Below are 57,008 nucleotides of genomic sequence, written 5' to 3' on the forward strand. Positions count from 1 at the left end.
CCGATAAAAGTTTGAATAGCTCTTTAAAAATAAATCTAGAATTAACGTTGACGTATTGTCTTGTTTTGTTCAGTTTTCAAGGTTCAATGTGTAAGTGCTTCGTTTGAAGCGACCCTTTAAATATTACATTATTAACTCTTTCAAGTCAATAACTTTTTTAAAAAGTTTTTCGTGTTGTGTGTCGCGTTTTGCGGCAACAGATAATACTATACCACCATCAATACAGGCGTGCAAGAGTTTTATTGATTCTTTTTTATCAATTGATGAATATCCGTCAATCGACACTGTTTTTATTCACTTTACCGTAATGAACAGAACCAGAAAGAGAGTCTTTCTACCTAACAGACACACCATACTATTATCTACCACGCTTCTAATAATGATTCAAAAAAACAGCCGGGGCTATTGCCCCGGCTGTTTTACATATTCTATTAGTCACGGTGACGCATTAATGGGAATAATAATACGTCGCGGATCGATGGAGAGTTCGTTAACAGCATAACCAGTCTATCAATCCCAATCCCCAGCCCACCAGTTGGTGGCATTCCATATTCAAGAGCCTCAATGAAGTCGTTATCCATCATGTGGGCTTCGTCGTTTCCTTCTTCTCTTTCCTTCAGCTGAGCCTCAAAGCGTTCTCTTTGATCGATTGGATCATTAAGCTCTGTGAAGGCATTCGCATGTTCACGTCCAACGATGAATAGTTCAAAGCGGTCAGTAAAACGTGGATCCTCATCATTTTTCTTCGCAAGTGGAGAAATTTCCACTGGATGTCCATAGATGAAGGTTGGCTGGATCAGCTTATCTTCCACTTTTTGCTCGAAGAATTCATTTACGACATGTCCATACTGCATATTATCCTTGATTTCGATACCGTGTTCTTTCGCAAGGGCACGAGCATCTTCGTCGGACATTTCCTGCCAGAAGTCTACACCTGTGTGCTCTTTCACCGCGTCTACCATGTGAAGACGAGTCCACTCGGGTTCAAGATTGATTTCGTAGTCTCCATATTGAACAGTAGTCGATCCGAATACATCTTTCGCGATGTGAGCGACAAGGTTTTCCGTTAGAGCCATGATGTCGCGGTAATCTGCATAAGCTTCATAAAGCTCGATCATCGTGAACTCAGGGTTATGCCTAGTTGAAACACCTTCGTTTCGGAATACCCGTCCGATTTCGTATACTTTTTCAAGTCCACCGACGATTAAACGTTTTAGGTGAAGCTCGATTGCGATACGCATGAATAACGGCATATCAAGAGCGTTATGATGGGTATTGAATGGGCGGGCAGATGCTCCCCCAGCAATGGCGTGCATCATCGGCGTCTCCACTTCCAGGTATCCATTGTTATCCAGGTATCTTCTCATAGATTGGATGATGCGGCTGCGGGCGATAAACGTTTCCTTGCTTTCCTGGCTTGTAATAAGATCCAGGTAACGTTGACGGTAGCGCTGCTCGACATCTTTTAAACCATGGAACTTCTCAGGCAGCGGGCGAAGCGCTTTTGTCAGAAGTTGAAATTCTTTCGCTTTGACTGATAATTCGCCAACCTTCGTTTTAAATACCGTACCTGTGATCCCTACGATATCACCAAGGTCTGCTGTATTGAATACTTCATATGCCTCTTCACCGATGGCATCTTTACGGACATAGATCTGAACTTGTCCAGCGAGGTCCTGTAAGTGGGCGAATCCCGCTTTTCCTTTTCCACGTTTCGTCATGATACGGCCCGCGATGGTGACAGTAATATCTTTTTCTTCTAACTCTTCTTTAGAAAATTCATCATATTGAGCTTTGATCTCGGATGAACTGTGTGTGCGATCATAGCGTTTACCGAATGGATCCTGTCCTTTTTCACGGATGGCTTCCATTTTTTCACGCCTGACTCGAAGCTGGTCATTGATTTCTTCGTGACTCATCTGTTTCACTCCTATTCTATCTGCTTGCTTTACTAGACTATACGATTATATACCATACTATTTTACACAATATCTATATTTGTAACACCCCTAAAGTAAGAGTAATTTCATAAACATACTCCGGCGTGTAGAAATACTATTGAAAAAAATCTAAAAAGGCCGTTCCAACTCGGTGACAGGGTCACGCTTTGGTTCCAGCCTTTTTTAGAATAACATAAAAAGAAATACAAGTGAATCAACCGACATTACTCACTATGTTCCTTATCTTCATGCGGGATCAAGTCATGCAGCGGGATATTCAGCACCTCTGCTACGTTCGCTAAGAATTCTTCTTTCGGTATCCGACTCCCTCTTTCCACTTCTCCAAGGACAGAAACGGAGATGGAAAGTTCCTTGGCCAACCCTTCCTGAGTAAATCCTTTTAGCTTTCTGAATGCACGAATGCGTCTTCCCCATTTATCTGTTTCCATAACCGAACTCCTTCTTTGTCAGGTATTTCGTCCAGAAATTCAACGAACGGGGCATTAAAAGACGGGTGCTCAATGCGCGGAGCAACCTCTAATAACGGTATTAACACAAAAGCTCTTTCTTGCATCCTTGGATGAGGGATGAGGAGATTCTCCGATTCAATCGTTTCATGATTAAAGAGTAAGATGTCGAGGTCTATGATTCTCGGACCCCACTTGAACTCTCTTTCTCTCCCAAGGTCGATTTCCACCTGCAAGCATTGGTGTAGTAGAGTTTCTGGACTTAATTTGGTGCGAATTTCGATGACCATATTCAAAAATTCATCTTGTTCTGTATATCCTACCGGATCTGTTTCATACATGGAGGACCGTTTCGTTACCTCTATCTTACCATGACTGCCTAAGATGTTTATGGCTTTTTCTAAATAACCCGCCCTGTCTCCCATATTGGAACCAAGGGAAATGTATGCAGTATTCATCCTATCGACTCCTATTAATCTCCACCGCCACCGATTGATAATGTCCGGGGATAGGTGGATCAGGTTTGATTAGTGTGATTTTACAGCTCTTTACGATGTGAAAAGTACTTAAGATTCTGGAAGAGATCTCTTCAGCCAATGCCTCTACTAAATTCTTAGGCTCTCCCTCGACCACTGATTTGGCGATGGAATAAACCTCCGCATAGTTTACGGAGTCTTCTAACTGATCACTTCGGCCGGATTTCTGTAAATCTACATGCAACTCTACACTGACCCGAAAACGCTGCCCAAGTTTGTTTTCTTCTTGAAATACACCATGATAGCCGTAAAACTCCATCTCGTTCAATAGAATCTTATCCATACATCTTCTCCTTCCCAATGAGAGCGTCCATCATCTTCGCCATCCGGGCCATTTCCTTCACATCATGAACCCGAACGATGTGACAACCCTTTTGAATGCCGTAGCATACTGTAGCTCCTGTCCCTTCCATCCGCTCCTCTACAGGAAGGTCCAGTACTTGTCCGATCATTGACTTTCGTGATGTCCCGAGAAGCACCGGATATCCAAGGGAGACGAGGATATCCAAATGCCTCATCATATCTATGTTCAATTGTACCGTTTTGGCAAAACCAATACCAGGATCCAGGATGATTTGTTCGTCTTTTACCCCGGCTTGTTTCACCAAGAAGATGCTTTCCTGCAGATCCTGGATCGCATCCCGGATGAAGTGGCTGTATTCTTTATTGCCCCTGTTGTGCATAAGAATAATGGGGGCACCCGTTTCCGCTGCCACCTGTGCCATTTCAGGATCTTTCTTCGCACCCCATACATCATTTATGATACTCGCTCCTGCTTCCAGGGCTTTTCTTGCCGTCTTAGCTTTATATGTGTCGATGGAAATCGGTACGTTCACTTCACGGGAAATCGCCTCTATAATCGGCACAACCCGTGAAATTTCTTCTTCAGCCTCAACGACCTGGTGTCCCGGCCGGGTAGATTCTCCACCGATATCAATGATGTCTGCACCCATGGCCACCATTTCTTTCGCACGTTCCACTGCCACGTTTAATTCATTGAAAGATCCGCCATCCGAAAACGAATCAGGAGTGATATTTAGTATTCCCATGATGAGGGTCTTCTCTGTAAAATCAAGTTCGTATTTTCCGCACTTCACTGCGTCATCCCCCTAATTGTAATTCTTCGATAGAATTCAAGTGTCGTTTATATTTCGAGTATTGTTCATAGAGCAGCCTTACCATCTTTCCCTTCCGACCGGGAAAATGTATGGAACCAATGGTCCTTACCGGGATGATCTCCTGTACGGAATTCGTGAAAAAAACCTCATCCGCTTCAAGTAATTCCTCTTTACCAAACAGACCCTCCCGAACAGACATATCCAATTGATAGGTAAGGGCGAGGATGAACCGGCGGGTAATCCCGTTTAAGAGACCGGTATCCACCGATGGAGTGAATAACTCTCCGTTCTTTACCCAGAAGAGGTTAGAAGTGATCCCTTCACACAGGTGTCCTTCTTTTGTCAGAAAGATACCTTCTTGATTGAGTGATGGGCCGATCTCCCTTTTCGCCGCCATATTGTTCAGATAATGGTGAGATTTGAGGCGTTCCCCCGTTTCCGGAGTGTTTCTCCTTAGGTTTAGAAATACCCCTTCTTTTTCTCTCAACGGTTCTGTAGGGGGCAATTCCTTTTGAAACAAGATAACGGTCGGGTTCTCATACGGGGTCGTTTTCAACCCGATATCCCCCGCACCACCGGACACATTGAATCGGCAATACGCATCATTTAGTTCGTTTTTCTCCAGAAGCTCAGAAATGGACCGTCTGATCTTTTCCTCATCCAGATCAGCCGCTATATTCAATTCGTTTAACCCCTGTGATAATCTGTTCAGATGATCTTTAAACAAAAAGGGATGACCATCATATGTGCGAAAGGTTTCAAACACTCCCATTCCGTACAAGTACCCATGATCAAATGGGGAAATGGCTGCTTCTCTACTATGAACAACGTCTCCGTTCAGATATAGATACATCTATCATGCCATCCCGACTTTTTTATAGGACTGCAAGAAGTTAAGAAGCAATTGCTTCCCCTGTTCTGTCATGATGGATTCAGGATGGAATTGCACTCCCTCAACCGGCAGATGTTTATGTCGGATCGCCATGATTTCCCCTTCTGGTGTTTCGGCTGAAATTTCAAAGCATTCCGGAAGGGTCTCCCGTTTCACGATCAGGGAATGATACCTTGTCGCATTGAAAGGATTGGACAACCCGGCAAAAAGCGTTTTCCCATCATGGGTAATCGGAGAAACCTTTCCGTGCATCAACCGTTCAGCACGAACGACGTCTCCTCCAAACACTTGGGCAATCGACTGATGACCGAGACACACGCCGAAGATCGGGATCTTCCCGGCAAAGGTTCGAATCGCCTCCAGACTTACACCGGCTTCATTCGGACTGCATGGCCCGGGAGAAATCATCAGATAATCCGGTGACAAAGCTTCAATTTCACCCAGGGTGACCTCGTCGTTTCGTTTCACTATTAATTCTTCCCCGAGCTCTCCTAAAAACTGCACAAGATTATACGTGAATGAATCGTAGTTATCTATCATGAGGATCATAGATTTTCTCCTTCCGCCATTGCCTTCGCTACCCATAGGGCTTTCGCTTTCTTTAATGACTCTTTATATTCGTAAGCCGGATTGGAATCGATCACCACTCCCGCTCCCGCTTGAATATGACCTTTTCCTTCTTTCACAAGCATCGTCCTGATCACGATGTTCAGTTCCATATCGCCATTCACACCGATCCAGCCAATGGATCCCGTGTAAATACCCCGTCTGACCGGTTCGAGCTCTTCAATGACTTCCATCGTCCTCACTTTGGGCGCACCCGTAATCGTTCCACCCGGGAAAACAGACCGGATCAAGTCAGCTCCCGATTTGGTTTCTTCCAACGTCCCTCTTACATTGGACACGATGTGCATGACATGGGAATATTTCTCGATTACCATGAACTCATTCACTTCCACCGTCCCGTATCGGCACACTCTTCCAAGATCATTTCGTTCCAGGTCCACAAGCATCACATGCTCGGCTCTTTCTTTTTCATTATTGATCAGTTCAAGGGCAAGTTTCTCATCTTCTGCGGCATCCTTACCACGGGAACGTGTACCAGCAATCGGTCTTGTGCTTACTTCCGTCCCTTTTTTCTTCACCAACAGCTCAGGTGAACCTGAGACAACTTGGAAGTCAGGGCTGTGAATATAGCTCATATAAGGTGACGGGTTTAATTCCCGGAGCTTTTTATAAACCGTGTATGGCTCTCTGCGCAACTGCTGAGACTGCCTGACAGATAAGTTCACCTGAAAGACATCCCCCTGTGAAATATACGATTGAATCTTCTTCACTGCCTTTGAAAATTCTGCTTCATCCATCGATACTTCTATATCTGTCGAACCAGAATAAACAGGGTTTCTATCGACCTCGGCCACCGATGAAGATGCATTATTCCAAGAAGCTGTCCAACGGGAAAGCTTTACTTCAGCCATATCCGGTCCTTCATCAGATAAAATCATCGTCCACAGGCAATTCTCCTGATGGTCGAATACGGCCCACTCCTTCAAGTAGTAGAAATAGAGGTCGGGAATCTCAAGATCATCCCTTCCAAGTGAAGGAAGTTTCTCAATCTTTCTTGCGTAATCATAACTGATAAATCCGATCACTCCGCCCTGAAAATCAGGCAGGTCGTCTCTTCTTTCTGTTTGAAGGGGGTTCATCCATTTCTCCAACTGAATAAGCGGATCTCCACTTACCGTTTCTTCCCCTTCAGCATTCTGTATTCTCAATCCTTCCGGAACACTTTGTAAAATGACGTCAGGTTGAAGTCCAGCCACACTATATCGTCCACCACGTCCACTTTCTAACAAAACATGATGCGTCTGATGTTGACTAAGCTGTTCGTACGCTGCGAAAAAATGTTCTTTAGTTGATTGGTTTTTATGAAAATATAGGTGCTGCACTGACCCCTCACACTCCTAATCTTTATCTTCTTTCATGATACATGAACTTCGAAAAGGTTTCATCGTTTAAAAATTGTAAGTAGGATTTGCTGAGCAGGTTTTCATGCATAAAAAAAGACCCTGAAGCAACATTTCACTTCAGGATCAGGTATAGATGATTATTCTTCATCAAATTGATAAAGAGGAGTGCTTAAATAGCGTTCCCCGTTACTCGGGATGACGGCGAGAACTTTTTTCCCTTTCCCTAACTTCTTCGCTACTTCAAGGGCTGCATAGATGGCTGCACCGGAAGAAATTCCGCCAAGGATCCCTTCTTCCTTTGCCGCTCTTCTGGCATAGTCGAAAGCGGAATCTTTATCCACCTGTATGATATGGTCATATACATCTGTATCTAAAATATCAGGGATGAATCCGGCACCGATTCCCTGAATTTTATGCGGACCGGGCTTTCCTCCTGATAGTACAGGGGAATCCGATGGCTCAACGGCATACAATTCAACAGATGGATAATGCTTTTTCAGCACTTCTCCCACTCCGGTGATTGTCCCGCCTGTACCGATTCCTGCAACGAAAGCATCCAATTGATCGCCCATTTGTTCAACGATTTCAGGTCCAGTCGTTTCTCGGTGGACTTTCGGATTGGCGGCATTTTTAAATTGCTGCGGCATGAAGTAGCCTTTTTCTTTCGCCAATTCTTCCGCTTTGCGAATGGCTCCTCCCATTCCTTCTGCACCTGGCGTTAATACTAGTTCGGCACCGTATGCACGCAACAGGTTCCGCCGCTCCATACTCATCGTGTCCGGCATGACAAGCAAAGAACGGTACCCTTTAGCGGCAGCGACCATGGCAAGGCCGATACCCGTGTTGCCACTCGTCGGTTCCACAATCGTATCTCCAGGTTTAATCGTCCCAGCTGCTTCCCCTGCCTCGATCATCGCCAGGGCGATACGATCTTTTACAGAGCTGCCCGGGTTCATATATTCTAGTTTCAAATATACATCTGCACTGGATTCATCCACTAATCGATTTAATTTCACCACTGGAGTCTGACCTATTAATTCTGAAATTGAATTGGCTATTCTCACCGTCCATCACTCCTAATTCCAAGTAAATTTGTTGGTTTTAATAAAATGTAACAATATTCAATCAACTTGTCAACGATATTGCACTCTTTATCGGTATACTCTAAAGACGAAGATAATCGTTAATGATCCCTATACTTAACACTCACCTATATTTATATGCACTCTACACTTATCCTATGTTTCGTTGAAAAAGGTCTGACTATGTAAAAAAAAGAGCCGACAGAAAGTCAGCTCTCCTCCTTTACTCCTGCTTACCGTAAAACCATTCCACCTTCAACTCATCCCAGAAGGATTCCGGCTTAAGAGGTGTCTCGATCTGATCCAAAGCAATCTGCCTGCGGATTTGTGATTTGACGTCTTTGAAAGAAAAATGTCTTTCCTTCAGGATATCGTCTACATAATAAATAACATACTCTGAATCCTGTTGAACCGGTGGAGTCCATTCACCTTGTGACAAACGTTCCACCTCTGCTTTTGCATCCCCGGATAGAATATCGCCATCCAACGGGACATACCCAATGTCCCCTCCGAGGTGTGCACTTTGCTCATCGGTTGAACGTTCCATGGCCAACGCTTCAAAGTTCGAACCGGCTTCAAGTTCCTTCAGTACTTGCTCTGCTTCTGTACGATCAGCTACCTTCAGCTGCTTCAGCTTGTACATCTTAGAAATGGAATACTGGTCCTCGTTCTGAGTATAGAATTTTTTCAGCTCTTTCTCCGGCACCTGGACATCCTTTGTAATGAGCTCCTCTAGCAATAGCTCAGATTTAATCTGCTCTTTGAGAGTGTCTTCATCTTCATTGTTTTCTTCATCATATGCATTATAAACCGATTGGATAAGGTAGTATTCCTGTTCAACTTCTTTATTCGACACGGAAATATCGTATTTCTTCGCTAATTGATCGACCACTTTTTGATTGATCAAAGCCCTTAGCTCTTCCTTCCCATGTTGCTGCTCAAGTGAATACAACCAATCCTCCCTGGTCACGGATTCCCCGCCAACCGATGCCACGACTTCAGGGGTACCGACTTTACCCGAGGACCAGTTCCACACAAGTGTAATCAGATTTGTGACAAGCAGTACCCCGATGATACCCATGAGTACAGACCGTTTTATTCTCATTTCTCCCATTCTCCCCGGATGTGATTTATTGCTCAGCGCTGGATTTCAGCTCTTCTAGCTCCTCTTTCGAAAACACATACACTTCATTACAGAAGTGACAGCTTGTTTCCGCACTTCCATCTTCATCGATCATGTCTTGAATTTCCTGTACACCCAAGCTGATGATGGCATTGGAAAAACGCTCTTTATTGCATTGACACTTGAATTCTACCGGCATTGTTTCCAGTACTTTGACTTCCCCTTCACCAAGGACTTCTTCCAATACCTCTTCAGGGGTAAGTCCTTTTTCAATCAATTTCGAGATTGGTGGAATCTTGGCCAATCGTTCCTCGATTTTCGTAATCGTTTCATCATCCGTACCGGGCATAAGCTGCAGGATGAATCCGCCTGCTGCAAGGATTGTATTGTCCGGGTTCACCAATACACCCACCCCTACAGAAGATGGCACTTGTTCTGAAGTGACGAAATAATACGTAAAATCTTCTCCAAGTTCTCCAGAAACAATCGGAACCTGGCCGGAGAAATGGTCTCTCATCCCAATGTCTTTTACAATCGATAACGTTCCCGTTGTACCGACCGCACGTCGTACATCAAGCTTTCCGTGTTCGTTCAGATCAAAATGGACATGAGGGTTTGATACGTATCCTCTGACTTCCCCTTTTGCATTACTATCAACCAGAATGGCTCCGATCGGACCGCCACCCTCGACTTTGACCGTTATTTTATTATCACCTTTCAGCATAGCCCCCATCATTACTCCAGCACTGATGCTTCGGCCCAGTGCTGCTGATGCCGTCGGCCATGTATCATGTCTTCTTTGTGCTTCTCCTACTGTATCCGTGCTTTTCACTGCATACGCACGTACCTGCCCATTATAGGCTAACGCTTTTACTAAATAGTCGCTCATGTTGAAGCTCCTTTCACTTTAGTTCATATTTCTCTTATAGATTAATTTTAAGCCCTTCAACGTCAGGAAAGGATCTACCACGTCAATGCTATTGGATTCTTTCGATATCAGTGTCGCTAATCCTCCCGTTGCAATGACTGTTGGCTCCTCCTTACTTTGTGCTTTCATTCTTTGAACGATACCCTCGACTTGTCCGACATACCCATATAGGATACCTGCCTGCATAGCCGTAACGGTATTCTTTCCGATGATTTGCTCAGGACGAGCGATTTCAATCCTTGGCAGTTTGGCAGCCTTAGAGTAAAGGGCTTCTGTTGATATGCCTATCCCCGGGGCGATCGCTCCACCCATATATTGTCGTTCTTCATTGATATAGCAATACGTCGTCGCTGTTCCGAAGTCAACGATAATGAGAGGACCACCGTATTCGTGAATACCAGCGACAGCATTGACGATCCGGTCCGCTCCGACTTCCCTTGGATTTTCATACTTAATATTCAAGCCTGTCTTGATCCCAGGACCAACGACAAGGGGAGTGATATGAAAGTACTTCTCACACATGCGTTCCAAACTAAACATGATTGGAGGGACTACAGAAGAAATGATAATTCCGTCAATCTCCTCAAACGTCAGATGAACATGCTCAAACAGATTTTTGACAAGCATCCCAAATTCATCTTCCGTTTTATGTCGATTCGTCTCAGCTCTCCAATGATATTTTAAATGGTCATTTTCATACACACCAAACACAATATTGGTATTCCCTACATCCATTACAAAAATCAATATCCTCACCTACTAAACCAATTGTTTTCACACTGCCAACATCATACCATAATTTATTTAGAATAGGTACAAAAGCGCAAGGGCTTTGATAGAGGCGACAAGCATAAGGCGAACCTGCCGGAAAGGCGGTTTTTGCCTTTTTGGCAGGTTTGACTTATGACCTCGAGCCTCTAAGCCCTGGAGCTGGATGAAACAAAAGCGGAACCGGCTTGGTCAGATCCGACAAGCATAAGATGAATGGGCCGGGAAGGCGTTCTTTGCCTTCTTGGACCATTTAGCTTATGACCTCGAGGATCTAGCCGGTGGAGCTGGATGAATACAAAAGCGAAGGCGGTTTGGTCAGACCCGACAAGCATAAGGCGACTTCACCGGAAAGGCGCTTTTGGCCTTTTTGGTGAAGTTGACTTATGACCTCGAGGGGCTAACCGCCGTAGCTGGATGGTACAAAAGCGCAAGGGCTTTGAAAGAGGCGACAAGCATAAGATGAACATGACTAAAAGGCGTTTTTTTGCCTTTTGGACATGTTTAGCTTATGACCTCGAGCCTCTAAGCCCTGGAGCTGGATGAGGACACCCGTTCCACTTCCACAAAACCAACAACCAAACTCTTCCCAAAAATAAAAAGGATGCACCCACAAGTGGGTGCATCCTTCACGATCACGTACGATCAGAATCAGAATCGTCTTCCTTTGAAGCCGTGTCTTCTTCGATCACGTTTTCTTCATTTTTCTTTTGGATATTCACTTTTACATCACTGTTATCCTGATCGGATTCATATGTGCGTTCAGGCAGTTTACCGTGATCCATTAAATGCTTGATTTGTGCGGCATCCAATGTTTCAACATCCAGTAATGTTTTGGCGATGAGTTCAAGCTTGTCGCGGTTCTCAGTAAGAATTCGCTTCGCTCGTTCGTAGCTGTCTTTGATCATACGCTGCATTTCTAAATCAATTTCGTAAGCAATGGCGTCTGAATAGTTTTGTTCACTATTGATGTCGCGTCCAAGGAATACTTGACCACCTTGGGATTGACCGAACTGAAGTGGTCCAAGCTTATCACTCATACCATACTCAGTGACCATCTTACGAGCGATTCCAGTAGCGCGTTGGAAGTCATTGTGAGCACCAGTGGAAACATCTCCGAAGATGATTTCCTCTGCTACACGACCACCGAGTAAACCAGTGATCTTATCAAGAAGCTCAGGCTTCGTCATAAAGTAACGATCTTCTTTTGGAAGCATGACAGCATATCCGCCAGCCTGCCCACGAGGAACGATGGTTACCTTATGTACCATATCCGCTTCATCAAGGACTAATCCGATTACGGTGTGACCCGCTTCATGGAATGCCACAATTTTGCGTTCTTTTTCCGAAATGACGCGGCTCTTCTTGGCAGGACCCGCAATGACACGGTCAGTTGCTTCGTCGATATCGCGCATATCGATTTTCTTCTTATCTTCACGTGCCGCCACAAGGGCTGCTTCGTTCAGTAAGTTTTCTAAATCGGCACCTGAGAAACCTGGTGTTCTCATGGCAATCGCTTTTAGATCCACTGAATCATCCAGCGGTTTGTTTTTAGAATGTACACGAAGGACAGCTTCACGACCATTTACATCCGGGCGGTCTACTGTGATTTGACGGTCGAAACGTCCTGGACGCAGTAATGCTGGATCCAGAATGTCAGGTCGGTTCGTTGCAGCGACGATGATGATTCCTTCGTTCGCTCCGAAACCGTCCATTTCAACGAGTAATTGGTTCAGGGTTTGTTCACGCTCATCGTGACCTCCACCTAATCCTGCTCCACGTTGACGACCGACTGCATCAATCTCATCAATGAAGATGATACATGGTGCATTCTTCTTCGCATTTTCAAATAAATCACGTACACGAGATGCACCGACACCGACAAACATTTCAACGAAGTCGGAACCACTGATGGAGAAGAACGGAACTCCTGCTTCTCCGGCTACTGCTCGTGCAAGTAGGGTTTTACCTGTACCTGGAGGTCCCACTAAAAGGACACCCTTCGGAATGCGGGCACCCACTTCAGAGAATTTGCGTGGATCCTTTAAGAATTCCACTACCTCTACAAGTTCTTGCTTTTCTTCATCGGCTCCCGCTACATCTTTAAAGCGGACTTTCTTCTTCTCTTCGCTGTAAAGCTTGGCCTTACTCTTACCGAAGTTCATAACACGGCTGCCGCCGCCTTGAGCTTGGTTAAGTAAGAAGAAGAACAGAATGAAGATGATGACGAACGGAATGATGGTTGTAAAGAAAGATACCCAGCCGCTTGTTTCTTTGGCCTGCAACACTTCAACATCAATGCCTTGCTCTGATGCCGCTGTATTGATCTTATCCATCAACTTTCCATCTGTGGTAAGGACATAAGTCAAGAAGTACTCTCCTTCTTTAGCCCCTTCCATTTGTCCTTTTACTTCATAAACACCTCTGCCAGGCTGAATTGAAAAAGAAGAAACGTCTCCGTCTTCTAGCTTATTAATAAATGTACTGTACTCGATATTTTTGGTTGGCTCGTTGTTGTTGCTGAAATAACTCACCACACCTATGATCACTAAAAAGACTAGTAAATAGAATATGGTGTTTCGAAAGATCCGGTTCATCCCTTACCTCCTCCCACGGGTAAACAAACTAAGTAAAATAGTATCATAGAAAATCATGGCATTACAACAAATTGCACTTGCAAGATTCCTCTTTAGAATATACTTATTCTCCCGTTGTATACACTCTTGGTTTTAAAACACCGATATACGGCAGATTACGATATCTTTCAGCGTAATCAAGGCCGTATCCGACCACGAACTCGTCAGGGACAATGAAGCCTACGTAGTCCGCTTTGATGTCTGCTTTACGGCCGCTTGGCTTGTCAAGCAGAGTGACAATGCTGATGGATTTTGCTTTGCGGTAGCGGAAAAGCTCAACAAGATAGCTTAATGTTAATCCGCTGTCGATGATATCTTCAATGATCAGGATATCCCGACCTTCCACCTTTGTATCTAAATCTTTCACAATCTTTACTTCTCCTGAAGAGACAGTAGAATTACCGTAGCTGGATACGTCCATGAAATCCATTTCCATATGAGTATCCATACGCTTGCAAAGGTCAGCCATGAATGGCATTGCACCTTTTAATACCCCAATTGCCAAAGGAAAACGATCTTGGTATTCCTCTGTTAATTGAGCACCCAGTGCCTTGATCTTTTCTTGAAGTTCTTCTTCTGAAATTAATACTTTCTCAATATCTTGGTTTAACAATGTTCAACTGCCTCCTAGAAGATGATTGCTTATAAATTGTAGTACTAAACGATTCTCTTGCTCTTCTCCCAAATCGTAGATGGACTTCTTCATTCCCGGAACCCAGAGTATATGATCGTCTGCATCGACTACAATTGGCCATCCATCGCGAAGATGCGTGGGAAGCTTATGGTCGATAAAGAGGGTTTTGAGCTTCTTGGAGCCTTCCATCCCCTTTACTTTCATTCGATCACCGATTCTCCTCGAACGCACATATAGCGGAAGGGTTACCTGACTCGGATCAAGATAGATCGTGTCGCCGACCAGGTCCTGAGCAGGCGGGGAAGAATGGAGAAGGAACTGATATCCGCCTTGAATATCGAGCCTGTCGTTAGCCGGAAGTTCATAACAATATGGAACCTCGGTCAAGGCTAATTCCCCAAAGTGAAAATAGCATGTATGATACGCACGCGTTACCTTTAGCCCTTCTGGTAAATCTATGCTGGCATTCGGCGTTTTTCCTTTTAAAATACCCAATACATCGTAAATATGTATAGACGATAAGGAAGATGGTCTTCGTTTGTAAAGATAGTTTAATATTAGATTAATCCCTCTCCTTTGTAAAGGCTGAGCCATTGCGAGAAAACCATCGATATGTAAAGACGAGTAAACACCGGTGTTATTCCATACTTTATTCAACTTTTTCTTCGTTAATTCCTCTAAATATGCCTCATCTTCTGCCAATTCTTCACTGAATCGCTGGAATTGAAGATGCACATGGGGGTTTTCTTGTTTTAAGAATGGAAGTACCCGATTTCGAAACCGGTTCCTCGTATAATCTTCCTTCTGATTGCTTGGATCTCTTCTCGGGTTCAGGTCATGTCTTTCACAATAGTTCTCGATGTCCATCTTGGTCACAGAGAGGAACGGCCGGATGATTTCACCGTCAGCAAATGAACGCTTTAATGGAATTCCGGACCTGGATGCACCTGACGCACCCCTTGTCATTTTCATCATGATAGTTTCAACCTGATCATCGCCATGGTGACCGAGAGCAAGCTTAGAAGCAGACAGCTCTTTCATGATCCCCTTTAAGAATTCATAACGGATCTGACGTGCTGTGTCTTGCGTGCTTCCTTTTGTACGCTCGATTTCCAGTGCGACATCCACTCTTTCTCCATAAAAAGGGATGTTCCGGTGATGGCAGAACTCCTGGACGAATAGAAGCTCCTGATAGGACTCATCCCCTCTGAACATATGATCAAGATGAGCCGCAGCCACCTCTACTCCAAATTCAGCTTTATTCGAGTCAAGAAAATGGAGAAGCGCTAAGGAATCGGGACCACCTGACACTGCCACAACAATGCGGTCTCCCTTTAGAATGAGCTGATGATCTTGAATGAATCGTTTAGTCGTTTGCTCTAACATTGTCTTCCTCTTCCTAAAACCATTTTCCTCATTGTATCAATTTCTCAGGCTTCCTTACACTATTACGCTACATCAATTCTCCATAAATATACAAAACGTACAGAAGCGATACGATGATCACGACAAGCAAAGTCTCCAGGAAATGACTGGATTTTTTATTCCGCTGGTTCTGATATCTGCTTGTGTGGGGAGAAGTTGTCTTTGAAGGAGAGCTTCTCGGGACTGACCGTTGTACTTTCGGTTTCGGCTGTTGTACCGATTGAGAACGTGATAGTCCATGTAAGAGACTCTCTCTCATTTCACTTGCTGACTGGTATTTCCCCTCCAAGGCATCCTCTATCGTTCCAGCAAACCTTTTTAATTGATCCTTGGAGTCAATGGCCTGCTTTAGTTGTTTCATATTCCCGTCAGAAGATTTGGTGAAACGTGTTGGGTAAGCAAGATTGATAAGGATCATTCCTACAGAGAAAAGATCATAGGAGGGTTCCGCCCTTCTCGATCCCCCTATCCAATATCCTCTATCAAAAAACTCCGTAAACTCCTTAATGGCACGGCCATTGATAGTGGTGCCCCCAACATCGATGCAGCGTATTCGGTAAGGAGGACCCGTCACAATCAAGTTTTCCGGCTTTAGATCCCCGAACACCCATCCTTCTTTATGAATACGTTCCAGGTCTGAGAGGAGCTGGGCAATGAGTACACCTGTCCAGGAAAACCCTTTGGACTGCACAAATGACAACAGGTCTGTTCCCTGTATATATTCCATCACATAAAAATGGATTTTCTGACCCCTGACCTCCCAATCATCCACATCAAGAAGCTTTGGCCCAAGGGGGGAGCCTTGGACCTTGGAGAAAGATTTTAATACATTGACCTCTGATGTGATCGACATATTGCTGTCACTCATTTTTAATGCCTGATACCCAGATGATCCCTGCACGAGATATACCATGCCATTGGCACCGTACCCTAATTCTTTTACGACAGTGTATATATTCTTATACCACTTTCCTCTAATAACCGTTCCAGGGGGAAAACTAAATGGTTTCTTCGAAGTATTGTTCATCATCGCCACGAGAGAGCAATCCCCTTAATGAACGTTTTTTCTTAAAGTGTGTAATGGCCTCTGAGATGGCCGGCCCTGTTGGAGTGATCCCGCCTGGAGACAGTTTAGAGAAAATACTCGTTAACGTTTCAAGCTTCGGTGTCCAATCCAGCAATTTTTCGACATCTTGTCTTTTCCCGGGAAATACAAAGACAGAAAATTTATTATCCCCCATCCTGGCATTCAAGCTTAATGATAGGTCCAATAAGGCTTCCTTGACTGTCGGAAGCTTGTGTTTCATACTTGCAGACGTATCGACAAGAATCAACACTTCCATATCAACGGATTCACCCAGTTCATCCACAACTTCCATGACCTCTCCACGCTGCTCGGGTGGGAGCTCCTCCATGGATGCGGATTTTCCGAGGATTTGTTTTAACTCCTTATTTACAACCCCCTGCAATGTTTGTGTCATCGCCTTACGCGTGACCATCTGTACGGTTTGAGAAAGTGTTTCCGCATATACAATCTGGCTCACTCCACCCCCCGATAGAGCAATCCCTTCAATTTCCTGCATTCCATTGTCATCTATAACATCATTGTCCATTACGCCGATCACATTGACCGAAATCCCCTGCTCCTTGGCAAGGGCTGCCATCGCAATCGGGTCTTCTCCTTGATTCGAGCAACCATCCGTAATTAAAAGAATTTGACGAAGTGTACCTGGCTTCATCAGACTCCCCTCCTCATTCTAAAGTTGATATCATCTTCGCCGAATAAGGAGGGAATTATACTCTAGTTAACTATTTTTATAGGATATTCTCTACCCTAGGAAATTTTATCTTTTGCTTTTGCTTTGTGCATTGGGATGGAAGACCATTTCGGTATATTATGTTTAATTTTCGAGACTACGATGGTCATATCATCCTCTATGAGACCGGAACTCGACCGGATAACCTCCTCCATTAAAATATCCGCTACTTCCTGTGGATCCTCGGTTTCGAGTTCTTTAATTTTCCTCTTCATCCACAGATCATAATTCTCTACATGTTTGGGTCCCTCGAAGGCACCATCACTCATCATGATGAGAAGATCTCCTGCTTTCAACTGTTCTGACACGACATCGACATCAAAGTCCTGCTGAAGCATCCCCATCGGTAAATTGCTGGCTTCCACCTTGAGGATTTTATCCCCCCTCTTGATGAAGCTTGGGGTCGATCCGATTTTCAAGAACCTAGAAGAAGCGTTCTGCAGGTCGATCATAGCAAGATCTAATGTGGAGAAAATTTCATCATTCGTCCTTAGGGACAGGATCGAGTTGATCGACTTGATCGCAACCTGTTCTTCAATGCCCGATTCCAGTATTTTCTTTAACAGTCTCAATGTCTCATTGCTTTCATAATGAGCTCGTTCACCATTCCCCATCCCGTCACTGATGGCAACGGCATATTTCCCCCTTCCTAATTCAATCATGGAATAACTGTCTCCTGAAACCAAACCTCCTCCTTTTGCCGCATGGGATGCTCCTGTATCGACTACGAATTTTTTAGCAGATTGAAAGGTGACATGACATTGACCATTTGGAAATTGGGCACACTCCTCCTTTTGTACGACGATGTTTTCACCTAAGATATCCGACAGCATCGGTGCAATAAGCTTTTCTCCCTGTCCATGTCCACCGCAATATGGCATGGTGATATCGATATCCACATTTCCTTGCTCAAGATTATAGATTTCAATGTTTTCAATCTCGATTCCGAACTCTCCGATACTCGAGAGGATTTGCTCTTCCTGAAGATGATGATTCTCCCTTTCCCTTTGGATTTCTTTCGCAAAATTCCCCATTACTTCTGATACCCCAAGCAACTGATCAGCCACCAGCTTCCTGCTTTCCTGAACCTGTTTCTTCAATTTCAGATTGGCTTGATAGAAAGTAAGCTCCTGATAAATCGTATCCTTCAACTTCTTCTCCCTCGTACAATGCTTTTCCACTTCCCTTGCCAGTTTCGGAGAAAGCGGGACCCTGCCCTGGTCGTATTCAGTCATCACATCTTTCATGAGATTATAGGTTTTATCAAAATTCCGTGCCCAACACTGGTCTTTCTTAAAGCATGTTTGACATGTCTTCTCCGTGACATTGCTTAAGAAGTAGTCAAACTCTTTATCTTCCTCCTCTTCAAACCGTTCTTCTATTTGTTGAAAGCTGTTCGATAATGCCTGGAACACCGACGAAAACTGTGTGACCCGATGAGCGGTCACATCCCTGACCCGTCGCATGTATCCTTGTTGATCCTGCTGATATTCAGCCGTACCGGGTATATGCCTTGCAATTTTAGACGTCAAGCTTTGCGGAGTTAAAAAGAGGAGTAGTATCGCTACTCCCGATTCATAAAGTGTTTTTGTAAGGACCGTATCCGTATCTCCGTACATTCCCATTAATAGCGTAGCGATTAACAAACCGATTGCCGCTCCAAATTTCTTCCCTTCTTTCATAAGACCGCCCAGAAGACCGGAAAAAGCAAGCAAGCTCATTTGATAAAAGCTTGAAACATTGGCTAAGCTGAAGACAAGACCGGTTACCACCCCTACAGTCGAGCCCACTGTGGCTCCGGCGATAAAGGAGAATAGAAGGACCAGATATCTTGATAGAACATGTTCTACAGATAGATTGTACAAAGACCAGCCGATCGTCCCTGTCATGATGGAGGCCAAGAGAATGATCAAACTGACCACTTCTTCGGTTTTCAGCGATTTTCTTCTACGCTGAACCGTAACGAGAGGTACACTCTGGATAAAGATATAGGTTAAGAGAAACGCAAGACTCGCTTCTATCAGCGCCATCACTCCGTTGTAAATCGTCAAGGCTTGTCCCTGTTGAATGTAATCGAAGCCAAGTTTAGCAGCCATGACGGTAAAGAAGACATAGAAGGCAACAGCCCTCACATTATTCTTATGATATTTCTGAGATAACCGAAAAGCTAATAGGAATATTATTGCACTGCCAAACGTATAACTGATACTAGGAATCGATAAAGTAAGAGCACCTGCGAGCAATCCTATGAGGGCAATCGGTGACTTCTCTCTTCTGATAATATAAACCGAGGCAAAGAACGGCAGGGCAAATGGCGACAAATGCGAAAGGATCAAGGCTCTCCCGAGTAAAAATCCAATCACGAATAAGGCAATCCCCTTTTCTACAAATAACCACTCCAGCTTTGAATAAACGGACCGAATCCCCTTGGACAGTTCCACCCTCGTGTGTTCGATATCCACGTTCTGGACAGGTTCGATGATCGACTGATCGACTTTCCCCATGTATGAAACACTCCTCATTTCTTTTTTTTTCAGTATAAATGGTACGAGCTTAAAACTTTGTCAAAATGAGGGAATGTATACCAAGAATGTTTCGACGACTTTCTATCGTTTCCGTTAAAATATTCTGAATATTCATTTTGTAGAATGTATGGATTTCCTGTTTTTTCTATTCTAATGCTTGTGACATCAGACTTAAGGGAATTTTGACAAAATCTTTACGATCGTATATTGACAAGATAATTCTTTCTAGGTATCATAGATTTTGTGCCAAAAAGGCGCATATCCATATGGCGGTGTAGCTCAGCTGGCTAGAGCGTACGGTTCATACCCGTGAGGTCGGGGGTTCGATCCCCTCCGCCGCTACCATATTGTCCTGGCCCGTTGGTCAAGCGGTTAAGACACCGCCCTTTCACGGCGGTAACACGGGTTCGAATCCCGTACGGGTCATAGAAAAAAAGACTATCTTTGGATAGTCTTTTTTGTTTGGCTATTTTAAGCCTTTTCTGCAGATACCACTTCTTCGATCTGCTCTTGATGATGTTTATCGTGACCGATGAAGTCTTCAAAAAATTCTTCAAGGGTAAAGCTTTGATCTCCAACTTTAAATGCCTGCCTGAAATCATCGTCCGAAAGACCTTTCACATACGTTATCAGTTCATCCCTCGTTTGTACCCCTTCTTCGATCAAGCCTTCCTGATTTGCCACACGATGCGCATATTCTTCAGCCGCACCATTAAATTCCTGAAAGTCCGGAAATGGTATAAGTTCCACCCCTTCTTTCGCATGTGGAAGGATCTCTCTTAAGGAATATTGGTCCCATTTGATGATGTGAGAGACATTGGCTGCGATTGACCATTTCCCTTCCTCCATCGGCTGGATCCATTCTTCTTCACTTATCTGCTTCAACTCATTCAGCCACACCTTAAACGATTCGTGATGATCAATGATCTGTTCTTTTTTCATTCTTACTGCCCCCACTAAATGATTTACTAGTATCTATTCGGTATGGGATGATGAATTTCCTGTTTGGGGCTGAAATCAAAATAAAAAGACTGTTTTGCTTAGCGAGTAGTGGTTGATTTCCGCTACAGGTGCTCGCTTTCCGCGGGGCGTGAGTTGAGCCTCCTCGGGCTAAAGCCCTGTGGGGTCTCAAGATCCAGCTACTGCGGCTAGCCCCTCGAGGTCATAAGCTAAATGAGCCAAGAAGGCAAAAAAACGCCTTCTTAGCCCATTCATCTTATGCTTGTCGGGTCTGAACAAGCCGCCTCCGCTTTTCGTCCTGTCCAGCGTTTCCCGCAGGAGTCGAGCACCTTTCGCTCCAATCAACTTTCAAAGCATAAGTTATTAGCTATTAATAGAAAAATGATAATCATTTTTTAAAACCATTTGAGGTATGCCAATTAAAGCTTTTTATTGGTGAGGGGAACAGCGTTGACTCATATAAAAAACGTGGATGGCGAGATTCCGGAAACGATCTTTTGAAGAGAATAGACCGGACGAACGTGAAAAGCGGAGCAGTTTCCTCCACCTTTCAGTACACACTTACTGACAGAACATCTTGCAAAACATAATCTTTGAAAAAAACATCAACCATTCTACAGTGCCATAAAAAAACAGGCATACTCATCAAAATGAGTATGCCTGTTTTCCGTTCACAACCTGCTATATGGGTTAATAGACAGCAAGTTAACCTTTTTTCGCCCCTCTTCCACCACGACGAGATTCAGTATTTTTCTTTAAAGATGATAAACGATCTTCACTGTCTTTCAAGAAACGTGCCATCTTTTGTTCGAAACTTTCTTTCGTACGTGTGTCGTTCGGTTTGTTATTACTACGCGGGCGTTGAGGACGCTGAGGGCGCTGTGGGCGTTGTGGTTGCTCTTTCGCTTTACGGATGGATAAACCGATCTTTCCATCTTTCTCAACATTAATAACTTTAACCGTTACTTCGTCGCCGACTTTAAGGTGTTCGTTAATATCCTTAACATAGTTGTCTGCAACTTCACTAATGTGAACTAAACCTGTTGAACCTTCCGATAATTCCACGAACGCTCCAAAATTTGTAATACCTGTTACCTTACCCTGTAACTTGCTGCCTACTTCGATTGACATAAAAGAAATGCTCCTCCTTAAAATTATAAAAGATAAACCTTACTATATATTATAGCCAATTAAAAAAAAGAGTGTCAATAAGACTCCTCTTCTTCTTTCTCATTATCTGATTCTGGTATGTTGAAAATAATCTCACCTTCATCTGATAAAAAGTAATCCCGGCGCGCCAGTTTGGCAATATATTCATCATCGTTAAGCTTCACAATCTCTTCTTCGAGTGCTGATTGCTTATCTTTTAGATGTTCCAGCTTCTTTTCCAATTGTGCTTTTTCCGTTTGTTTATCTTCTAAAACCTGGGCTCTGGAAATGAGGGTCGAGATTAAAAATCCACTAATTGCCAACACTAATACAAAGAAAACTGCTAATCGACGGACCAAACGCTTTTTTCTCTTAGAAGAAGATTTATGCATATGCTCCTGATGACGGACATATTCATTTTCCATTGATGTCACGTTCTTTCTCATTCCCAAACCTCCTTTTCAATATGGAGTGACAAAGCCTGACCCTATTCTTTATCTTTGGGTTTCTTTTTGAACTTTTCTGCCACTCTATATACTTTTTTGATGTACACTTTAATATTTCCTGCCATTTTATTATATAACTTCTCGACTCTTTTTGTAAGATTTTTCGGCAATAAATTCCAAATACCCTTTAAAATCCACCCTATTGGTGTGATTACGAGCTTAATCGCCCACTGTACCAATTTCCATATGACCTTTAACAGGAATAATATGACGGATAAGAGCCCTTTTCCTATAGATAATACAATCGTAATAAGAAGCACAATCATCCATTTTATCGGTGAATAAATCAATTTCTTCACCATTCTTACAGCAAAATTATACAAGGCGATAAAAAACTGTATCAGCCGCTCCAGAAAGCCCAGGTAATGCTGTTTGATCAATGCCTGGTATCCCGCAAATCCGCATAGCAACGCAAGGAAAATATAAAAGCGGATCTCTCCGAAATTAACGACGAATAAAATATAAAAAATCGCCAGGGCCTGTAATACCCAAAACATGATGTCATTGATGAATACAAGCCACCGTTTTCTCTCGGAACGATTCAAGAACCGGGAGTATGTGTCAAGTGCCGCACCAAATAATGCTCCCATGCCGATCATGGAAAGCATGGTATAGAACTGGGTCGAGAGGGTCATCGAAACAGCTTGCTAAAGAAGCCTTTAGCCTTCTCCCCATTTTGTTCATCCAGATAAACGAGATCAAACACCTTTCCTTTTATCGAGACGATGCCTTTATCCACGTCCAGATTTTTCATCTGAAGGTTCTGGCCTCTGACAGAGAGGAACCCCATCACCGTTTCCAGAAGGAACTCTTCGTTATCGAAGCTTTCCACCTGTTTCACACCGGTGATGTCCAGAAGCTTGCGGCCCCTCATCATCACGTCGTGTTCCTGAAAGGTCGTTTTATCTTTGTTTCCATCATAATATTGATTCATATCCATCCCTCACATTCCCATAGTACAAGCTTTGTAACTATGTTTATGTGTTCAGGGGAAATTTAGAACCAATTTACAGATCAAAAGCTATGTAACCCTTACTCCGTTTCTTCCTGAATTCTTTCTTCTGAAAGGACGGAATAAAGCCCGCTCGCTTCTTCTTTTTTCGTTGTTTCCAGAAGCCTTTCTATCTTTACCCTCATAATCCTCTGGCCAAACCTTACGCTCAGTTCATCCCCGACTTTCACATTGGAGCTCGCTTTAGCCTGCAGGCCGTTTACGGTGATACGCCCCTGATCGGCAATCTCCTTCGCCAGTGTTCTTCTTTTGATAAGTCTTGACACTTTCAAAAATTTATCTAGTCTCATCGATACCATAGTTCTTCCCCCTTATTCGATATTCATCTTTTTCGCTTCATTCCAAAATTGGTCTAACTCTTCCAATGAAAAATCCTCAAAGCTTTTTCCGGATTTCAGTACCTGTTCTTCTACATAGGAAAAGCGGCGGAAAAACTTCGTGTTCGTCATGGCCAATGCTTCCTCTGGAAAGATCTTATAAAACCTTGCTACGTTGACGAGAGCGAATAACACATCACCAAATTCTTTTTTCATGTGGTTTTCACTACTATTCTCGATTTCGTTTTCAAACTCCTTCAATTCTTCCCATACTTTTTCCCATGCACCTTGAGGATCTGCCCAATCAAAGCCTACTTTCGCGGCCTTTTTCTGGTATTCATATGCCTTCATAAGAGCCGGCATCCCTTTTGCGACGTTTTTAAGCATCGGTTCATGGTCTTGTTGCTTTTCACTTTTCTTGATTTCGTCCCAGTTTGCTTTCACCTGTTCCGTGTTCTCCACTTGGACCGTACCGAACACATGGGGGTGTCTGCGGACCATCTTGGCAGACAAACCTTCCATTACTTCCTCCATGGTGAACATACCTTCATCTTCTCCGATTTGAGCATGAAGCATGATTTGAAGAAGAACATCCCCCATTTCTTCAATCATATGATCAATGTCTTCTTCCTCGATGGCTTCCAAAAGCTCATACGTTTCTTCCAGAAGATATTTTTTGAGGGAATGGTGGGTCTGTTCTTTGTCCCATGGGCAGCCATTCGGTCCCCGTAGCGTCGAAATGATCTCCCTTAATGTGGCATATTGCTTGAAAGAGGCTTCCATTTCTTTCACCGCTGGGACATAAAGACTGGTCAGATTACTCAGATGCGCTACCCGGTCAAGCTCCACCAGTGGAATACGCTCCACCTTTTCTTCCTTACTTCCAGCTGCCGTCACCAGCATGACTTCATAATCATATGGATATAGATCCATCAGAGTGAGCTTCACCTCAGAGGCAATGAAGGCATCATACACCTGTCCGATGATGAGCTGTTGTTTCATATGAATATCATGAAGCTTTAAGCTCGTGCCATCCAGGAGTTGAAATCCATCAATCGGATCCGCTCCGACAGAAGCAAATAAAGCATCAATGAAACTCTGCCCCCCACCTATCTCAACCCGAATCTTCCCTTCATCCTGAAGAGACAGAAGCATCTGGACCGCCTTTTCAGCGACCAATGGGTGACCTGGGACGGCATACACGAGTGAATGTTGTTCTGATGCCGCAACCAGTTCTCGGACAATTTCTTCATATACGAGATCGAACTGATCATGTTTTTCATAAACAGCATCAAAAGAGTGAAATGTCACTCCTTCTGCTGTTAAATCCTTTACAACAGGATGCTGATCTGTCCTCAAATATAGATGTGAACTGCTTTTGATACGTCTGTATACACCCAAAGGAAGCTGTTCTATATCTCCTGCACCTAACCCGACTATCGTTATGGTATTCATGTCAATCTCCTCTCTACCTATTATTCGGATACACTTTCTCCATCAACCAAACCCACTTACTTCCAAAAGGCAAGAAACTGATTTCTTCTCTTGAAAGGACGTTCCCTCTTAAAAAAACGATCAGAAATAGCATGCCCCCGATGCATACTCCACCTAATGAAAAAAAGACAGAGAGCAGACGATCAGGCATTCCTTTGTGTAAAAGTGTATCATACACGTGCAAGATCCCCTGTAATCCAATCGTCATAACGGCTCCACTCATCAACAAGGTTTTATAAAAGGAGAGAGTGAGTATGCGGATGGGAAACAGTTTTCTTAAAGATATCACCATCATGATAGCCATTATACTTAATGAACCTACCGTCGATACGGATGCCCCCATGATTCCCATGAAAGGGATCAGACAGGCATTACCGAGATATTTAATCAAAATGCCTGTTAAAATGCAGAATGCAGGGTAATAAATTTTCCCTATACCTTGAAAAATGCCTGCAAATGTCAGAATGAGACAACTGAAGAAGATCGACAGACAGAATACAGCGATGACCGTTGAACCTAGGGCATTTTCAAATAGCATCGTATTGGTGGGCACCATGATGTTAATGATCCCAAGCGTTGCAGCAAAGCCTATGGTGATGCTGATTTTTAGGGAAAGTTGGATATATTCCCTCACTAAAGCCTCTCTTCTTTTCAGATAGGCATTGGTCACCAATGGAACTATGGTAAGTGAAATGGATGTAGCCACCACCGTTCCGAGTTGGACGAAGGGCTGGCCCCGGTCATAAATCCCTTTCCCCGTTTTCGCAGTTTCTGCTTCCATCCCCGACGATACGAGAAGGGAATATACATTTAAGGAATCAACAAACTGAAGCAGGACTAACAGCATGGCACTGACGCAGATGGCGGTTCCATTCTTGAATAACCTGGACCAAATATGTACAAATCCAACAGGGAGAGACAGATATTTACGCGAAAACAACTTCTCTCTCCTTGCCATCAGAAATGATAAGAGAACCAACAATCCCCCAAGACCACCGGTAATCGACCCGAACAATGCTCCGTTCCCGGTCATATATAAGGAGTATCCTTCAGATACCAGGATCGTCGAAAAGATCAGAATCGTCGCTACCCTGATGGTTTGTTCCGTTACTTGAGATACAGCCGTAGGAACCATATCTTCTTTCCCTTGATAATATCCCCTAATGACAGACAAGGGAGCCAGCAATAGGAACGACAATGAAATGACTTGAAGCAACGGCTTAAGCTTCGGATCCCCCATCCAACCGGCGATCAGGCCGGAACCGAAGTAGACGAGCAGGAACCAGGCCAAACCTACAAGACAGAGGAACAAGAAGGAGGTGACGGCCACATGCTTTGCACCTTCCTCATCCTCTTTCTCTAATTTCTCCGCTACCATCTTTGAGATGATTACAGGGAATCCATAGGTGGATAACGCGATGGCAATCCCGTAAAACGGATACACCTGCTGATATATATAAAATCCGATATCTCCAACAATGTTTTGAAACGGCACCCGATAGACAGCACTTAATATTTTTGTTACCAACGCTGCAATCGTTAATACCATGGCTCCTTTCAAAAATTGATTGGAAGAGTATTTCTTATCCAACCAGTTTTCCTGCCTTTCTGTACCACTTATTCTATGAGAGATCCCATCAGATCTAAGAAAAAGCATATATGTACTGGTCATTTTACCATATTGGTCCATATATTTTCTAAAATGGCTGTGTGTGACGGCAAAAAAAAGAAGAGCGGCGTAATGCCACTCCTTTACGTTATGACTCCATTTGTCTTGCTAAAAAGCCAGCTGCCGTTTCTACTGCCTTTTGTTCCACTTCGCCTACTGTGCGATCCTTTGAGAAAATCGCAACGGCACCAATCGGATCTCCATTTGCAACGATCGGAGCGATCGTATAGGAAGCAAGATCCTCACCGTGTCCTTCGACAAGCTCAGCTTGTCCCTGTTGAGTGTGTAATAGAGACGCGCGGTCATCCATTACTTTCTCAATCAACTCACTGATGTTCTTGTTTAAATACTCTTTCTTTGAAGCGCCTGAGATGGCAATGACAGCATCCCGATCACAAATTAAAACGGCACTTCCCAAACTGTCGTATAATGCTTCGCCGTATTCCTTAGCAAAGTCACCAAGTTCACTGATTGGGGAATATTTCTTTAAGATGACTTCTCCGTCACGATCAACGAAGATTTCCAGGGGATCTCCCTCGCGAATCCTTAATGTCCTGCGAATTTCTTTTGGAATGACGACACGACCTAAATCATCAATACGACGAACAATACCAGTTGCTTTCATCTATAGTTGCCTCACTTTCATCAGATGATTTTATTTGGCAATGCACCCATCTGTAGATGAATACTTTACCATTGTTGAGTTTAGTATCTTACAACTTAGAAGTTCTATACACATTCAGTTATTTTTTCTGTAATTTCACTAAAATTCTAATGCAGGTATCTTTTTCCAATGTTGGCAGCTGCATAAATACTAATACCCTTATCATAGTAAAGTAAAACAATCTACGCGTTTACATTTTGGTTACATTATTATAACGAAGGGAAGAAATGCCACATTGATGATAAGCGAATGCTGGTTGATTTCCGCTGCAGGTGCTCGCTTTCCGCGGGGCTTGAGGTGAGCCTCCTCGGGCTAAAGCCCTGTGAGGCCTCAACTTTCCCCCGTTTCCCGCAGGATTCAAGCACCTTCCGCTCCAATCAACTGTCAAGGCACGTAGCTATTCTAATTCTATCTTGGGTCCTAAACATTTTATGTTTGATTATTTGGCGTTTTCTTCTACTTTAACCGCTTCATCCAGATGCTTGATGATGTCATAGGCCATATTGAACCATTTAGACGCTTCAAGGCGTGCTGTGTTTATCGATATTTTAAGTTTAGAGCCTTCCATTCCGAGTCCGACGGCACGGCCATGCTTGTTGCAAAGATTAAAGACTTTGGATCCGTCGATCTGTGCCGTTCCTTCCGGTGACATAAAGATATTCACCATTTTCTTATCCTGTTTAATGGATTCAAGATTGGTATTCCTTGCGTAGATCTTCATTTCAGAGATCAGGAACAGATACCCAACCTCTTCCGGGTATTCGCCGAATCGATCCAGGATTTCCTCTTCCAGCTCTTCAATTTCTGGAAGGGAAGAGAGGGAACGGAATCGCTTATACATCTCGATCTTTTGATGACCGTCTTTAATATAGTCATCCGGAATATAGGCATCAATCTCAATATCCACTTCAAAGCTTGATTCAGGCTGCTTCTGCAGGTCGCCTTTTCTTTCCTCGATGGCTTCTTTCAGCATTTGGGAGTACAAATCGAATCCGACAGAATCGATAAAACCATGTTGCTGTGCACCGAGAAGATTTCCCGCTCCACGGATCGTTAAATCACGCATGGCGATCTTGAACCCTGACCCGAGCTCCGTGAATTCTTTGATGGCCTGCAATCGTTTTTCCGCGACTTCAGTGAGGACCTTATCTTTACGATAAGTGAAATAGGCATAGGCAACCCTGTTGGATCTCCCAACACGCCCTCTTAATTGATAAAGCTGCGACAATCCCATGCGATCGCCATCAAAGACGATTAACGTATTGACGTTCGGAATGTCGACACCCGTTTCGATAATCGTCGTGGTGACCAATACATCATATTCTCCTGCAAGGAAGCTCAAGATGACCGCTTCCAGCTCGTTTTCGCTCATTTGTCCGTGTGCATAGGCGATACGGGCATCCGGGACAAGCATTGAAATTTCATCGGCCTTTCGTTCAATATCCTCAACACGATTATAGAGGAAGTAAACCTGGCCATTCCGTGCCATCTCTCTTTCAATCGCTTCTTTGATCAGGGCCCCGTTGTACTCCATTACATAAGTCTGAACCGGGAACCTGTTCTCCGGAGGTGTTTCGATCACCGATAGATCCCTTACCCCGAGCATCGACATGTGGAGGGTCCGTGGGATCGGCGTAGCCGTCAGGGTGAGTACATCAATATTGGTTTTCAGCTGTTTGATCTTCTCTTTATGTGTGACACCAAACCTCTGTTCTTCATCAATGATCAATAGACCCAAGTCCCGGTATTGAATATCTTTAGACAGGAGACGATGAGTCCCTACCACAATATCCACCGTTCCATTCTGAAGTCCTTTCGTCGTCTCCTGTTGTTGTTTTCTCGTCCGGAAACGGCTTAATAGCCCAATCTCCACCGGAAAGTCCTGAAAACGCTCTTTGATGGTTTCGTAATGCTGCTGAGCAAGGATGGTGGTAGGAACAAGGATGGCTACCTGTTTTCCATCAGCAATCGCCTTAAATGCGGCACGGATAGCCACTTCGGTCTTTCCATATCCTACATCTCCGCATAATAACCGATCCATCGGGCGTTCTCTTTCCATATCGTGTTTGATCTCACTGACAGAACGGAGCTGATCATCTGTCTCTTCGTAAGGGAAAGCCATCTCAAAGTCCCTTTGCATATCCCCATCGGGAGAAAAGGCATACCCTCTTGCCGCTTCCCGCTCAGCATACAGCTTGATCAGGTCATCCGCTATGTCCTGAACAGAAGATTGTACCTTCGACTTGACCTTCTTCCATTCACTTCCGCCTAGTTTGTAGAGCTTCGGATCCTTGTTCTCCGATGCCACATATTTTTGGACAAGTTCGATTTGATCGACGGGGACATAGAGCTTGTCGTTCCCCTGGTATTTCACATGAAGATAGTCTTTATGGACTCCATTGATTTCCAACGTTTCAATCCCTAGGAATTTACCGATACCGTGATTCACGTGAACCACATGGTCCCCAACCTTCAGCTCGGAATAACTTTTGATTCTTTCTGCGTTCGAAAGCTTTTGCCTTCTTGGTTTCTTTTGGGTCTTTTTATTGAATAATTCCTCTTCTGTAATAACAGCCAGCTTCTGAAGCGGCAGCTCAAACCCACTTGTCATGCTACCATTGATCATTTGAACTTTGCCCGGCAGCAGCTTATCTCCATCTTCTACAAAGGCGATCTCAATCTTATAGTCATCCAACACTCTTTGCAGCTTCTTGACTCGCTCTTCATCAGGACCTAATAACACCACGGTATACTTTCCTTTTTTCCAGCGGTCCAGTTCTGCCTTTAATACGTTCATCTGTCCGTGGAAGTTCTGCATGGGCTTTGTCGAAACATTAAAGATGTTCTGTGGGCTCGTATTGGGAATATGACGCAAAAACAATGAGAAATACACCTTCGGCAGCTTCGTCCTGTTAACCAGCTCGGAAAAAGTATGGGATACGGGTACTTCATGAATGATCTGTCCTTCTTGCAGCAAGGAAGTATACCATTCCGCTTCCTCTTTCTCCAGGGAATCACTCATTTCCTGGACGCGACTGAACTCATCAAAGAACAGGACACCATCATCGTGTAAATAATCTAGCAAACTACTAGGATTCTCATATGCCAGTGATAAGTACTTGAAGATCTGCTCAGGGACCTGCCCGTTCTCAAGCTGACCCACTTCATGCCCTATGTACTCTGTCATCTTCTCCTTGACGGCTGCCGATTTCACCTTCTTTAAGCTTTTGGACAATCCGGCATTGATTTCATGAATGAGCCTTTCCATATTCTCATATTTCAACAAGACCTCTGTAGCAGGTCCTATCTCCATTTCATTCAGTTTATCGATTGAACGTTGATCTTCAGCTGAAAATACACGGATTGAATCAATTTCGGTATCAAATAATTCAATTCGGACAGGGTTTTGAGACGTTAAAGGAAAGATATCGACAATTCCCCCACGAAGGCTGAATTCGCCTGGTGTGCTGACCATTCCTGTACGTTGATACCCCATCTGCACCAATTGATTCAATACTTCGTCCAAGTCGATATCTTCACCCATCTTAAAGCGGATCTGGTTTGTTGCCCACATAGATGGTGGAGGAAGGATTTTACGCAATCCAGCGACCGGAACAATGTAGACACCCTGCTGGTGTTTTGAAAGTTTATTCAATACCTCGATACGTTGTGCCCTCAGTTCAGGACTTGCCACGCTTAACTCAGCAGCAATCAACTCGTTAGCAGAATATAAATATACTTCATCCTCGGATAAAAACTGAATGAGATCGTCATAGACTTTCTGAGCTTGAAACAAATTATGTGTGACCACAATAGTGGATTTATTCGTTTGTAAGTACACATCCGCTATATACGCCGTTCTGGATGATCCCGATAATCCTGCAACTAGTTGTTCAGATAATCTCTCCCCGACTCCAGCGATGACGGACTGAATTTCTTCACTTTGGTGAACCTGTTTTAAAATACCTTTCAAGTGTACGCTCCTCCCCTTGGATCCCTATATAGATAAGTGAAAACAGAAAAATGCTTTGGTTCGTAACCAAAGCGTCTTACTGAATGATATGATCTAATTCGTGGTAGCCTGGATTCCTCTCCAGACTCTCCTGACAATCTTCACAGATCGTTCTTACTTGAATGTCCCCGTTTTCCTGATACTGAACCATATGTAACCGCTCTTCATCCGTCAGCATGTGAATGCCGAGCTGCATGGAATGCACGGATACGTTTGAAAGGGTCCCTACATTTGTGCCACAATGTCGACACGTATAATGGATCGCCATATCTTTCCCTCCATACACATTTATATTGTTAGTATGAACCTGATAGAAGGGAGTTATTCAACCTTGGCGGCGAATGGACCTTGGAAATTCAGTATATGATCGGGTCAGTTGAATTTATTCATCACTTCAAGGAATGGCTTATCCAGCCACGTCTCACACGCTTCCACGCTTGATGAAATGGCTTTATCCAATTCCGGCTGCTCTTCCTTCGTAAATTTCCCCAGGACGTAATCGGGTACACTCATTCCATTGGTTGGACGGTCGATTCCCACTCTCAGCCGATTAAAATGCTGGGAACCTAAATGAGCAATGGTCGATTTAATGCCGTTATGCCCACCGGCACTTCCTTTTTGCCTTAATCGTAATTTCCCTACCGGCAAGTCCAGGTCATCATAAATGACAAGTAAATCCTCATCATCCATTTCAAAATAATCCATTAAGGGCACAATGCTTTCCCCGGATAAATTCATATACGTTAGTGGCTTCAAAAGAATGACTTTCTCACCTTTGTAATGATATGTTCCATATACACCCTTAAACTTTGACTGATTCAACGAAACACCCAGTCGATCAGCTAAAGCATCTATAATCACAAATCCAATATTATGTCTCGTTTTCTCATATTGTGATCCCGGATTTCCGAGTCCAACGATTAACTTCATGTCTAACACCTCTTCTGACCTTATACTCCTAGAATAACGTAAAAAGCGCAACCTGCAAAAGGTTACGCCAAAAAAATGAGTGATTTTTTATTCTTCCTGTGCTTCACTTTCATCACTGGCTTCTGATTCTCTTCCTTCTTCGTTATCAGGAGTACCAGCTTCCTGCTCTTCCCCACTGTCGATTTCTTCTTCCTGTCTTGGAGCAAGGATTGAAGCAATCGTACGGTCATCCTCTTCATTCAGGGTGACACTATACTTGTCACGGATATCGCTGATCGTCACCGTCTCTCCCACTTGGAGCTCGGACACATCCACTTCGATGGATTCAGGAATATCATTCGGTTTGGCTGTTACAGATACCTCATGCAACGGCTGCTGCATGACGCCACCGTCTTTGACTCCTGCCGCTTCCCCTACAAGCTCGATACGAACATCCGCATCGATTTCCTGTGACATATTCACAGCAAGGAAATCAACATGTGTAACGGCATCCTTTAAATGATCCTGCTGGTAATCACTTAAAATGACGTTTTGCTTCTTGCCATCTACATTTAAGGAAATAATTCCGTTTCTTCCTACTTCGCGTATCGTTTTAATGAATGTAATCGAATCTACCATGATGGGAGTATTGTCTGCCTTGTAGCCGTAGACAACTCCAGGGATATTCCCCTCATGTCTAAGCTTCGTTAATGAAGATCGTTTAAAATCTTCCCTTTTATTTGCTTTCAGTTCTGTTGCCATGTCTAATCCAACACCTTCCCTAATCTTTTATGTTAGTTAAAGTTCTATATATAGTAATTACCCCAATCCCATTTGAAATAAACATAGAAAACCCAATTATTAGCGGATGGCGGGGTGGGAAAGTGTTACAGATGGCGGCCGGCTGGATGCGTTCACCGCCCCTTACACAAAAAGAAGAGCCTGTCCCATGTGAAGGAGAGGCTCTTCTTTCTATGCACAAACTACATATATTAATTCTTAATCAAAAAGCGTGCTGACAGACTGCTGCTCGTAGATACGGATAATGGCTTCACTGATCAAAGGAGCCACTGACAGAGACTTTACTTTACCGATCATTTTCTCTTCCCCTAGAGGGATGGAGTTTGTTACAACCAACTCTTTAATATTTGAGTTTTCAATGCGCTCGATGGCAGGACCAGATAGTACCGGGTGCGTACAGCAAGCAAATACTTCTTTCGCCCCGTTTTCGACTAACGCATTGGCTGCAAGTGTGATGGTTCCTGCAGTATCAATGATATCATCGATCAAGATTGCGATTTTCCCATCGATATTACCAACGATGTTCATAACCTCTGCCACATTTGGTTTCGGACGACGTTTATCAATGATCGCGATAGGAGCCTTCAGGCGTTCTGCAAGCTTACGTGCTCTTGTCACCCCTCCATGGTCTGGAGATACGATAACAAGATCTTCCGTATTGAATCCTCTTTCCTCGAAATAATCCGCTAGGATCGGCACACCCATAAGGTGATCGATCAGGATATCGAAGAATCCCTGGATTTGTGGAGCATGCAGGTCCAACGTGATGACACGTGTAGCACCGGCTGTTTCAAGCAGGTTCGCCACAAGTTTAGCCGTGATCGGTTCACGTGCTCTTGCTTTACGGTCTTGACGTGCATAACCGTAGTAAGGCATCACGATATTGATCGTCTTAGCTGAAGCACGCTTAAGCGCATCCACCATGATGAGAAGTTCCATCAGGTTTTCATTTACAGGCGCACAAGTAGACTGAATGACAAACACGTCACAGCCACGGATACTTTCTTCAATGTTAATCTGAATTTCACCGTCACTAAAACGTTTAACAGACGACTTCCCTAATTCCACCCCTACTTCATCAGCAATTTCCTTTGCAAGATGGTAGTTTGAATTCAAGGAAAAGATTTTCAACTTGGAATTAATATAAGAGTTTGGCATTGTGGACCTCCAATTATTTCTTATGATTTAAATTTTGAACATAATTTTCTTTATTTACTTGGCGAGCCCTTGCAATAGAAAGAGACTCACCGGGAACATCCTCGGTTATCGTAGATCCTGCAGCGATATATGCCCCTTTGCCTACGTTAACAGGTGCAACCAGATTGGAATTACAGCCGACGAATACACCGTCTCCGATCTTCGTCAAATGCTTGTTCTTTCCATCGTAGTTCACAGTGATCGACCCACACCCGATATTCACATCGCGTCCAACCTCAGCATCACCAATATAGCTTAAATGGGAAGCCTTACTCGCTTTACCGAATGTCGCTTTCTTGATTTCAACAAAGTTGCCGATCTTCACTTCATCTTCAATCGTAGAAGCCGGGCGGATATGAGCAAACGGTCCAATTTGAACATCGGAACCAATCGAGCTGTCATGAGCGACAGACTGCTTCACTACCGTACGGTCTCCGATTTGACAATCCTTCACTTCTGAATTCGGGCCGATCATGGCGTCTTCTCCGATTGACGTGTTGCCTTTAAGAACAGTGCCAGGCAGGATCACTGTATCTCTTCCGATCGTCACTTCCGCATCGATATACGTGTTGTTCGGATCTTTAATCGTTACGCCGTTACGCATATGGTATTCATTAATGCGCTTTTTCATTGTAATCTCCGCTTGAGATAATGCCACCCGATCGTTGACACCAAGCGTCTCATCAAAGTCACTTGTCTGATACGCACTAACGATTTCACCTTCAGATTGAAGGATCTCAACCACATCAGGTAAGTAATATTCACCTTGTACATTGTCATTCGAAACCTTCTTCAGGGCATCGAATAACGCTTTATTATCAAAACAATAGGTTCCAGTATTGATTTCCTTGACGCTTCGTTCTTCTTCACTTGCGTCCTTATGTTCCACAATGCGCTCCACTAATCCCTCTTGATTACGGATGATTCGTCCGTATCCATCCGGGGATTCCGTATGACCTGTCAAAATGGTCGCCTTGGCACCCTGTTCCTCATGGTGCTTCACCAATGCTTCCATCGTTTCCCCTTTAATGAGCGGTGTATCACCACATACCACTAAAGTCGTACCTTCAAGGTCACCCAGAACATCTTCAGACTGCATCACAGCATGGGCTGTCCCTAATTGCTCAGCCTGTAGAGCAAAATCACTCTTGCCTTCTAAATGCGACTTCACAAGCTCGGCGCCATGACCGATGATCGTGACAGTCTTTTCTATATGTAGTGTTGAAATTTGGTCGACCACATGTTCCACCATCGGCTTGCCACAAACAGGATGAAGAACTTTATAAAGTTTTGACTTCATTCTCGTACCTTGACCAGCAGCTAATATAACGGCATATCGATTTGTCATTTTTGGTCCTCCAATAACCTTTTTATCCATAACGAATATATCCTAAAAACTTTATCATTTCAAGGATTCAAATAAAAGTACATATATTTGTCATTAGAAAAGCGGAAGGGGCTTGCTCTGGGGCGACAAGCATAAGACGAACATGCCGGAAAGGCGTTTTTTGCCTTTTTGGCATGTTTGACTTATGACCTCGAGCCCCAAGCCCCTGGAGCTGGACACATCGAAAAGCGGAGGCGGCTTGGTCAGAGGCGACAAGCATAAGATGAATGGGCCATGAAGGCGCTCTTTGCCTTCTTGGTCCATTTAGCTTATGACCTCGAGCCTCTAGCCGCCGGAGCTGGACATCTCGAAAAGCGGAAGGGGCTTGTTCAGACAAAAAGCGCGTGTTCACAATTCGGCACGAGTTTGGCCGAAAGTGGCACGAGTTCTATCTAAACTGGCACAAGTATTCCCAGAAACCCCATCTACAACATGAAAGATCGCCCAAAACACTCTTACATCCTTCGTAAAATGTACTTTTAACGGTATAACTGATCGAAATAAACAGGTTTGTCTTCATATTTCCCTTCGAATTAAAATCATGTCATTTCTTATTCCGCATTTTCTATCCCAACTCTCCCGTCCTCCAAACCCCTGTCGAATTTTCTTTACCCCAAAAACACAAAAAATCTATATTTAAAGGTTTCAACTCTATAATAACTCGGGTATACAAAAAAACGTAAGAACCACTATGGCTCTAAAAGACAAAAAAAAGAGCCTTACACAAAGTAGGCTCTTGATGCTATAGATCTTAAATTAAGAAGCCCCAGCTTCTTCTAACTCAACTTCTTCCAGCTCTCCTAAACGATGATACTCAGCTAAAACGGCATCTTGAATCTTGCCGCGAGTACCCGAATTAATTGGATGAGCAATATCACGGAATTCCCCATCAGGAGTACGCTTACTTGGCATTGCTACAAATAAGCCATTGTTCCCATCAATAACGCGAATGTCATGAACAACAAATTCATTATCCAGCGTAATAGATGCGATAGCTCTCATGCGACCGTCGGTGTTTACTCGGCGTAATCTTACGTCTGTTACTTCCATTCTGTTCACCACCTTTTTCCCTAGATGAAATCTACTCTATGTATTCAACGAATTATTTAGATATTCCTTCTTAAACTGTAAAATTTTTTGAAAAATTTTATTTTTCTCACCTTTTCCTCTATATCATTTGAACTATACTTCCTTTTTGGTATAAAAAAACACCCGTGAACATTACTTCACGAGTGCGATGACTTCTATTTCAACCTTTGCATCTTTAGGTAAGCGGGCTACTTCTACACAAGACCTAGCAGGTTTGTGACTGCTGAAATATTCACCATATACTTCATTGATCGTCCCGAAATCATTCATGTCTTTGATGAAGACAGTTGCTTTAACGACTGTTTCGAGTGAAGCCCCAGCTTCCGATAATACGGCTTGCAGGTTACGAAACACTTGATGTGTCTGTTCCGCTACATCTCCTTCGATCATTGTTCCCTCTGCCGTTAATGGAATCTGCCCTGAACTGTAGAACAGATTATTTACGACAATGCCTTGTGAATATGGACCGATTGCTGCTGGTGCTTCCTTAGTAGAAACTACACGCATGCTAGACGCCTCCCCTTATGGTAAAAATGTCAGATTAGACTGGAAATAATTCCCTTTCGCTAATGAGATCTGCTTATCCTTTTCATTGACATCAGATAATTTTAATAGTGATACATAATCATCCACCAGTCGACCGTCCAAGCTATTGGATTCGACCAATACCCCGATGCCGGACAACGTAGCAGAGAACTCCTCCAGCAGGTTCTTCATACCGTTGATGGTTCCCCCTGCCTTCATGAAATCATCGACTACCAATACTTTCGATCCTTCCTTCAAGCTTCTTTTCGAAAGAACCATGGACTGGATCCTTTTTGATGATCCCGATACATAATTAATGCTTACAGTCGATCCTTCGGTTACACGGCTGTCCCGTCTGACAATGACCACCGGAACATTCAAATAGGATGCAATCGCATTGGCGATCGGAATTCCTTTTGTCGCTACTGTCATGATGACATCAATATCTTTCTCTGCAAAAGCGGATGCCAGCAATTTACCGACGCTCTTCATAAGCTGAGGGTTCCCTAGGAGATCCGTCATATAAAGGTATCCACCTGGTAAAAGGCGATCGGAGCTTTCCAGATGTACACAAAGCTCATCGATCATAGCTTTCGCTTCCTGTTTGTTTACCTTCGGAACATACTTTACTCCACCTGCAGCCCCTGGAACTGTCTGAACCGTCCCGACACCACGTCCTTCAAATGTTTCTTTCACAATTGTTAAATCTTCACTGATGGAAGACTTGGCAGAACCGTACCGTTCAGAGAAAAAAGTCAAAGGAACAAGCTGATGGGGCCGTTCTAATAAATAGTGGGTCATATCAATCAATCGTTCGCTGCGCTTAAACTTCACCAAACAAACCTCCTAAATCCGAATATTGTAATGTAAATATATCATTAATATACGGATTTCGGCAAGAGGTCTTAATCTCCAAGCATACGCACTGCGAAAACCTGATCACAAAACCCTCTTAAACCATTGTAAATTCGATGGAGCCTTGATTCATATTGCACTAATCCATATACTGTCGGGCCGCTCCCGCTCATCAGAACAGCATCGGCACCAAAACGCTCCATTTGATCTTTAATCTGGGAGACTTCAGGATGCATATCCAATGTAACCGATTCGAGTACATTGCCCAGATTGGAGCAAATATCATGATAATTTCCATGTTCCAGGGCAGAAACCATTGCCCCTGTATTCGGATGTGAAATGTTTTTAAGATCTAAATTTTTATAAACATCCGCTGTTGAAACTCCTATTGTTGGTTTCGCTAAGATAACCCAACAGTTTGGCGGAGCCGGAAGATGTTTGATCTTCTCTCCCCTGCCTGACGCTAATGCAGTCCCTCCGTACACACAGAACGATACATCGGAGCCAATTTCCGCACCAAGCTCTGCAAGCTCGTCCATGCTAAGGCCTAAATCCCATAAGCGATTCAGTCCTTTAAGAGTCGCTGCAGCATCACTGCTTCCCCCGGCTAACCCTGCAGCAACAGGGATCACTTTATCGATGGAAATGGCTACACCCTTCTTAATATTCATTCTCTCTTTAAGCAGCTGTGCAGCCTGATAGGCAAGATTCCTTCCATCGTCCGGTACAAATCGATTGTGCGAAAGAATTTTGATCGTATCGTCTGAAAGATTCGTAAGTTCAATTCTATCCGCTAAATCAATTGTCGTCATAACCATTTCAACTTCATGGTAACCATCTGAACGTTTATGTAAAACATCAAGTGAAAGGTTAATTTTTGCCGGTGCCTTTACTAATAACCTCATATCATCACCTTCTTACCAATACTCTTTGTTATATTGTATCATACACTTATTATAGAGAGTGTTAACTTCTAAACATACTCATACAAGTATGTTATTTTATCACGTAAAGTACTGATAGGAAAGAAGGTCTGATCCCTTACTAAAGAAAGGCCGCCAAAAAGCATTACACTTTTAAGGCGACCCTTTTGTATGGTACTGAAAAAAGATGTAATCCAAATGTGTAAAAAGAGTTAATGTGGTTGACTTCCTGAAAGTTGGCGGCTTGCCCGTTCAACTGCACGCTTCACCATATTCCCAGCGTCCCGGGACGTGATACCGCCCCAACCATCCTTCTGAACAACATCATAGAATCCTAATTCCTGAGCGATTTCTGCTTTTAATTGATCAGACATGATTCCTCTTCTTCTACTCATTGTCTACCTCCTTCAAATATGCACCACATGCTTAGTATGCGTACTGAAGGGCAAAAAATCACGAAAGTTATTATGTAAAACATGTATGTTTAAACAAATAAAAAAGCAGCAAACAATTGTCTACTGCTGGCTAAAGATGATATTTCCTGTTGCTTCATCATAAAATGTTAATTGAACTGTCTCAGTGAGAACATCTGCATAGCTGTAAGAAACTCGTTCGAACGCATTCTCTTCTTGATCCAGTTGAACCACGAATACAGAAGGATACGTTTCGGCTAGAACACCTGAACGCTCAATTGTTTTTCGACGTCCACCGTTTGCTTTAAGCATTAAACGTTTCCCCAGATTAGAATCAAGGGATCTTTTAATGTCGGCTAATGTTTTTGGCATTTCGCTTCCACCTCACTGTAATTAAATATAACACATTATGTAATTTTAGTCAAATAAATTTATAATTTTAACAAGAATCATGAACACCTGTCAATATATTTTATTCAACAAAAAATACGTTTTTTCTACACCCCTAACATTCCCCAAACAATGAGAAAATATGTAAAAATAAAAGCGGGGGCGGATTGGTCAGAGGCGACAAGCATAAGGCGAACCTGCCGGAAAGGCGCTTTTTGCCTTTTTGGCAGGTTTGACTTATGACCTCGAGCCTCTAGCCGCCGGAGCTGGATATCAATAAAAGCGGAGGCGGATTGGTTAGTCCCGACAAGCATATGACGGGTAACCCGGCTCAGCCTAAAAATCAACACCTAACCAGTGTATGACATGCATAATTAAAATAGACCTTACAATTAGCGCATAAATTGCAAGGTCATTACAGGTTTTGTCGAACCTTCCTTATTCACTTTCCGTGGTTTTGTACGGCATACCCGTACGGAGGACACCCTTCGTCTCGATACCACCCAATCCTTTGTCCCCTGTCAATGTATTCCGGATGACATCCCACACATTTACAGAATCCTTAAATCCGGTAAAACAAATCTTCGCCACGATATACACCGGATCCAGGGCATGGATATTCACTCTCGAAGGAGAACTTGCAAAGTTGGCCCCTGCATGGATCAGGGATTCAAAGTGGGATTGACATGCGCCTGCGAATATCACAAGCTGATCCAAATGGGGGGATTTGCTACGGGCTTCCCTTACTGCTTGAACAAAATATTTTGAGTGTCGATAGGCATTGATGTCTCCCTTGGAACCTTTCGACTTTGAGTAGGCATCATGACCTGTCAATACGATAATATTCGGCCTATATTTATCAATAAGGGGTCCTATTTGTTGAGGCATCTCTGTTTCACTGCAGTGAACACCTTTTACCGGGACACCAATTTTTTCATAAAGATCTAGACACTTTCTTAAATAGCTGGGATCTCCATCAAGATGAAGCACTTTCCCCGGGACTTGGAAATAGTTATAATCGTCTCGATAAGCATTCGTCACCCTGTACTCCTGCTTATACTTGAGAAGCTCTATGTCCTGCCGGAACAGGTCAAGGGATTGTTCCTCCTTCGAACGAAACTCCTGTGTAATCCGATCCTGTTCTCTAGGGTCCATCTTCTTCAAATCATGAAAAGGAGCATCCGCTATCAATCGAAAATCTTCACCATACAGCACTGCCGTTTTAAGACCATCTATCATGCGGATATCTATTACCCTGAATAAAATATCACATTGATATGAAAGGCGACCTACGACATCATTGATTTCGATATTCACATCAGTCACTCCCATAGGCTAAGCATTGAGAAATCAAAAAAGGAAATCAACAAGCCGAGGAGGATCAGCATTCGCCCTACCCTTCTCCACCTTTTCCTTATCATCCATTGAGTAAATATTCCCTGTGATAACCTATGCATTGCTGGAATATTCGGTGTCAATAAAATGGGGTCGATGTTCAGTATTCGCGAACATAAAAAATGGCTAAACGATGTTTCACGTTTAGCCATTTACTGATTGTTACTTAAAATGCGGGTACAATGCATCGCTTAACCTGCCGAATTCTTGTATCGTCAGAGTTTCTCCACGGCGGGAAGGTTCTACCCCCGCAGTAGATAAAGCTTCCAGAATATAGTCTTTCTTCTCTTTTCCTTGAGGGAGCTGACTGGTTAAGTTATTCTGAATCGTTTTTCTTCTTTGGGCGAAAGAAGACCGTGTAACGGTAAAGAAGAAGTCTTCACTGATAACCTCAACTGGAGGCTTTTCACGCTTCGTTAATCGGATGACGGCAGAATCCACATTCGGCTGCGGCATAAAGACCGTTTTAGGGACAGTCATGACCATTTCAGCCTCTGTATAATACTGAATCGCGATGGAAAGGGAACCATATGCTTTTGTTCCGGGTTTAGCAGAAATACGGTCTCCTACTTCCTTCTGAAGCATGACACATATTCCCCTAATCGGGAGACGCTCCATCAATAATTTCAGAATGATGGGTGTTGTGACATAATACGGAAGGTTGGCTACCACCATAATATCGTCGAACCCTTCGAATTCTTTGTTTATGATGGATGCAACATCTGCCTCAAGGACATCTTCATTTATGATTTTCACGTTGTCATAAGGAGATAGCGTGTCATCCAGAATCGGTATCAGACGCTGATCGATTTCAAATGCCACAACTTTACCGGAAGTGCGGGCAAGATGTTCAGTCAGTGCTCCTATACCAGGTCCGATTTCAATGGCGGCCGTTTTCTCGGATAAGCCTGCATATTCTGTTATGTTCCGTAGGATATTGGGGTCAATCAAAAAGTTTTGACCAAGACTTTTTTTAAACGAAAAGCCATGCTTAGCAAGGATCTCTTTCGTCCGTATCGGGGTTGCGATATCTTTATGCATGTTCTTCCTCCTGAATGATTTCCATCAACGCTTTTTTAAATTCTTCCTTTTGGATATTAAACATCCGTAATCGTTTGTGCAGCTGTTTTCCATTAGTGTATCCGATTCTCAACTTCTCTCCAAGTGCTATTCTCCGGTCCTTGGACTGAGGGCTCCCGATCAAACCTGCATGAATTAAATCATCTTGCGTAATGACTTCCTCCTGCTCGGCATCCAGCACATGCGCTTCCTTCAAGGATTCACGGATGACCTCAGGGGTTGCATGCTCCACCCCGATTCCCCTGCCCGATTTCGGCAGCGCATCCTTTTTATGTACAAAGGCATGCTTACACCCAGGTACCGCTTCAGCCACAATCTTTCGGATCCGTTCTCCGGGGTAATCGGGATCCGTAAATATGATAACGCCCCTTTTTTCCTGAGCGTGTTTGATTTTCTCTATAGTAGCAGGCGACACGGCAGAACCATTCGTCTCGATCGTGTCTGCATTGACAGCCCGCTGTATGGCCACTGTATCATCTTTACCTTCTACTACGATGATTTCTTTTATTTTCATAATTCCTCCAAAAAAATTGAAACATTTCTGCTTTTTGTTTCGTCTAATAAATGAAGACCTAAAGTTATTATAACGGTTTTAACCAAATAATAAAAAAAAGCAGGAAAACTCCCTGCTCTTAGTTCAGTATTTTCACTTTGATGGTTTTTCTTCCCCAACGATAAGCGTCAGATTTTGACGAGAAGAACACATCGATTTTATTCCCTTTGATGGCTCCGCCTGTATCTGCTGCAACAGCATACCCATAACCTTCAACATACACTTTTGAACCTAAAGGAATGACGGAAGGATCCACTGCAATGACTTTTACATTTGGATTTGCTTTTAAATTGATGCCTGTAGCCGTATGGCCAGAGCATCCGTTACATGAAGCTGTATATGCGGTTGAACTGACATAGAATTCCCTTCCACCGCTTGGAGCGGCTGAAGCTGAGCTAGAGGAAGAACTTCCACGTGAAACCTGGGCCACCAAAACCTTTGTCCCGACATTGATGATTTTGTCCTGGCTTTCTTCCACCACTTTTTCACTAATCAACTTCCTGGAAACTTCTTTGCCGTTCTCTTTCACAATTTCGTATTTCTTTTCAATCTTTCCGTTTTTACCCTCTTGAACGACTTTCTCTTTCCCTTTTGAAAGGTCAGAATCCTTCTTGGAAATAACGGTGAAATTTTTTGTCTCTTCCACTACATCGGTGACTTTTTCAACTCGAACGACATTTACGACATCATTTGCTTTAACAACTTTGTCTAAACTTGGTTCAACACGGTCTGAATCTTTTAGTGTAATTCCTTGTTGCTTTAAAAAGTCAGCGACCGTAGTCGAAGTAGACCATACCTTTTGCCCTTTTCCACCGTTTACAAGCTTAAGTGAAAATGCGGTATCAATCTTTACATTCATGTTCCCTGTTACTTTTTCTGATAAGCTGGGTTGGACCTTATCATGTTCTCCTACTTTAATTTCATTTTCAGAGAGTAACTCTTTTACTGTATCAGCAGTGGTCCAGATCTTTTTCTCTTGACCGCCTACTGTAATTCCTACCTGTTTTGCCGGTTCCCAAATAATATTCATGTTATTTGAAACCTTCGTATTCCCCGAGGGGTACAAATAGTCTTCTGAGCGGGGTGAAATCTCTAATTCTTTTAATATATCTTGAATCGTGTTTGCATGCGTCCTAATCTCTTTTTGCTCGCCGTCTAAGGTCAATGCTACAGTGTTCTTCGATCCTTCGTAAAAAAGAATTCCAAATACAGCTGCAGATGTTACCAATGTTCCGATTGTAACAATCCATTTCCTTCGACTCAAAGACTTGGAAAACAGGCTTTTCATGGCTTTAAAGTTCATGAAAAACGCCTCCTTTTCTCGGAGTGATTATATAGAGTTATCCAGCGACTGTCAACCCTTACTTCTTCTAACTTAATCTAGCAAAATATTGCAACCCAGGGAACACAAAACATATTATGCAGAAAATGAAAGAAAAAGAAAAGAGAGAGTTATCGACACGTTTATCCTATGAAACAAGATTCCTATGTAGAACTATTTGTTTTCATTCACTATTTGGACAAGCTCTCTCAATTCTCGACAATAGTTGATGTCAATTTATGTTGAATAATTTTTTTGCATTTTCTGTTGTGATCTTTTCTACTTCTTCCAGCGACACTTCTTTCAGCTCGGCAATTTGTTCAGCCACAAGCTTGACGTAAGCCGGCTCATTCCTCTTTCCTCTATATGGGTGAGGAGCCAGGTAGGGACAATCGGTCTCAATCAAAAGTTTTTCCAAAGGGATTTCTTTTGCTACCTCTTTTGGTTTTTTTGCGTTCTTGAAGGTTACAGGACCACCAAGGGAAATATAGAAATTCATGTCCACACATTCTTGAGCGATTTCAGGGCTTCCACTGAAGCAGTGCATGATTCCTCCGACTTCCCCCGCTCCTTCTTCCCTCAGAATATCCACTATATCCTGTGTGGCATCACGGTTGTGAATCACGATCGGGAGCTTTACTTTCTTAGCTAGTTGAATCTGTTTTCGGAATACTTCTTTTTGAATATCTTTCGGTGATTTATCCCAGTGATAGTCAAGACCCATCTCTCCTATTGCCACCACTTTTTTGTGATGTGACAGTTCTTCTATCCAAGTTAAATCTTCATCCTTCATATCAATTGCATCCACTGGGTGCCAACCGATGCTGGCATATAAAAAATCATATTGCTCAATGAGCTCCATGGCCCGATTAATGGTAGGACGGTCAAAACCGACGACCACCATCTTTTCAACTCCAGCTTCTCTTGCTCTTGAAATTACCTCCTCGAGATCTTCGTCAAATTGTTCAGCATTCAAATGAACATGTGTATCAAATAGCATGTAAGACACTCCTTGTAATAAAGATAAGTTTAATATAAAAAAGCATGACAAGCATCACATTCATGTAACATTCATATTACATATTATGGTTTCTATGGATATTTTTTATTTAACCTGTTTCGTCTGCAGTTTGCTTTCATTCTAACCATTTCAGATGCAGAACCAAAACAATCTGCTTCTTTCTTATTAAATAATTATCCCAATATAATAATGCTGAACTAAGAACTTACTGTTATAAGGAAATTAATTATTTTAATATACTAAAGGGATGTTCCACGTGGAACATCCCTTTAACTTAAAAACATGTGAATGACTTATTTTACTTTTGTTCCGTTTGGTAAAGATTGATCAATCGATGCAAGAGACAGCGTTCCGTTCTCTTCTCCGGCAAGGATCATTCCTTGAGAAAGCTCTCCGCGAAGCTTTACCGGTTTCAAGTTCGTAACACAAATCACTTTTTTCCCTACCAATTCATCCGGCTGATAGAACTTAGCAATCCCTGATACTACTTGACGTTTTTCAAATCCAAGATCCAGTTGTAGCTTAAGAAGTTTATCAGCTTTTTTAACCGGTTCCGCTGAAATGACTTCGGCTACACGAAGCTCAACTTTCATGAAATCGTCAATTCCGATTTCTTCTGATTCTTCCTTTGCAGGAGCTTCTTTCTTCTCTTCTACAACAGGAGCAGAACCCTGCATTTTCTCTTTTATGAAATTCACTTCTTCTTGCAGTTCAAGACGAGGGAAGATTGGTTCCCCTTTCTTGACTACTTCGGTTCCTGCCGGTATGGCTCCAAAGCTCTCCAGACTCTCCCAAGTGTGCATTTTTTCGTCATGAAGATTCAGTTGCTCAAAAATCTTCTTAGGTGTTCTGGTCAAGAATGGTTGCAATAGTACGGCGACTCTGCGCAATGATTCAGCTAAGTGACTCATGACACTGCCAAGTTCTTCTTTCTTGCTTTCATCTTTCGCTAATGCCCAAGGCTGTGTTTCATCGATGTATTTATTCGTGCGGCTGATTAACTGCCAAAGACTCGACAGTGCCACTGAAAACTCCATATTTTCCATGGCAGATTCGTACTTCTTGACGGTTTCGGTATTCATATCCAGAAGGGCTTGGTCAAACTCCCCTTTGGAATCCACATAAGTCGGAATGACTCCATCAAAGTATTTATTAATCATGGCCACTGTTCGATTTAACAGATTCCCAAGATCATTTGCCAGGTCAAAGTTGATTCTCTCTACAAATCCTTCCGGTGTGAAGACCCCGTCCGATCCAAATGGTACTTCTCTTAACAGATAGTAACGAAGAGAATCAAGACCATAGCGATCGATAAGAGTAACGGGATCAACGACGTTCCCTTTAGACTTGGACATTTTTCCATCCTTCATCAGAAGCCAGCCGTGAGCGAATACCTTCTTAGGAAGTGGAAGATCTAAAGCCATCAGCATGATCGGCCAGTAAATCGTATGGAAACGGACAATCTCTTTCCCTACAAGATGTACATCGGCGGGCCAATATTTCAAGTAATTGGCATCATTTTCGCTGCCATATCCCAATGCAGTAATATAGTTAGAAAGAGCATCGATCCACACATAAATGACGTGCTTTGGATCTCCTGGCACTTTCACTCCCCAATCAAAGGTCGTACGTGAAACAGCCAAGTCTTCCAAACCAGGTTTAATGAAGTTGTTCACCATCTCATTCTTACGGGACTCAGGTTGAATGAACTCTGGGTTCTCTTCATAATAAGCCAGTAGTCGATCGACGTATTTACTCATCTTGAAGAAATACGATTCTTCCTTTACTTTTTCAACCGGGCGGCCACAATCCGGACAGTTCCCGTTTTCCAACTGTCTTTCAGTAAAGAAAGATTCACACGGTGTACAATACCACCCTTCATACTGATCAAGATAAATATCCCCTTGCTCAACAAGCTGATTGAAGATTTTTTCCACAATATCCTTATGACGCTTTTCCGTCGTCCGGATGAAGTCATCATAAGATATATCTAGTTTCCCCCAAAGGTCTTTGATTCCACTGACAATACCGTCTACGTATTCTTGAGGAGTGATTCCCTCTTCCTGAGCCTTTCTTTGAATCTTCTGTCCATGCTCGTCCGTACCTGTCAGATACATGACATCGAATCCACGCATTCTCTTATAACGGGCCATGGCATCACCTGCAACCGTGGTGTATGCATGTCCAATATGTAAATTTCCACTTGGATAATAAATCGGTGTTGTAATATAGAAGGTGTTTAATTTTTCTTCCACTTTCTGTTCCTCCTCTTTTTTAAATATACCCCCATAAAGCCAAAAAACCCTCCGAATGGTTTATAGCGGTATGTTTGTAATATACATCCAATTAAAAGACACTTACCTATCATCTTAACCTCTTATCTCATCAAAATATACCTAAAATAAAGGGTTTCTGCAACTAAACATTGCTAACAATCGATTATGTCGAATTACCCGTTGAACATTGTCGATTATTGTCGAATTAGAACTGATTATAAAGAAAATTCGACAAAATTTATTACTATTACATTCATTACAATAATATTCAATTGGTAATACAATTATTTACAACAAAGCGTAAAGCTTATTATATCAGTATTTGAACATCCATTTTTTATTAATAATTGTCAGATTTAATTATTGACGAGATACCTAATCGTTGGTATGATAGAAACAGTAAAAGAAATTTGTCGAATATTGACGAAATAGATAGAGATAAATCATTTTATTTGGAGGAGATTCTCAAATGAAGTCTACAGGTATTGTAAGAAAAGTTGATGAATTAGGCCGTGTCGTTATTCCTATCGAATTACGCCGTACACTAGGTATTGCAGAGAAAGATGCTTTGGAAATTTACGTGGATGACGAAAGAATCATCTTAAAGAAATACAAGCCAAGCATGACTTGCCAAATCACTGGTGAAGTTTCTGATGACAACATCAAGCTTGCTAACGGTAAATTAGTTCTTAGCCGTGAAGGTGCAGATCAATTACTGAAAGAAATCCAGGAATCATTACAATCAAAATAATTTGTTGTTACTATATCAAAAGCCTGAGTCACTCGACTCAGGCTTTTTTTTGATCATGTTGACTGATCTCTCTTTATTCGACGTGATAAGCTTGATACACTTCACGCTTTGGCAGGGATCGTTCTTTTGAAACTTGCTTGATGGCTTCTTTGGATGACAGGCTTTTTTCATTTACATAGTGGTCAACATGTTCCTGAAGAGAGAAGCTGCTCCACCACACCTCTTCATTTTCTTTATCCGTTGGTCCTGCTCCTTCGATCAATAAGCAGAATTCCCCGCGAACTTCCCCATCGTTTGCCCATTCCATGACTTCTTCAAGAGACCCGCGGATGAATTCCTCAAACTTTTTCGTGAGCTCGCGACAAATGACGATTTGCCTGTTCCCGAGAGCGGCATAGAGTTCTTTTAATGTTTCTTTTAATCTATGGGGTGATTCATATAGGATAAATGTCTCTTCCAAAGATTTGAGTGTTTCAAGTTCAGCTCGCTTATCCTTTTTTCCTCTGTGTAAAAAACCATAGAAATAAAATGGCTGCGGGGATAAGCCTGAAGCGATGAGAGCCGTAAGCGCTGCATTTGCACCAGGCAATGGAATCACCGCAATTTCATGATGAATGGCTTCTTTCACCAGTTCAAACCCAGGATCTGAGATGGATGGCATTCCTGCATCACTCACAAGGGCTACAAGCTCGCCTTTCTTCATCCGTTCAATCAGCTTCTGCCCGCTCGTTTCTTTATTATGCTCATGATAGCTAATGATCGGCGTATCAATTTCAAAGTAATTGCACAGTTTCTTCGTATTTCTTGTGTCTTCGGCTGCGATGACAGACGCTTCCTTCATCATGCGGATGGCACGGAACGTCATATCCTCTAAGTTCCCGATTGGTGTTGGAACGAGGTACAAGCTACCTTTATCACCATCCTGAAAACTTTTTTGCTGGTTCATTGTATCACTCACCTCCTGAATCACGTTTGTTGGTTTGTATCAGTATGTCCAAATAGCATATCATGTACTTCTTGGGAATACTGATTTTGATCATCATACACATATAATGGAGGAAGGATTTTTAGGTCTGGTTTCCCATCTTTTATTCCTTCAATTAATATCGTGTTGGCTTCTCTTCCCGGCTTCGGATAGACGAAGCGCAGCCGTTTCGGCTCAAGACGATGTTTCCTCATCAAGGATAAGATGTCCATCAATCGACCAGGCCGGTGCACAAAGGATGCTTTTCCTCCCTGCTTCAATAAGTAGCTTGAAGCTTTGATGGTATCTTCGAGACTACATAAGATTTCATGGCGGGCAATCGCATAGTGCTCATTCACATTTCGTTTATCTCCCGGTGGCGTATTGAAATAGGGAGGATTACAAGTGACCACATCGTAGTGGGAATGATGAAGAAGTTGATCAATCTCTTTAACATCCCCCAATTTCATCGTTATCTGATCTTGGCGAGCATTATACTCGACGCTTCTTTGGGCCATATCAAACAACCGCTCTTGGATTTCCACACCTGTAATGTGGACATTCGTTCTTGCACTAAGTAATAAAGGAATGATTCCGTTACCTGAACACAAGTCCACCACTTTTCCTTTATGAATAGGCAAGTAGCTGAAGTGGGCCAAAAGAACCGCATCTGTTGAAAATGAGAAAACAGATGGACTTTGGATGATCCTCATATTCTCAGCTAATAAATAATCTAAGCGTTCATCTTCTTTTAACTCGACCATCGGTTTCCTCCATATTTCTTCTATTATATGTGTTTTGCTTTTCGATTTGTCCAGCTCCAGGGGCTTGGGGCTCGAGGTCTTAAGCCAATTAACCCAAAAAGGCAAAGAACGCCTTTCCGGGTTACTCGTCTTAAGCTTGTCGCCCCAGTACGAGCCCCTTCCGCTTTTCGATTGTCCAGCTCCGGCGGCTAGCCCCTCGAGGTCATAAGTTAAAGTGACCGAAAAGGCACAGAACGCCTTTCCTGCCACTTCATCTTATGCTTGTCGGGCCTGACCAAGCCGCCTACGCTTTTCGAATAAAAAGGACCAATCCCACTAGACATGGATCAGTCCTTCTTGTGATTTGTATGCTGTTTCGGGAGGATGAGGTGCTCCTCTATTTCTTGTTTAAGAAAGAAAGGCAGAATAAGCAGTCTTCATCCTTCCGGGGACTTCCGAAATGTATGTTACAAATATGAAATCCTTCCTGGTATAATCGGGCTAGATTGTCATAGCCTTCTCCGATATCCAGTGTTTTATCTTCTAAGTCTATGTCTGACTCACTCGTCGTACCCGCATCGCTGTTTTTTTGTACCTTTTTAGGTGAGTTCTCTGTTTGTTCCAGTCTACGGCGCAAATGCTCATTTTCAAGCTTCAAAGAGTTATTCTCCTCTAACATCTCAGCTAGGCATTGTTTGAGCTCACCCAATTGATGATATAAATGACCAATTTGTTGTTCCATGTTACTGACTGAATCAAAGAACTCTTTCTTATCCACGACACTACACCCCGTTACTCTGTGGCTTGGAATGATACGGCACCCTCGTTCATAATTTCATCTAATGTAAATTCCAGAACCCGTTCTTCTTCTTTGATTTCTACCTGAAGAATACGCTCAAGAATATTAAGACCTACCACTTTACCTTTCCCATTAGGTGTCTTAATCACTTCTCCGATATCAGGTAATTCTTCTTTTGCTGCTTCATATTCGTCGTTCTCATATTTCAGACAGCACATTAAACGTCCGCATAAACCTGAAATCTTCGTTGGATTAAGAGATAGATTTTGATCCTTCGCCATCTTTATGGATACAGGTTCAAAATCCCCTAAAAAGGTTGAACAACATAGCATGCGGCCACAAGGACCAATACCACCCAGCATTTTTGCTTCGTCACGAACGCCAATCTGACGAAGTTCAATACGCGTACGGAAAATGGAGGCCAGATCTTTCACCAGCTCCCGGAAATCAACACGTCCATCAGCCGTAAAATAGAATATGACTTTATTACGATCGAATGTATATTCTACATCTACCAATTTCATATCTAATTGATGCTGATTAATTTTATCACAACATACGTTATAGGCTTCCGTTGCAGACGACTTGTTCTCATCTACAATCAAACGATCCTTTTGATCTGCGATCCGGATCACTTTTTTCAAAGGAAGCACTACATCGTTTTCTCCGACTTGCTTTCTCTCTACGACTACTTTACCGAATTCGACTCCGCGAACGGTTTCAACGATTACATAGCAATCTTTTTGAATGTCCAGTTCACCGGGATCGAAATAATAGATTTTACCCGCTTTTTTAAAGCGAACTCCTACAACATCGTACAAAGGACCATCACCCCTGCAGTTTTAGCATAAGCTGTTCTACTAGCAGCTGCGAATTCATATTGGCGTTTAATTTGCGTTTTGCTTCAAGGATCACCGTCATATTAGTAGAAAGACGATTGGTTGATACTTGAAGTGCGTTTGATTTCCAGTTTTCCTTTTGGTCCGGGTACACGAGCTGTTCTTCTTTTCCCAGCTGGATATGAAGTAAGTCTTTATATATTAGAAGTAAAAGATCCAAAGCTCGATCGACTTGATCTTTTTCTTTGAAGTGCTGTACAAAATCCTCTTGTATTTTGACCATTGCTTGGAAGGGACTTTTTTGGAGGACTTCATATAATTTTAACACTATTATTCTTGCTTGTGCAAACCACTCATTTTGACATATTTCTACAGCTTCCTCATAATGATTGGTTAAGTTTGCTGCGAGAGTGGCAAAATGTGGTTGTATTCCTTCTTCCATTAATTGTTTCGTCAGTTGTTCTTTCGGTAACGGCTTAAATGAAATCGTCTGGCACCTTGAAAGGATCGTAGGCAAGATCCTATGAATATTCTCAGTGATCAGAATCGCGGTTGTATCCGCTAACGGTTCTTCAAGAAACTTTAGTAGGCTATTAGCCGCATTAGCTGTCATTTTATCTCCATGGACAATGATGTAAATCTTCTTCTTGGATTCTACACCCGTCTTCGAGAATTCTTCTTGCAGACTTTTAATTTGGTCCTTCTTTATGGATAGACCATCAGGCTCGACGATATGGAGATCCGGATGATTTCCGTGATTAATTCTTTTACAGTTGTTGCACTCTTCACACGGCTTACCGTCCACCCGGTTCAGGCAAAGCAGTGCTTTGGCGAACAGGATGCTCATTTCTTTCTTTCGTGTCCCTTTTTCACCCTCAAATAAATAAGCATGAGCGACACGATCCTTCAATATACTATTCTGCAGCATCTGAAGGACGACGGGCTGAAATGGTTGTATCTCTTCAAACAACATGTCTTAACATCACTCTCTTACATATAAAGATTAATAAGGAGACCTTTTATTTCCCCGATCTTTCCTAATATATCAATGGATTTCTTCTCTTTATCCAACACATCTTCAGTTAAACCAACAAGATGCTGATCAACTGTTTCGACGATATTTAGCTTTCGTCCCTCTCCATACTGATTCCATGTATGGGATTGCTTCAAGTCCATTCCAAAATCAACGGCTTCCCGCACAAACTTCTTGACCAATGTTTTATACTTGGCAAGATCTTTGAACGTCCTGGACTTTGCTAAACGGCTTCCGGCATCTTCTATCGTCACAAGAAGCTTATTGAGCTGGTCCATCTGCATCTTCTGATCATGCTTCTGAACAAGCTGCCCGAACTTGACTTGACCAGAATTGACAGATCTCTGGTCTTTCGCGACATTATCTAAAGACACACGGTGGTCTTGGTTAATTTTCATACGTTGAACCTCACTTTAGAACTGATGAAACTGATCGACAGGGAGAACGAAAACCGTTGCTCCACCTACAGCCACTTCAACAGGATAAGGCACATAAGAATCTGCATTTCCTCCCATAGGGGATACAGGTGCCACCATTTGGTCACGGGACTGACAATTTTCTTTAATGACCTGTAACGCCTTCTCCACACGGATATCCTCCGTACCAATAATGAATGTGGTATTACCGGACTTCAAAAACCCACCGGTACTCGCTAATTTTGTCGAACGAAAATTATGTTCCATCAGGGCATTAGACAAACGATTGCTATCTTTATCCTGCACAACTGCCATAATTACCTTCATGAATGATTCCTCCGTTATAAAGCCATTTACTTCCTTCTATTATATCATTGAAAGGACTCCAATGCTTCATCTAAAAAAGAGACGGACTTCTTAGCATAGATGTTTGCTTAGAAGTCCGTCCTCTTATTCTCTTACTTGTTCAAGTAACCCGTCACGATTTCATATGCATCCGCTAACACGGCTTCCTTACCCTTACTCGCATCGATGACCTGGATACGATCCGGATACTGTTCGATTAACTTCTGATATCCATCCCAGACACGGGTATGAAAATCCATTGATTCCAGATCTAAACGATTCACTTCTCTACCATTATGTTTAGCAATTCTCTTTAACCCTTCTTCAGGATCGATATCAAAGTAAAGCGTTAAATCCGGCATTCTATCCTCAATCGCAAATTGATTGATATTCATGACTTCTTCCATCCCGATTCCACGGGCATTCCCCTGGTACGCGAGGGAGCTGTCAATGAAGCGATCACAAATGACGACCTTTCCTTCGTTAAGGGCCGGGATCACCTTCTCCACCAGATGCTGCCGTCTCGCAGCGGCATATAACAGAGCTTCCGTCCGCATATCCATTTCGGTATTGTCTGTATTTAATATGACTTTCCTTATCTGCTCGGCAATTGAAATGCCCCCAGGTTCCCTCGTCTGAACAACATCCAATCCATCCTGCTTCAGTTGTTGATATAACTCTGATAATATCGTTGATTTCCCGGCTCCCTCGGGGCCTTCAACGGTAATGAACAATCCTTTTGTCATCTATTTCCCTCCGCTTATCGATACACAAACACACAGCGGTCAACCAAACGATGATGACCTTGTATATTTGCCTTATTCACTATATACTCATTTAACCGCCAGATTACCTCGGCTGAGATCCTTTCACCAGGTACCAACAGAGGAATTCCTGGTGGATAAGGCGTCACCATTCCAGCCGAAATCTCACCTTCCGCCTCATCCAGTGAAACAAGGACTTCCGTCTTCGCGTCCATTTCCTCAAGCGCCAACTCTAAGGTGGAGAAGTGGGATTCCCTTACTGAATGCTTTGGACGTATGACCGGGCTCACCTCTACAACCGGTGCATTCTCAAGCGCCCTGGATATCCTTTTGACCGCCTCTTCGTATGGAAACGAAAGTCCCCTCTTTACAAGAGGAAGGATCAGTAATACTTGTGAAGGATCAGCAAGTTCAGGGAAAATCCCTTCTGACTCTAGCCATTCCTGCAGCACATATCCCGTCCGTCCCTCAAGCTTCAAGATAAGCTTTAAGGGATCATGTGACTGTTCAATGATCAGCTGAGGATGAATCTCCTCGAGTGCTTGCAAAAAACCGCTGACGTCCTGAAGCGTTTGATCCAAATCTTCTTTAGAAAACGTCCCGACATATGATCTCGCATAATCAAGCGATGCCATAATCGGATACGACGGACTACTTGATTGTAGCATAGCTAAATACTCTTTTACCTTACGCCCATTCACCCGATTACTTCCAATATGTAAATACGACCCCATCGTCATGGCCGGAAGCATCTTATGTGCCGATTGAATCACAATATCTGCCCCACAATCCAAAGCAGTCTCAGGAAAAGGTGTGCCCAAAGTAAAATGAGCACCGTGGGCCTCATCAATGATACACGTGACATCGTATTTATGTAACTCTTCCATTATCTTTCTAATATTATAGGCATATCCATAATAAGTCGGATACGTCAGTACACATGCTTTCACATGCGGGAACGCCAACAGCGCCTTCTTCACGGAATCAAACCGAACACCAAGGGAAGTCCCTGCCTGATCCCACTCTGTTTCGATGAATACCGGAACAGCCCGGGCAAGTTTGATACCGTTCAACACTGACTTATGACAGTTCCGTTGAACAAACACCATATCCCCAGGTTCACAGGAAGAAAGAATCGCCGCGATATTCCCGACTGTACTCCCATTCACCAAAAAATAACTCTTCAATGAACCATATACATCCGCAAGCATGTCCTCAGCTTCCGCTATCGCCCCATGCGGATCATGTAAATCATCCAGTCCGCTTAACTCTGTAAGATCCCCTTGATAAAAAGAATGATTTCCCATCATCATTAATCCGTTCTTATGCCCCGGCACATGAAATGAAATAGGGTTAACGGACCGATGTCCTTCTATCGCTTCAATAAGCGGGGTTCGTGTATGATCTCGCTTCATTCAACGTATCTCCTCAATAAAAATATCCATACATATCGTATCACACCCGTGCTCCTCAATGGGCTGGATAATTCAAATCTTATCGATTGTAAACGTATGAACCTAGGAAACTGGCAATATTGACAAAAAAAATCATAACCATGTATACATTCTGGTTATGAGTAGATTTGAGGAGTATTCACTTTTTTCAGCCTTTGAATAAACGTTTTATACAAAGGATCATTCGTTTCTGTATGAACCATTTCATTCTCACATTCTGTGCAGATAAACGATGTGTATAGATGGATTCCAACCTTCTTCTCAACGTGACATACGATACACTCTTCCAAAGCAGCCTTACGCTCCATAGGGCTCTCCACCTCCATACAATCAATTCTGCCTCAAAACCACTAATTGTATACATAATTTTAAACATTTAAACTGACAGAATAATCAAGTGTACTCTAATCTTATGTAACTGTCACCATGTCTGTGTATGTCTCTCTAAAAAAGATTGTGAAAAGATGTTGGCATATTGGTGGCACGCCTTGATAATGTTTTAGATTGGGAGAGGGGAATGTGTTGATTTTGTTGGTTGGGGTATGAGTAGGGGATCTGGTGGTAAACGGGGAGATTAAGATGGAAATCTGGAGAAAATAAGGTCATTTCGAGCAAGTTCAGAGCAGAGTTGACGGGGAAATGAGCTTTTTGAGGACTTTTGCTGGGAAGTTGTAACATTAGAATGGACTGGCTTGGTGAGGAATGCGTCTTTCTTATCTTTTTTGCGTCGTTTTCGGAGGGAATTGCGTCACTTTTTTGTTATATGCGTCTTTTACCAATTTTCACCTAATACGAAACATCAGCTACTTCTTTCCAATAATAAAAAAGAGTAACTCACAATGAGCGGCGAATCTCTTCGTCCGCTTCACTCATTCAGATCCTCGTGTGGAAGCCTGAACGAAGGTCTTCACTCCCTCGTGTCCTCGACCTTCTTGCCCCTCCCTACCCTCACAGTGCGTCCAATGAGAATGAAACAAAACCAATGGTTCTTCGAACTTCAAACCAACAAAAAAAGAGTAACTCCAATGAGCTACTCTTTTCACATATTGCCTGGCGACGTCCTACTCTCACAGGGGGAGATCCCCCAACTACCATCGGCGCTGAAGAGCTTAACTTCCGTG

56 protein-coding genes, 2 tRNA genes and 1 rRNA gene are annotated in these 57,008 nt (G+C 43.0%); 3 read left to right on the forward strand and 56 right to left on the reverse strand.

All coding sequences use genetic code 11. The features are described from left to right. Positions 1–431: 431 nt before the first annotated feature. The 18 genes from lysS to spoIIE form a co-directional block, all read right to left on the reverse strand. A complete protein-coding gene (lysS, locus tag ACIGG7_RS22630; protein ID WP_397551096.1) occupies positions 432–1,928 on the reverse strand; it encodes a lysine--tRNA ligase in 1,497 nt (498 codons plus the stop codon). A gap of 236 nt (positions 1,929–2,164) precedes the next feature. Then, positions 2,165–2,389 (reverse strand): helix-turn-helix domain-containing protein, encoded by a 225-nt coding sequence (locus ACIGG7_RS22635; RefSeq protein WP_397551097.1) that lies wholly within the window; start codon positions 2,387–2,389, stop codon positions 2,165–2,167. After that, entirely contained in the window at positions 2,341–2,865 is a 525-nt protein-coding gene (gene folK / locus ACIGG7_RS22640) for a 2-amino-4-hydroxy-6-hydroxymethyldihydropteridine diphosphokinase (RefSeq protein WP_224945520.1), read from the reverse strand. The genes ACIGG7_RS22635 and folK overlap by 49 nt, the downstream gene beginning before the upstream one ends. Before the next feature lies 1 nt (position 2,866). Continuing rightward, complete coding sequence (gene folB, locus ACIGG7_RS22645; RefSeq protein ID WP_397551098.1) at positions 2,867–3,226, reverse strand: dihydroneopterin aldolase; 360 nt, start codon at positions 3,224–3,226, stop codon at positions 2,867–2,869. Beyond that, positions 3,219–3,992, reverse strand: a complete 774-nt coding sequence (folP, locus tag ACIGG7_RS22650; RefSeq protein WP_224945597.1) for a dihydropteroate synthase — start codon at positions 3,990–3,992, stop codon at positions 3,219–3,221. Before folP ends, folB begins: the two co-directional genes overlap by 8 nt. Before the next feature lie 52 nt (positions 3,993–4,044). Next, positions 4,045–4,914, reverse strand: a complete 870-nt coding sequence (gene pabC, locus ACIGG7_RS22655; RefSeq protein WP_397551099.1) for an aminodeoxychorismate lyase — start codon at positions 4,912–4,914, stop codon at positions 4,045–4,047. 3 nt (positions 4,915–4,917) lie between these two features. Beyond that, positions 4,918–5,502, reverse strand: a complete 585-nt coding sequence (gene pabA / locus ACIGG7_RS22660; protein WP_397551100.1) for an aminodeoxychorismate/anthranilate synthase component II — start codon at positions 5,500–5,502, stop codon at positions 4,918–4,920. After that, complete coding sequence (pabB, locus tag ACIGG7_RS22665) at positions 5,499–6,902, reverse strand: aminodeoxychorismate synthase, component I (protein ID WP_397551101.1); 1,404 nt, start codon at positions 6,900–6,902, stop codon at positions 5,499–5,501. The genes pabA and pabB overlap by 4 nt, the downstream gene beginning before the upstream one ends. 158 nt (positions 6,903–7,060) lie before the next feature. Next, positions 7,061–7,987 carry a cysteine synthase A gene (cysK, locus tag ACIGG7_RS22670; RefSeq protein WP_397551102.1) on the reverse strand — a complete coding sequence of 309 codons (927 nt, stop codon included), beginning with the start codon at positions 7,985–7,987 and terminating at the stop codon, positions 7,061–7,063. Positions 7,988–8,228: 241 nt separating this feature from the next. Beyond that, entirely contained in the window at positions 8,229–9,110 is an 882-nt protein-coding gene (locus ACIGG7_RS22675) for a peptidyl-prolyl cis-trans isomerase (protein ID WP_397551103.1), read from the reverse strand. Between the two features lie 25 nt (positions 9,111–9,135). Then, the gene (hslO, locus tag ACIGG7_RS22680) at positions 9,136–10,017 is read right to left on the reverse strand and encodes an Hsp33 family molecular chaperone HslO (RefSeq protein WP_397551104.1); all 882 of its coding nucleotides are present in this window, start codon (positions 10,015–10,017) and stop codon (positions 9,136–9,138) included. 18 nt (positions 10,018–10,035) lie between these two features. Beyond that, positions 10,036–10,803: a type III pantothenate kinase gene (locus ACIGG7_RS22685; RefSeq protein ID WP_224945540.1), complete on the reverse strand. Its 768-nt coding sequence runs from the start codon at positions 10,801–10,803 to the stop codon at positions 10,036–10,038. Between the two features lie 656 nt (positions 10,804–11,459). Next, entirely contained in the window at positions 11,460–13,421 is a 1,962-nt protein-coding gene (gene ftsH, locus ACIGG7_RS22690) for an ATP-dependent zinc metalloprotease FtsH (RefSeq protein WP_224945542.1), read from the reverse strand. A gap of 103 nt (positions 13,422–13,524) precedes the next feature. Continuing rightward, positions 13,525–14,073, reverse strand: coding sequence for a hypoxanthine phosphoribosyltransferase (gene hpt, locus ACIGG7_RS22695; RefSeq protein WP_224945544.1), 549 nt, complete (start codon positions 14,071–14,073; stop codon positions 13,525–13,527). Positions 14,074–14,076: 3 nt separating this feature from the next. Continuing rightward, positions 14,077–15,480, reverse strand: coding sequence for a tRNA lysidine(34) synthetase TilS (tilS, locus tag ACIGG7_RS22700; protein WP_224945546.1), 1,404 nt, complete (start codon positions 15,478–15,480; stop codon positions 14,077–14,079). A 67-nt stretch (positions 15,481–15,547) separates the two neighbouring features. Then, positions 15,548–16,549, reverse strand: a complete 1,002-nt coding sequence (locus ACIGG7_RS22705; protein WP_397551117.1) for a protein kinase domain-containing protein — start codon at positions 16,547–16,549, stop codon at positions 15,548–15,550. Next, on the reverse strand, positions 16,518–17,258 hold the full coding sequence (locus ACIGG7_RS22710) for a VWA domain-containing protein (protein ID WP_224945547.1): 741 nt from the start codon (positions 17,256–17,258) through the stop codon (positions 16,518–16,520). The genes ACIGG7_RS22705 and ACIGG7_RS22710 overlap by 32 nt, the downstream gene beginning before the upstream one ends. Before the next feature lie 95 nt (positions 17,259–17,353). After that, positions 17,354–19,840: a stage II sporulation protein E gene (spoIIE, locus tag ACIGG7_RS22715; protein ID WP_224945548.1), complete on the reverse strand. Its 2,487-nt coding sequence runs from the start codon at positions 19,838–19,840 to the stop codon at positions 17,354–17,356. A 289-nt stretch (positions 19,841–20,129) separates the two neighbouring features. Between spoIIE and ACIGG7_RS22720 the strand changes: the two genes are divergently transcribed. After that, positions 20,130–20,206: transfer RNA gene (locus ACIGG7_RS22720), tRNA-Met, on the forward strand. Between the two features lie 9 nt (positions 20,207–20,215). Then, positions 20,216–20,287: transfer RNA gene (locus tag ACIGG7_RS22725), tRNA-Glu, on the forward strand. A 45-nt stretch (positions 20,288–20,332) separates the two neighbouring features. Here ACIGG7_RS22725 and ACIGG7_RS22730 read toward each other — a convergent pair. The 27 genes from ACIGG7_RS22730 to metG form a co-directional block, all read right to left on the reverse strand. Beyond that, positions 20,333–20,803 (reverse strand): DinB family protein, encoded by a 471-nt coding sequence (locus tag ACIGG7_RS22730; protein ID WP_224945551.1) that lies wholly within the window; start codon positions 20,801–20,803, stop codon positions 20,333–20,335. A 723-nt stretch (positions 20,804–21,526) separates the two neighbouring features. Then, complete coding sequence (locus ACIGG7_RS22735) at positions 21,527–21,952, reverse strand: S1 domain-containing RNA-binding protein (RefSeq protein ID WP_224945553.1); 426 nt, start codon at positions 21,950–21,952, stop codon at positions 21,527–21,529. Between the two features lie 74 nt (positions 21,953–22,026). Then, positions 22,027–22,416, reverse strand: a complete 390-nt coding sequence (locus ACIGG7_RS22740; protein ID WP_224945554.1) for an FtsB family cell division protein — start codon at positions 22,414–22,416, stop codon at positions 22,027–22,029. A 41-nt stretch (positions 22,417–22,457) separates the two neighbouring features. Next, positions 22,458–23,111, reverse strand: a complete 654-nt coding sequence (gene yabQ, locus ACIGG7_RS22745; RefSeq protein ID WP_397551105.1) for a spore cortex biosynthesis protein YabQ — start codon at positions 23,109–23,111, stop codon at positions 22,458–22,460. After that, positions 23,108–23,410, reverse strand: a complete 303-nt coding sequence (yabP, locus tag ACIGG7_RS22750) for a sporulation protein YabP (RefSeq protein WP_044340620.1) — start codon at positions 23,408–23,410, stop codon at positions 23,108–23,110. Before yabP ends, yabQ begins: the two co-directional genes overlap by 4 nt. A 98-nt stretch (positions 23,411–23,508) precedes the next feature. Beyond that, a complete protein-coding gene (locus ACIGG7_RS22755; RefSeq protein ID WP_397551118.1) occupies positions 23,509–23,778 on the reverse strand; it encodes an RNA-binding S4 domain-containing protein in 270 nt (89 codons plus the stop codon). 21 nt (positions 23,779–23,799) lie between these two features. Beyond that, complete coding sequence (gene yabN, locus ACIGG7_RS22760; RefSeq protein ID WP_397551106.1) at positions 23,800–25,260, reverse strand: bifunctional methyltransferase/pyrophosphohydrolase YabN; 1,461 nt, start codon at positions 25,258–25,260, stop codon at positions 23,800–23,802. Between the two features lie 13 nt (positions 25,261–25,273). Further along, positions 25,274–26,890, reverse strand: coding sequence for a putative polysaccharide biosynthesis protein (locus ACIGG7_RS22765; protein WP_397551107.1), 1,617 nt, complete (start codon positions 26,888–26,890; stop codon positions 25,274–25,276). 166 nt (positions 26,891–27,056) lie between these two features. Next, complete coding sequence (spoVT, locus tag ACIGG7_RS22770; protein WP_224945558.1) at positions 27,057–27,593, reverse strand: stage V sporulation protein T; 537 nt, start codon at positions 27,591–27,593, stop codon at positions 27,057–27,059. Positions 27,594–28,071: 478 nt separating this feature from the next. After that, complete coding sequence (gene mfd, locus ACIGG7_RS22775; RefSeq protein ID WP_397551108.1) at positions 28,072–31,605, reverse strand: transcription-repair coupling factor; 3,534 nt, start codon at positions 31,603–31,605, stop codon at positions 28,072–28,074. Positions 31,606–31,681: 76 nt separating this feature from the next. Beyond that, on the reverse strand, positions 31,682–31,912 hold the full coding sequence (gene fin, locus ACIGG7_RS22780) for an anti-sigma-F factor Fin (RefSeq protein ID WP_224945563.1): 231 nt from the start codon (positions 31,910–31,912) through the stop codon (positions 31,682–31,684). Positions 31,913–32,016: 104 nt separating this feature from the next. After that, entirely contained in the window at positions 32,017–32,574 is a 558-nt protein-coding gene (gene pth / locus ACIGG7_RS22785) for an aminoacyl-tRNA hydrolase (RefSeq protein WP_224945564.1), read from the reverse strand. Positions 32,575–32,661: 87 nt separating this feature from the next. Next, positions 32,662–33,315 (reverse strand): 50S ribosomal protein L25/general stress protein Ctc, encoded by a 654-nt coding sequence (locus ACIGG7_RS22790; RefSeq protein ID WP_397551109.1) that lies wholly within the window; start codon positions 33,313–33,315, stop codon positions 32,662–32,664. A gap of 237 nt (positions 33,316–33,552) precedes the next feature. Next, a complete protein-coding gene (locus ACIGG7_RS22795; protein WP_224945567.1) occupies positions 33,553–34,512 on the reverse strand; it encodes a ribose-phosphate diphosphokinase in 960 nt (319 codons plus the stop codon). 13 nt (positions 34,513–34,525) lie between these two features. Continuing rightward, positions 34,526–35,899: a bifunctional UDP-N-acetylglucosamine diphosphorylase/glucosamine-1-phosphate N-acetyltransferase GlmU gene (gene glmU / locus ACIGG7_RS22800; protein WP_397551110.1), complete on the reverse strand. Its 1,374-nt coding sequence runs from the start codon at positions 35,897–35,899 to the stop codon at positions 34,526–34,528. A gap of 795 nt (positions 35,900–36,694) precedes the next feature. After that, positions 36,695–36,988 carry a septation regulator SpoVG gene (spoVG, locus tag ACIGG7_RS22805; RefSeq protein ID WP_032085215.1) on the reverse strand — a complete coding sequence of 98 codons (294 nt, stop codon included), beginning with the start codon at positions 36,986–36,988 and terminating at the stop codon, positions 36,695–36,697. A 171-nt stretch (positions 36,989–37,159) separates the two neighbouring features. Next, a complete protein-coding gene (locus ACIGG7_RS22810; RefSeq protein ID WP_224945571.1) occupies positions 37,160–37,534 on the reverse strand; it encodes a RidA family protein in 375 nt (124 codons plus the stop codon). Between the two features lie 15 nt (positions 37,535–37,549). Further along, positions 37,550–38,386 carry a pur operon repressor gene (gene purR, locus ACIGG7_RS22815; RefSeq protein WP_397551111.1) on the reverse strand — a complete coding sequence of 279 codons (837 nt, stop codon included), beginning with the start codon at positions 38,384–38,386 and terminating at the stop codon, positions 37,550–37,552. Positions 38,387–38,457: 71 nt separating this feature from the next. Continuing rightward, positions 38,458–39,312, reverse strand: a complete 855-nt coding sequence (gene ispE, locus ACIGG7_RS22820) for a 4-(cytidine 5'-diphospho)-2-C-methyl-D-erythritol kinase (RefSeq protein ID WP_397551112.1) — start codon at positions 39,310–39,312, stop codon at positions 38,458–38,460. A gap of 230 nt (positions 39,313–39,542) precedes the next feature. Next, positions 39,543–39,725, reverse strand: coding sequence for a small, acid-soluble spore protein, alpha/beta type (locus tag ACIGG7_RS22825; protein ID WP_224945576.1), 183 nt, complete (start codon positions 39,723–39,725; stop codon positions 39,543–39,545). 120 nt (positions 39,726–39,845) lie between these two features. After that, entirely contained in the window at positions 39,846–40,115 is a 270-nt protein-coding gene (gene veg / locus ACIGG7_RS22830; protein ID WP_032085220.1) for a biofilm formation stimulator Veg, read from the reverse strand. Between the two features lie 456 nt (positions 40,116–40,571). Next, positions 40,572–41,450: a sporulation peptidase YabG gene (gene yabG / locus ACIGG7_RS22835; RefSeq protein WP_224945578.1), complete on the reverse strand. Its 879-nt coding sequence runs from the start codon at positions 41,448–41,450 to the stop codon at positions 40,572–40,574. Positions 41,451–41,690: 240 nt separating this feature from the next. Beyond that, the gene (rsmA, locus tag ACIGG7_RS22840; protein ID WP_397551113.1) at positions 41,691–42,569 is read right to left on the reverse strand and encodes a 16S rRNA (adenine(1518)-N(6)/adenine(1519)-N(6))-dimethyltransferase RsmA; all 879 of its coding nucleotides are present in this window, start codon (positions 42,567–42,569) and stop codon (positions 41,691–41,693) included. Next, positions 42,562–43,122: a ribonuclease M5 gene (gene rnmV / locus ACIGG7_RS22845; RefSeq protein ID WP_224945582.1), complete on the reverse strand. Its 561-nt coding sequence runs from the start codon at positions 43,120–43,122 to the stop codon at positions 42,562–42,564. Before rnmV ends, rsmA begins: the two co-directional genes overlap by 8 nt. 118 nt (positions 43,123–43,240) lie before the next feature. Next, complete coding sequence (locus ACIGG7_RS22850; RefSeq protein WP_397551114.1) at positions 43,241–44,464, reverse strand: ubiquitin-like domain-containing protein; 1,224 nt, start codon at positions 44,462–44,464, stop codon at positions 43,241–43,243. Between the two features lie 250 nt (positions 44,465–44,714). After that, a complete protein-coding gene (locus tag ACIGG7_RS22855) occupies positions 44,715–45,482 on the reverse strand; it encodes a TatD family hydrolase (protein WP_224945585.1) in 768 nt (255 codons plus the stop codon). Positions 45,483–45,796: 314 nt separating this feature from the next. Then, positions 45,797–47,815 (reverse strand): methionine--tRNA ligase, encoded by a 2,019-nt coding sequence (gene metG, locus ACIGG7_RS22860; RefSeq protein WP_224945600.1) that lies wholly within the window; start codon positions 47,813–47,815, stop codon positions 45,797–45,799. Positions 47,816–48,248: 433 nt separating this feature from the next. On the opposite strand from metG, the gene ACIGG7_RS22865 reads away from it, so the two are divergent. After that, a complete protein-coding gene (locus ACIGG7_RS22865) occupies positions 48,249–48,530 on the forward strand; it encodes a transition state genes transcriptional regulator AbrB (protein WP_034762946.1) in 282 nt (93 codons plus the stop codon). A 73-nt stretch (positions 48,531–48,603) separates the two neighbouring features. Here ACIGG7_RS22865 and rsmI read toward each other — a convergent pair whose 3' ends face one another. The 11 genes from rsmI to rrf all read right to left on the reverse strand — a co-directional run. Further along, entirely contained in the window at positions 48,604–49,476 is an 873-nt protein-coding gene (rsmI, locus tag ACIGG7_RS22870) for a 16S rRNA (cytidine(1402)-2'-O)-methyltransferase (protein ID WP_224945587.1), read from the reverse strand. 20 nt (positions 49,477–49,496) lie between these two features. Then, the gene (locus ACIGG7_RS22875; RefSeq protein WP_224945588.1) at positions 49,497–50,258 is read right to left on the reverse strand and encodes a tRNA1(Val) (adenine(37)-N6)-methyltransferase; all 762 of its coding nucleotides are present in this window, start codon (positions 50,256–50,258) and stop codon (positions 49,497–49,499) included. A 376-nt stretch (positions 50,259–50,634) separates the two neighbouring features. Beyond that, positions 50,635–51,015, reverse strand: a complete 381-nt coding sequence (gene yabA / locus ACIGG7_RS22880; RefSeq protein WP_224945589.1) for a DNA replication initiation control protein YabA — start codon at positions 51,013–51,015, stop codon at positions 50,635–50,637. Between the two features lie 14 nt (positions 51,016–51,029). Next, on the reverse strand, positions 51,030–51,857 hold the full coding sequence (locus ACIGG7_RS22885) for a PSP1 domain-containing protein (protein ID WP_219170339.1): 828 nt from the start codon (positions 51,855–51,857) through the stop codon (positions 51,030–51,032). A gap of 7 nt (positions 51,858–51,864) precedes the next feature. Next, on the reverse strand, positions 51,865–52,848 hold the full coding sequence (holB, locus tag ACIGG7_RS22890; protein ID WP_224945590.1) for a DNA polymerase III subunit delta': 984 nt from the start codon (positions 52,846–52,848) through the stop codon (positions 51,865–51,867). Positions 52,849–52,865: 17 nt separating this feature from the next. Next, complete coding sequence (locus ACIGG7_RS22895) at positions 52,866–53,306, reverse strand: YaaR family protein (RefSeq protein ID WP_224945592.1); 441 nt, start codon at positions 53,304–53,306, stop codon at positions 52,866–52,868. 15 nt (positions 53,307–53,321) lie between these two features. Then, positions 53,322–53,651: a cyclic-di-AMP receptor gene (locus tag ACIGG7_RS22900; protein WP_224945593.1), complete on the reverse strand. Its 330-nt coding sequence runs from the start codon at positions 53,649–53,651 to the stop codon at positions 53,322–53,324. A 131-nt stretch (positions 53,652–53,782) separates the two neighbouring features. Next, positions 53,783–54,415, reverse strand: a complete 633-nt coding sequence (gene tmk / locus ACIGG7_RS22905; protein ID WP_397551115.1) for a dTMP kinase — start codon at positions 54,413–54,415, stop codon at positions 53,783–53,785. A 14-nt stretch (positions 54,416–54,429) separates the two neighbouring features. Then, a complete protein-coding gene (locus tag ACIGG7_RS22910) occupies positions 54,430–55,848 on the reverse strand; it encodes an aminotransferase class I/II-fold pyridoxal phosphate-dependent enzyme (RefSeq protein ID WP_397551116.1) in 1,419 nt (472 codons plus the stop codon). A gap of 155 nt (positions 55,849–56,003) precedes the next feature. Further along, positions 56,004–56,195, reverse strand: coding sequence for a sigma factor G inhibitor Gin (locus ACIGG7_RS22915; protein ID WP_224945596.1), 192 nt, complete (start codon positions 56,193–56,195; stop codon positions 56,004–56,006). Between the two features lie 740 nt (positions 56,196–56,935). After that, positions 56,936–57,008: ribosomal RNA gene (gene rrf / locus ACIGG7_RS23745) — 5S ribosomal RNA — on the reverse strand; the annotation flags it as partial.

It is taken from the genome of Rossellomorea sp. NPDC077527, assembly GCF_044542955.1.
Taxonomy (GTDB): Bacteria; Bacillota; Bacilli; order Bacillales; family Bacillaceae_B; genus Rossellomorea; species Rossellomorea aquimaris_E.

Excerpts from the sequence above, each read along its gene's own strand:
- ACIGG7_RS22855 (WP_224945585.1), bottom strand. The coding sequence starts at position 45,482 with ATGCTATTTGATACACATGTTCATTTGAATGCTGAACAATTTGACGAA.
- spoIIE (WP_224945548.1), bottom strand. The coding sequence starts at position 19,840 with ATGGGGAAAGTCGATCAGTCGATCATCGAACCTGTCCAGAACGTGGAT.
- ACIGG7_RS22915 (WP_224945596.1), bottom strand. The coding sequence starts at position 56,195 with ATGGAGCGTAAGGCTGCTTTGGAAGAGTGTATCGTATGTCACGTTGAG.
- ACIGG7_RS22825 (WP_224945576.1), bottom strand. The coding sequence starts at position 39,725 with ATGAGTAGAAGAAGAGGAATCATGTCTGATCAATTAAAAGCAGAAATC.
- ACIGG7_RS22735 (WP_224945553.1), bottom strand. The coding sequence starts at position 21,952 with ATGTCAATCGAAGTAGGCAGCAAGTTACAGGGTAAGGTAACAGGTATT.
- ACIGG7_RS22675 (WP_397551103.1), bottom strand. The coding sequence starts at position 9,110 with ATGAGAATAAAACGGTCTGTACTCATGGGTATCATCGGGGTACTGCTT.
- pabC (WP_397551099.1), bottom strand. The coding sequence starts at position 4,914 with ATGTATCTATATCTGAACGGAGACGTTGTTCATAGTAGAGAAGCAGCC.
- ACIGG7_RS22850 (WP_397551114.1), bottom strand. The coding sequence starts at position 44,464 with ATGAACTTTAAAGCCATGAAAAGCCTGTTTTCCAAGTCTTTGAGTCGA.
- ACIGG7_RS22810 (WP_224945571.1), bottom strand. The coding sequence starts at position 37,534 with ATGCGTGTAGTTTCTACTAAGGAAGCACCAGCAGCAATCGGTCCATAT.
- ACIGG7_RS22635 (WP_397551097.1), bottom strand. The coding sequence starts at position 2,389 with ATGGAAACAGATAAATGGGGAAGACGCATTCGTGCATTCAGAAAGCTA.
- ACIGG7_RS22900 (WP_224945593.1), bottom strand. The coding sequence starts at position 53,651 with ATGAAGGTAATTATGGCAGTTGTGCAGGATAAAGATAGCAATCGTTTG.
- spoVG (WP_032085215.1), bottom strand. The coding sequence starts at position 36,988 with ATGGAAGTAACAGACGTAAGATTACGCCGAGTAAACACCGACGGTCGC.
- ftsH (WP_224945542.1), bottom strand. The coding sequence starts at position 13,421 with ATGAACCGGATCTTTCGAAACACCATATTCTATTTACTAGTCTTTTTA.
- yabN (WP_397551106.1), bottom strand. The coding sequence starts at position 25,260 with ATGAATACCATAACGATAGTCGGGTTAGGTGCAGGAGATATAGAACAG.
- ACIGG7_RS22865 (WP_034762946.1), top strand. The coding sequence starts at position 48,249 with ATGAAGTCTACAGGTATTGTAAGAAAAGTTGATGAATTAGGCCGTGTC.
- veg (WP_032085220.1), bottom strand. The coding sequence starts at position 40,115 with ATGCCAAAAACATTAGCCGACATTAAAAGATCCCTTGATTCTAATCTG.
- ACIGG7_RS22795 (WP_224945567.1), bottom strand. The coding sequence starts at position 34,512 with ATGCCAAACTCTTATATTAATTCCAAGTTGAAAATCTTTTCCTTGAAT.
- folK (WP_224945520.1), bottom strand. The coding sequence starts at position 2,865 with ATGAATACTGCATACATTTCCCTTGGTTCCAATATGGGAGACAGGGCG.
- fin (WP_224945563.1), bottom strand. The coding sequence starts at position 31,912 with ATGGCGATCCATTATACGTGTCGACATTGTGGCACAAATGTAGGGACC.
- tmk (WP_397551115.1), bottom strand. The coding sequence starts at position 54,415 with ATGACAAAAGGATTGTTCATTACCGTTGAAGGCCCCGAGGGAGCCGGG.
- glmU (WP_397551110.1), bottom strand. The coding sequence starts at position 35,899 with ATGACAAATCGATATGCCGTTATATTAGCTGCTGGTCAAGGTACGAGA.
- ACIGG7_RS22755 (WP_397551118.1), bottom strand. The coding sequence starts at position 23,778 with ATGAGACTAGATAAATTTTTGAAAGTGTCAAGACTTATCAAAAGAAGA.
- ACIGG7_RS22875 (WP_224945588.1), bottom strand. The coding sequence starts at position 50,258 with ATGGTCGAGTTAAAAGAAGATGAACGCTTAGATTATTTATTAGCTGAG.
- yabQ (WP_397551105.1), bottom strand. The coding sequence starts at position 23,111 with ATGACCCTCTCGACCCAGTTCTATACCATGCTTTCCATGATCGGCATG.
- ACIGG7_RS22910 (WP_397551116.1), bottom strand. The coding sequence starts at position 55,848 with ATGAAGCGAGATCATACACGAACCCCGCTTATTGAAGCGATAGAAGGA.
- hslO (WP_397551104.1), bottom strand. The coding sequence starts at position 10,017 with ATGAGCGACTATTTAGTAAAAGCGTTAGCCTATAATGGGCAGGTACGT.
- ACIGG7_RS22740 (WP_224945554.1), bottom strand. The coding sequence starts at position 22,416 with ATGAGAAAGAACGTGACATCAATGGAAAATGAATATGTCCGTCATCAG.
- tilS (WP_224945546.1), bottom strand. The coding sequence starts at position 15,480 with ATGTTAGAGCAAACGACTAAACGATTCATTCAAGATCATCAGCTCATT.
- ACIGG7_RS22710 (WP_224945547.1), bottom strand. The coding sequence starts at position 17,258 with ATGAAGCCAGGTACACTTCGTCAAATTCTTTTAATTACGGATGGTTGC.
- yabP (WP_044340620.1), bottom strand. The coding sequence starts at position 23,410 with ATGAATCAATATTATGATGGAAACAAAGATAAAACGACCTTTCAGGAA.
- ACIGG7_RS22895 (WP_224945592.1), bottom strand. The coding sequence starts at position 53,306 with ATGAAAATTAACCAAGACCACCGTGTGTCTTTAGATAATGTCGCGAAA.
- rnmV (WP_224945582.1), bottom strand. The coding sequence starts at position 43,122 with ATGAAAATAAAAGAAATCATCGTAGTAGAAGGTAAAGATGATACAGTG.
- ispE (WP_397551112.1), bottom strand. The coding sequence starts at position 39,312 with ATGAGGTTATTAGTAAAGGCACCGGCAAAAATTAACCTTTCACTTGAT.
- pth (WP_224945564.1), bottom strand. The coding sequence starts at position 32,574 with ATGAAGTTAATCGTTGGACTCGGAAATCCGGGATCACAATATGAGAAA.
- spoVT (WP_224945558.1), bottom strand. The coding sequence starts at position 27,593 with ATGAAAGCAACTGGTATTGTTCGTCGTATTGATGATTTAGGTCGTGTC.
- rsmI (WP_224945587.1), bottom strand. The coding sequence starts at position 49,476 with ATGAACCAGCAAAAAAGTTTTCAGGATGGTGATAAAGGTAGCTTGTAC.
- ACIGG7_RS22730 (WP_224945551.1), bottom strand. The coding sequence starts at position 20,803 with ATGAAAAAAGAACAGATCATTGATCATCACGAATCGTTTAAGGTGTGG.
- ACIGG7_RS22790 (WP_397551109.1), bottom strand. The coding sequence starts at position 33,315 with ATGGCAACAGAACTGAAAGCAAATAAAAGGGAAGATTTTAAACGATCT.
- folB (WP_397551098.1), bottom strand. The coding sequence starts at position 3,226 with ATGGATAAGATTCTATTGAACGAGATGGAGTTTTACGGCTATCATGGT.
- rsmA (WP_397551113.1), bottom strand. The coding sequence starts at position 42,569 with ATGCATAAAGATATCGCAACCCCGATACGGACGAAAGAGATCCTTGCT.
- pabA (WP_397551100.1), bottom strand. The coding sequence starts at position 5,502 with ATGATCCTCATGATAGATAACTACGATTCATTCACGTATAATCTTGTG.
- holB (WP_224945590.1), bottom strand. The coding sequence starts at position 52,848 with ATGTTGTTTGAAGAGATACAACCATTTCAGCCCGTCGTCCTTCAGATG.
- folP (WP_224945597.1), bottom strand. The coding sequence starts at position 3,992 with ATGGGAATACTAAATATCACTCCTGATTCGTTTTCGGATGGCGGATCT.
- ACIGG7_RS22705 (WP_397551117.1), bottom strand. The coding sequence starts at position 16,549 with ATGATGAACAATACTTCGAAGAAACCATTTAGTTTTCCCCCTGGAACG.